The following is a 57,536-nucleotide window of genomic DNA, read 5'->3' as shown; positions in this document are numbered from 1 at the left end:
CGGTCTCGGCCACAGGAACATCCCACCACGCCTGTGCGGGGGGCGGGCCCGACACAGTGTCGGGCGTTCGGGTCCGTGTGTAGACACATGTGGGCCGGTCGGCGGCGCGCGCCTCGGCGAGGGCTTCCCGCAGGTCACGGACGGTGCGGGCACGGATCACGGCCATGCCGAGGGAGGCCGCGTTGGCCGCGAGGTCCACACCGGGCGTGTGCTCGGGGGCGAACGCGGTGCCGAGGCGCTCGCCGCCCACGGCCTCGGAGAGGCCGCCGATGGAGGCATACCCCCGATTGTCCAGGATCACCAGTTTGAGCGGTACGCCCTCCTGCACGGCGGTGACCAGCTCGGTCGGGTTCATCAGGTACGTGCCGTCGCCGACCAGCGCCCACACCGGCCGGCCGGGCTCGGCGAGGCCGATGCCGATGGCGGCCGGGATCTCGTATCCCATGCACGAGTACCCGTACTCCACGTGGTACTGCAGCGGTGACCGGGTCCGCCACAGTTTGTGCAGGTCACCGGGGAGCGAGCCGGCCGCGTTGACCAGGACGTCCTCGCCGGTGACCACGGCGTCGAGGGCGCCGAGCACCTGCGCCTGGGTGGGGGCGCGGTCCAGGTCCGGGCCCTCGGCCCGGAAGGCCAGGTCCACGCGGCGCTCCCAGTCCTCCCTGGCGCTGCCGTACGCCGCCGCGTACACGGGGTCGACCCGGTGGCCGGCCAGCAGGGCGCCCAGCTCGCGGAGGGTCTCCCGGGCATCGCCGACGAGCGGCCGGGCGGCGGCAGGCTTGTGCGCGTCGTGGGGATCGAGGTTGATCCCAAGGAACCGGACGTCAGGATTCCGGAAAAGCGTGGAGGACGCCGTGGTGAAGTCGCTGAGCCGGGTCCCGGCGGCGATCACCAGGTCGGCCCCGCGGGCCAGGTCGTCCGCGGTGGCGGTGCCGGTGTGGCCGACCCCGCCGACGTCGGCCGGGTGGTCGTGGCGCAGGGAGCCCTTGCCGGCCTGGGTGGAGGCCACCGGAATGCCGGTGGCCCCGGCGAATTCCGCCAGCTCGGCCTGGGCCCCGCTGTACCGGATCCCGCCGCCCGCGATGATCAGCGGCCGGGCCGCCGCCCGGACGGCCTCGGCCGCGGCCGCCAGCTCGTCCCGGTCGGGCCGGGGCCGGCGCACGGTCCACACCCGCTCCGCGAAGAACTCCTCCGGCCAGTCGTACGCCTCGGCCTGCACGTCCTGGGGCAGCGCCAGGGTGACGGCCCCGGTGGCCACCGGATCGGTGAGCACGCGCATGGCCTGCAGGGCGGCCGGGATCAGCGCCTCGGGGCGGGCGATCCGGTCGTAGTACCGGCTCACCGGCCGCAGCGCGTCGTTGACGGACACGTCACCGGCGTACGGCACCTCCAGCTGCTGGAGCACCGGGTCGGCGGGCCGGGTCGCGAACACGTCGCCGGGCAGCAGCAGGACCGGGATCCGGTTGATCGTCGCCCCGGCGGCGCCGGTGACCAGATTGGTGGCGCCGGGCCCGATGGAGGTGGTGACGGCGTGGGCGGACAGCCGCCCGCTGTGCCGGGCGTACCCGACGGCGGCGTGCACCATGGCCTGCTCGTTGCGCCCCTGCAGGAAGGGCATGTCCTTGCCGCCGGTCTCCAGCAGGGCCTGCCCGATCCCGGCCACGTTGCCGTGCCCGAAGATCCCCCAGGTCGCGGCGATCAGCCGCTGCCGGCGCCCGTCGCGCTCGGTGAACTGCCGGCTCAGAAAGGCGACCAGCGCCTGCGCGGTGGTGAGCCTCCGCGTCCGTGTGCTCGTGCTGCTCGTGCTGCTCGTGCTCATCGGCGGGCCTCCTCCGCCCGGTGGAAGGGCAGCCGGGGATCGACCGGCTGCCCTTCCCAGCTCTCGCGGATCCAGGCGTGCTCGGGATGGTCCCGGATCAGCCACTCCCGGACCGCTCCCGGCCCGGCCATCACGTTCAGGTAGTACATGTCGTGCCCGGGGGCGGCGATGGACGGCCCGTGCCAGCCGTCGGGAATGAGCACGGCGTCCCCGCTCCTCACCTCGGCGAGCACGTCGGTCTTCCCGGCGGGCGAGGGCGTCACCCGCTGGTACCCCACGCCGGGGGTGGCGCCGTGCGGAGCGATCTCGAACCAGTAGATCTCCTCGAGCTCGGACTCCTCCCCGGGACACTGCTCGTCGTGCTTGTGCGGCGGATACGAGGACCAGTTCCCGCCGGGGGTGAGCACCTCGACGGCGATCAGCCGGTCGCAGGCGAAGGCGTCCGCGGCGGCGAAGTTGTTGACCTGCCGCGAGCAGGCCCCGCGCCCCCGCAGCTCGACGGCCACGTCCCGCCCGGCCCCGTACCGCGCCGGCAGCCGCCGCTCACACCGCGCCCCGGCCAGCGCGAACCTCCCGCCCTCCGCGGACCACACCTCGACCTCCGCGTCCCGCGGCACATAAGCGAAGTCGGTGGTCGCCTCGAACACACTCCCCCGCCCCGCCAACTCGAACACGACGGACCCGCCCCCCGCCCCGGAGCCCGGCGAAATGCCCAGGGCGGAGCCCCGAGCGGGGTGCGGGGCAGAGCCCGCGGTGGGGTCCGGGGCACAGCCCCGAGCGGGGTCCGGGGGCGCAGCCCCTGCGGCGGGGTCCGGGGCGGAGCCCCGGTTTCGGGATGGGGGTCCCCCCGGCGGAGCGAGGGGGAGGGCGGGGTGGGGCATCGGCTCCGTGCAGCGGACCGTGCAGCCGCCGGACAGCGGCAGGACGATCCACTCCGCGTCCCCGCACTCGAACGCGTACGTCTCGCCCGGGCCGAGGTCCAGGATCCGCAGCAGGCTCAGCGCAAGCGAATGCTCCGAGGTCACCGGCACGTCGCCAGCACCTCCTCCACCTCGGCCGCGTACGGCATCGCCGAGGAGCACGCCAGCCGCCCGGCCACGATCGCCCCCGCCGCGTTCCCGTACCGCACCGTCCGTTCCAGCCCCCACCCCGCCAGCAGCCCGTGGCACAGCGCACCCCCGAACGCGTCCCCCGCCCCGAGCCCGTTGACCACCTCCACCTTCACCGGCGGGACCTCCACCACCGTGCCGTCCCGGTGTACTGCCAGCACCCCGTCCGGGCCGCGTTTCACCACCGCCAGCTCCACCCCCGCCGCCAGCAGCGCCCGCGCCGCCGCGTACGGCTCGTCCTCGCCCGTGGCGATCCCGCACTCCTCCACGTTCCCGACGGCCACCGTCGCCGAGGCCAGGGCCCTCGCGTACCAGCGCCCCGGGTCCGAGGACCACAGCACCGGCCGCCAGTCCAGGTCGAACACCGTGGTCCCGGACTTCGCCCGCGCCTCCAGCGCGGCCAGCGTGGCCGTCCGGCTGGGTTCCTCGCTCAGCCCGGTACCGGTCATCCAGAACACCCGTGCGGAGCGCACCGCGTCCAGGTCCAGTTCCTCCGCACGGATCTCCAGGTCCGGAGCCTTCGGCTCGCGCCGGAAGTGGATCGGGAAGTGGTCCGGCGGGAAGACCTCACAGAAGGTCAGCGGTGTGGGATAGGCCGCCACTTCCCCCACCCACCGGCCATCCACACCAAAGCCCCGCAGCTCGGCCCGCAGATACGCGCCGAAGGGGTCGGCCCCGGTCCGGGAGATCAGCGCGCACCGCCGCCCGAGCCGGGCCGCGGCGACCGCGACATTGGCCGGCGAGCCGCCCAGGAACTTCCCGAAGGTGTCCGCCTCGGCGAGTGGCACCCCGCTGCGGAGCGGGTAGAGATCCACGCCGATGCGGCCCATCGCAATCAGATCGAACGGGTCGGTACGCACAGTCAAGTCCTCCCAGTTTCCCCACAATGCAGCCTAAGGTGGCCGTTATGACGTCCTCCCCGCCCGCGTTGACCCGTATCCGTGTCGGTTCGGCTCCGGACTCCTGGGGAGTGTGGTTTCCGGACGATCCGCAGCAGACCGGCTGGGCCCGTTTCCTCGACGAGGTGGCCGACGCCGGCTACGAGTGGATCGAGCTCGGCCCGTACGGATACCTCCCCACCGATCCGGACCGGCTGGCCGAGGAGACCGCGAAGCGCGGGCTGCGGGTCTCTGCCGGGACGGTCTTCACCGGACTCCATCACGGGCCGGCGGTCTGGGACCGGACCTGGGAGCACGTGTCGCGGGTGGCGGAACTCACCCGCGCGATGGGCGCGGAGCACCTGGTGGTGATCCCCTCCTTCTGGCGGGACGACAAGACCGGCGAGGTGCTGGAGGACCGGACACTGACCGCCGGACAGTGGCGTGACCTGGCCCGGCAGACCGAACGCCTGGGCCGGGAGGTACGGGAACGCCACGGGCTGCGGATCGTGGTGCACCCGCACGCCGACACGCACATCGACACCCCCGAGAACGTGACCCGGTTCCTGGACGCGACCGACGCCGGCCTGGTCTCGCTGTGCCTGGACACCGGCCACTACGCCTACTGCGGCGGGGACAGCGTGGAGCTGATCGAGACCTACGGGGAGCGCATCGGCTATCTGCACCTCAAGCAGGTGGACCCGCGGATCCTCGCCGAAGTCCGCACGGAGCAGGTGCCGTTCGGTCCGGCGGTGGCGCGCGGGGTGATGTGCGAGCCGCCGTCCGGGGTGCCCGCCCTGGAGCCGGTGCTGGCCGCGGCACAGCGGCTCGGCACCGACCTGTTCGCCATCGTCGAGCAGGACATGTATCCCTGCGAGCCCGAACGGCCGCTGCCCATCGCCCGGCGCACCCGCGCCTATCTGCGCTCCTGCGGCGCCCGTTGAGAGGTCCACGCACATGACCAGCACGCTCGGCATCGCGGTGATCGGCACCGGGAAGATGGGGGCCGACCACGTCCGCCGGTTCGGGCGCTCGGTGGGCGGCGCCCGGGTGGTGGCGGTGGCCGACCCGGACGGCGACCGGGTCAAGGAGGCCGTGGCGGGCCTGGAGGGCGTCTCCGCGCACACCGACGCGGAGGCGGCGATGTCCGCGCCCGGCGTCGGGGCGGTGCTGATCGCCTCCCCGGGGCCGGCGCACGAGGAGGCCCTGCTGGCGGCTCTGGCGCGGGAGCTGCCGGTGCTGTGCGAGAAGCCGCTGACCCCGGACCCGGCCGGTGCCCTGCGCGTCCTGGAGGCGGAGCTGCGGCTGGGGCGGCGGCTCGTCCAGGTGGGCTTCATGCGCCGGTTCGACGCCGAATACGAGCGGCTGAAGGAGCTGCTGGACGCCGGCGGGATCGGTCGGCCGATGTTCCTGCACTGCCGTCACCGGAACGCCGCGTCGCCCTCCTTCTTCACCAGCGGGATGCTCATCAGCGACTCGGTGGTGCACGAGGTCGACGCGGCCCGCTGGCTGCTCGGCCAGGAGGTCGCCGCGGTGACCGTGCTCTCCCCGGCCGCCTCCTCCGCGGCCCCCGAGGGACTGCGCGATCCGCAACTGGTGCTGCTGGAGACCTCGGGCGGCGCGATCGTGGACGTGGAGATCTTCGTCAACTGCGGTTTCGGCTACCAGGTGCAGGTCGAGGCGGTGGGCGAGGCGGGCAGCGCCCGCATCGGGGACGCGGGGGCGATGGTCGTGCAGACGGCGGGCCGCCGGTACGACGAGATCCCGCAGGACTTCACCGTGCGGTTCGCGGACGCCTACGACCGTCAGCTCCGGCGGTGGGTGTCCGCGGCCGCCCGCGGCGGGGTGGACGGCCCGGACGTCTGGGACGGCTACGCGGCCGCCGCCGTGTCGGAGGCCGGGCTCACGGCCCTGCGGATCGGCACCCGCACCGCGGTGGAGCTGGTGGAACGGCCCCTGCTCTACCGCTGAGACCCCTTCCACCACGGCCGGTTCCTGTGTCACTGCTGTCACAGGAATCGGCCGCGGGTCACGCTTGTCCGCGTTACGCGGGTCTTCCGTCACAGACATGCGACAGCCCCTCCCCCGCCCTCACACCACTTCGTTCTCCGGGCACAACTCGAGTCGAGTGATCGTCAGCGTCCACGCCCCGGCTCCCCCCGACGGCCTCCCGGCCGACCCCGGAACGTGGACAAGGAGGTGTGCCATGACCGACCGGAAGCTGTGGTCGTACAAGGAGATCGCCGCCCACATCCGGGTCCAGCCCGACACCGTGCGCTCGTACCGCAAGCACGGGCTGCTTCCCCCGCCCGACCACGTGGAGGGCGGCAAGCCCTACTGGTACGCCGACACGGTCCGCGCCTGGGTGGCCCAGCGCCCCGGCAACCGCGGCGGCCGCTAGGCCGCCGCGGCGCCGCCGCACCTACCTGCCCGCCCCCGCCCCGGCCAGGACCTTCTCCGGCTCCTCGACGGGTGCGGGAGCCTCGGCCGGCTCTCCCTCGCTGAGTCCGAACCGGTCGTGCAGCCGGCGCAGCGGACCCGGCGCCCACCAGGTGGCCCTGCCGGTCAGCTTCATCACGGCCGGCACGAGCAGGCTGCGCACCACCATCGCGTCCATCAGCACGGCCAGCGCGATGCCCAGCCCCAGCATCTTGGTGTTGGTGACCCGAGAGGTGCCGATGGCCACCATGACCACCGCGAGGATCACGGCGGCCGCGGTGATCAGTCCGCCCGTCCTGGCGAGCCCGGTGCGGACCGCTCCCTCGTGGTCACCGGTCCGGTCGTACTCCTCCTTGATCCGGGAGATGAGGAACACGCCGTAGTCCATGGAGAGTCCGAAGGCGATGCAGAACATCAGCACCGGCAGGGTGGTCTCGATGTCCCCGGTCGCGGTGAAGGAGAGCAGTCCGGAGAGGTGGCCCTCCTGGAACACCCACACCACCGCGCCGAACATCGCCGTCAGGCTGAGCGCGTTCAGCAGCACCGCCTGGAGCGGGATCAGCACACTGCCGGTGAGCAGGAAGACCAGCAGCAGGGTGGCCACGGCGATCAGCGCGAGCGCCCACGGCAGCTCCTCCGCGATGGCGTCCTGGGCGTCGACCAGGACGGCCGCCTGCCCCGTCACCGCGGTGTCGAACGGAGCGTCCACTCCCCGCACCTCGCCCACCAGGTCCTGGGTCCGCCCGCCGACGGCCTCGCCCTCGCCGACGACCGTGAAGTACGCGGAGGATCCCGAGGATCCCGAGGTGACCGGCCCTTCGACCCGGAGCGTCCCGGGCAGGGCGTCCAGCCGCGCCCGGTAGTCCTGGTACTGCGCGGCGCTCGCCGTGCCCTCGGCGAAGACGACCAGGCCGTCGCCGGGGCTGCCCGGGAAGCCGTCCCGGATCTGCTGCTGGACGAGGTGCGAGGCGGCGGTGTCCGGCAGCTGCCGGTCGTCGACCGTACCGAACTTCACCCCGAGGAAGGGCAGTCCGAGGAGCAGCAGCCCCGCCGTGGTGGCCACCGCGAACAGCGGGGCCCGGCGCATCACCAGCGCGGCCGACCGGGACCAGCCCCGGCCCTCGGCGGCGTCACCCGTGGCCGCGCCGCGCCGCCGCCACAGGCGCCGGAGGTCCAGCGAGTTGACCCGGTCCCCCAGCAGCACCAGCGCGGCCGGGAGCAGGGTCAGTGCCGCCGCGGCGGCGATCAGCACGACCGCGATCCCCGCGTAGGCGAAGGAGCGGAGGAAGTACATCGGGAAGAGCAGCATGGCCGAGAGGGCGACGGCGACCGTCAGCGCGGAGAACAGGACCGTCCGCCCGGCCGTCCGGAGCGTGGCACCGACCGCCGCGACCGGCTCCCGGCCGGCCGCCAGCTCCTCCCGGTACCGCCGCACGATGAACAGGGCGTAGTCGATGGCCAGTCCGAGGCCGAGGGCCGTGGTCAGGTTCAGCGCGAAGACCGACACCTCGGTGAACTCGGTGAGCCCTCGGAGCACCGCGTTGGTCCCGAGGATGGCGACGATGCCGACGCCCAGCGGCAGCAGGGCGGCGATCGCACTGCCGAAGACCAGGACCAGCAGCACCAGGGTGACCGGCAGGGCGATCAGTTCGGCGCGGAGCAGGTCCTCCTGGATGGTGGTGGTGATCTCGCGCTGGACGGCGGCCGGCCCGCCGAGCGACACGCTCACCGGTCCGTGGTTGCCGCGGTACTCCGGCTCGATCCGGTCGAGCACCTTGATGGCGGTCTTGTCGTCGCCCTGGATCCGGGCGGCGATCAGCGCCTGCCTGCCGTCCTTCGACTTGAGGGTGGGCAGTCCCGTCCGCCAGTACGAACCGACACCGGTGACGCCCGGTTCGGCGGCGAGGCGGGCGGTGAGCCGGTCCGCCTCGGCCGCCACGGCCGGGTCGTCGACCCCGGCCGGGCCGACGGCCGGCCCGGCGTCGACCAGGAGCAGCAGATTCGGCTGCGAGGCGGGGAACTCGCGTTCCAGAGCCTGGGTGGCGTAGGTGGACTGCGCCCCCGGGTCCTCCCAGCCGCCGCTCGCCAGCCGGTCGGCCACCCCGCTGCCCGCGAACACGGCCAGCGCGGTCAGGACCAGCGCGATCAGCAGCGAGAGCCTCGGCCTGGCGGTGACCACGCGGGTCCAGCCGCCCTGCCGCCGCCCGGCACCGGCACCGGCACGCTCCCCACGGCCTTCTCCCCCTCGCTCCCCCTGGTCCGCCCCCGGGTCCGTCCCCCGGCCCGTCCCCCGGTCCTGCCGATGATCTGCCTGTTTGACTTCGGGCATGGCTCGGTGTCCCCTTCACCGTGATTGCCAGCCTGAATACACTGGCAAACACGAGCAGTCGCTCGCGTTTTTCAAGAATGCGAGCGAGCGCTCGCGTTTGTCAATCACCCTGGGGAAGGAAGGGATCGCCGTGCCCGAGGAGAAGCGGGCGAGACCGGCCGAAAAGGTCGCAGCCCCGCGCCGTCAGGCCCGCGGGGAGCGCCGTATCGCCCAGCTCCTGGAGGCCGCCGCCGGCGTGTTCTGCAGGTCGGGATACGCGGCCGCGAGCACCAACTCGATCGCCCGCGAGGCGGGCGTCTCGCCCGGCACGCTCTACCAGTTCTTCCCGAACAAGGAGGCCATCGCCGTCGAGCTGGGCGGCCGGCTGCTGGAGCAGGCCAACGAGATGCACGGCCAGGTCTTCCTGCCGGAGAACCTCGCCAAGCCCCTGCCCGAGCTGCTCGACGCCGTCCTCGACCCGCTCATCGAGTTCCAGTGCGAGAACCCGGCCTTCTGGGCCCTGATGCACGGCTCCGGAGTGCCCGGCATCACCCAGGAGCACGACGCCCTGCACGCCGGCATGCTGACCCGCGTCGAGAGCGTGCTGCGCAGCTTCTGCCCGGACGACGCGCCCGACGGGCTCCACCTCAAGGCCAACGTGATCCTGGGCATCTTCAAGTCCTCGATGGACCTGATCCTGGCCAGCGAGGGCGAGGAGCGCGCCGCGTACGCGACCGAGCTGAAGACGGTTCTGCTGCGCTATCTGGAGCCGATGGAGGTCACCAGGTCTCCGAGCGCTCACTGACCCGGACGACCGGCCCGGCCCCGCGGGGCCGGGCCCGCATCCGCACGCGCAGCCCGGCCATCGGGAACACCAGCACGGAGAGCATCCCCGCCCCGACCAGCGCCGCCGCCTCACCGGATCCCAGCACCCCGTCCTCGACGCCCAGCGTGGTGATGGCCACCACCAGGGGCAGCGCCGTCGCGGAGTACAGCGCCAGCGCGCCGCGCTCCGCCCGCACCAGGTCCCGAGGCGCCAGCAGCAGCACGGGCAGCCCCCGCACCACCAGGAACAGCAACAGGAAGACCGGCAGCAACAGCAGCGGCCGCCCGCCCGCGAGCAGCGCCGCGAGGTCGAACTCGATGCCGGTGACCACGAAGAACAGCGGCACCAGGAAGCCAAAGCCGATCGCCTCGACCTTCGACAGCACCGCACCGCTGCTCTCGGGCGCGGCCCCGTGCAGCACCAGCCTGGTGATCAGCCCGGCCGCGAAGGCGCCCAGCAGCACGTCCAGCCCCAGCAGCCGGGCCAGCCCGAGCATCGCCACCAGCAGCAGCGCCACCAGCCGCACCGCGAACTGCCCGCTGCTGTCCATCGTCTTCGCGATGACCCGGGAGAACCACGGCGGCTTGGGCCGCAGCGCCCAGAACACGGCCGCGGCCGTGAGCACGCCGAACACGGCCAGCAGAGCGGCCGACCGGGCCGGCGCGCGCCCGCTGAGCAGCAGCGCCATGGCGATGACGGGCCCGAATTCACCGACCGACCCGAACGCCATCACCACCGTGCCGAAGCGGCCCCGCAGGTCCCCGGCGTCCCGCAGCACCGGCAGGATCGTGCCGAGCGCCGTACTGGTCAGCGCGGTGCCGACGTAGAGGGCCCGGTCGAGACCGCCGCCGCGCGCGAGCAGCATCCCGGCGGCCAGCCCGAGCCCCAGGGCCGCCAGCCAGGCCCACAGTCCGCGGGTGAGCGTGTCGCCCCTGACCCGGTCGATCCGGATCTCGTACCCGGCCAGGAAGATGAGCATCGCCAGTCCCAGCTGCGACAGCACGTCGATCACCTGATCGGTGCTCGCCCAGCCGAGGACGTCGGGACCGACGAGCACGCCGAGCAGAATCTCGAAGATCACCAGGGGGACCGTCACCCAGCGGGCGAGCCCGTAGGCGAGCAGCGGCGCGAGCACCGCGATGGACATGATCAGAATCAAGGTGCCCATATGCGCCATGAGCGCCATTTACTTACGGTTTTGATCGATTGTCCATCGGCTGCCCGTACGGCAGACCCAAGTGGCCCGAAGCGGGCCCCGGCAAACACCCGACAGCGCCCGACGTCACTCGATTAATACCCCCTAGGGGTATAGTCTGGAGGTGACGGGAGGACCGTGGAACCACACGGGCCCTCACCCGCACCATCGGCCACCCCCGAAGAGGAGAACGACATGACCGCCGAGACGGACACCCGGACCACCACCGTCTACCGCGTGACCGGCATGACCTGCGGCCACTGCGAGGGTGCGGTGACCACCGAGCTCTCCGCCCTCCCCGGGGTCACCTCGGTCAAGGCCGTGGCCGCCACCGGCGAGGTCACCGTGGTCTCCGAGGCGCCCCTCGCCCTGGACGACGTACGCGCCGCGGTCGACGAGGCCGGCTACGAGCTCGCCGAATAGGCGGCAGGACACCGGGGCCCCTCCCGGGCCCCGGCTCCCCACCCGCAGCACCCCGCCGGGCCGTACCTCGCCGGACGACACCGGCCCCTGCGGCCCGGCCTTCCCCTGGAGCCGGACATGAGCAGCACCCTTGAGGTGGAGCTGACCATCGGCGGGATGACCTGCGCCTCCTGCGCGGCCCGCATCGAGAAGAAGCTCAACCGGATGGAAGGCGTCACCGCCTCGGTGAACTACGCCACCGAGAAGGCGAAGGTCACCTACGACCCCGAGGTGCGGGTCGCCGACCTGATCGCCACGGTGGTGAAGACCGGCTACACGGCCGAGGAACCCCCGCCCCCGCCGGCCCCCGAGCCCGCCGCGCCCACCGCCGCCGTCCCGGCCGCCGCCACCCCGGAGACCGACCCCGAGCTCGCCTCCCTGCGGCAGCGGCTGCAGGTCTCCGCCGTGCTCGCGGCGCCCGTGGTCCTGCTCTCGATGGTCCCGGCCCTGCAGTTCGACAACTGGCAGTGGCTCTGCCTCACCCTGGCCGCCCCCGTGGTCGTCTGGGGCGGCCTGCCCTTCCACCGGGCCGCCTGGAGCAACGCCCGGCACGGCGCCGCCACCATGGACACCCTGGTCTCCATCGGCACCCTCGCCGCCTTCGGCTGGTCCCTGTGGGCGCTGTTCTTCGGCCATGCCGGGATGACGGGCATGCGGCACGGCTTCGACCTCACCGCCGGGCGCTCCGACGCCTCCTCCTCCCTCTACCTGGAGGTAGCGGCCGGCGTCATCGCCTTCATCCTGCTCGGCCGCTACCTGGAGGCCCGGGCCAAGCGGAAGGCCGGCGCCGCCCTGCACGCCCTGCTGGAACTGGGCGCCAAGGACGTCTCCGTGCTGCGCGACGGGCGCGAGGTGCGGATACCCGTGACCGCACTCGCCGTCGGCGACCGCTTCGCGGTCCGCCCCGGCGAGAAGATCGCCACCGACGGCACCGTGCTCGAAGGCGCCTCCGCCGTCGACACCTCGATGCTCACCGGCGAGTCCGTCCCGGTGGAGGTGTCGGCCGGCGACACGGTCACCGGCGCCACGGTCAACACCTCCGGCCGGCTGGTCGTCGAGGCCACCCGTGTCGGATCCGACACCCAGCTGGCCCGGATGGCGAAGCTGGTCGAGGAGGCGCAGAGCGGCAAGGCCCGGGTGCAGCGGCTCGCCGACCGGATCTCGGCCGTGTTCGTCCCCGTGGTGCTGCTGATCGCGCTCGGCACCTGGATCGGCTGGCTGCTGGCCACCGACGACACCGCCGCCGCCTTCACGGCCGCCGTGGCCGTGCTGATCATCGCCTGCCCCTGCGCCCTCGGGCTGGCCACCCCGACCGCCCTGATGGTCGGCACCGGCCGCGGCGCCCAGCTCGGCATCCTCATCAAGGGCCCCGAAGTCCTCGAATCCACCCGCACCGTCGACACGGTCGTGCTGGACAAGACCGGCACCGTGACGACCGGCCGGATGACCCTCCTCGCCGTCCACACCGCCGACGGCACGGACGAGCGTGAACTCCTGCGGCTCGCCGGAGCCCTGGAACACGCCTCCGAACACCCCATCGCCCAGGCCATCGCCGCCGGCGCCGCCATGGGGGCACCCCCGGACGAAGTCTGGGGGAGGGTCGGCACGCTCCCCGTCCCCGAGGCGTTCACGGGCCTGCCGGGCCTCGGCGTCCGGGGCACCGTCGACGGACAGGACGTCCTGGTCGGCCGTCAGAAGCTGCTGGCCGGACAGGGGCTGACGGTCCCGCCGGAGCTGGCCACCGCCGCCGCGGAAGCCGAACGGACCGGCCGCACAGCGGTCATGGCGGGCTGGGACGGCGCCGTACGCGGGGTCCTGACGGTCGCCGACGCGGTCAAGCCCACCAGCGCCGAGGCGGTCTCCCTGCTGCGCGGCCTGGGCCTCACCCCGGTGCTGCTCACCGGCGACAACCAGGCTGTCGCCGACGCGGTCGCCGCCGAGGTCGGGATCACCGAGGTCATTGCCGAGGTCCTCCCCCAGGACAAGGCGGACGTGGTCGGCCGCCTCCAGGCCGAGGGCCGTACGGTCGCCATGGTCGGCGACGGCGTCAACGACGCGGCCGCGCTGGCCCGGGCCGACCTGGGCCTGGCCATGGGTACCGGAACCGACGCCGCGATCGAGGCCGCCGACCTCACCCTGGTCCGCGGCGACCTGCGGGTGGCCGCGGACGCCATCCGGCTGTCCCGCAGGACGCTGGGCACCATCAAGGGCAACCTCTTCTGGGCCTTCGGGTACAACGTGGCCGCGCTTCCACTGGCCGCCGCCGGACTGCTCAACCCCATGATCGCGGGGGCCGCCATGGCCTTTTCCTCGGTCTTCGTGGTCACCAACAGCCTGCGGCTGCGCTCGTTCCGCTGAGCGCGCCTCCCCCGCTCACACACACTTCCTTCACGGGAGACGCAGATCACAGTGATGGCAACGTAACCATTCGGGGTGGTCATGGGTCTAATGGGGCGATGCCAAGAACATCTTGGGGGATGTTCGCGGAGGTCTTGGGGGACTTCTGTGGCATCGGCCAGGCCGGGACACGTGCCCTCGGGGAGCTTTGAGCGGCCCTCCCGACCCCGTGCGGGTCCCGGCAGACACCAAAACGCCCCGGTTCGGGTCCCGTGGGGGGAATCCGACCGGGGAACGGAAAGCGCCCCGACCGTCGACCCGTGGGGGGATCGACGGCGGGGCGCTTTTCTCTTGCCTGCGGATCAGGCGGAGGTTCAGCGGGCCTCGACCGGGACGAAGTCGCGCAGGACCTCGCCGGTGTAGATCTGGCGCGGGCGGCCGATGCGGGAACCCGGCTCCTTGATCATCTCGTGCCACTGGGCGATCCAGCCGGGAAGGCGGCCGAGCGCGAACAGCACGGTGAACATCTCGGTCGGGAAGCCCATGGCCCGGTAGATCAGACCGGTGTAGAAGTCCACGTTCGGGTAGAGGTTGCGCTCGACGAAGTACTCGTCGGCGAGCGCGTGCTCCTCCAGCTTGAGCGCGATGTCCAGCAGCTCGTCGCTCTTGCCGAGGGCGGAGAGCACGTCGTGGGCGGCCGCCTTGATGATCTTCGCCCGGGGGTCGAAGCTCTTGTAGACGCGGTGGCCGAAGCCCATCAGACGGACGCCGTCCTCCTTGTTCTTCACCTTGCGGATGAAGGAGTCGACGTCGCCGCCGGAGGCCTGGATGCCCTGGAGCATCTCCAGCACCGACTGGTTGGCGCCACCGTGCAGCGGGCCCCACAGGGCGCTGATGCCGGCGGAGATGGAGGCGAACATGTTCGCCTGCGAGGAGCCGACCAGGCGGACGGTGGAGGTCGAGCAGTTCTGCTCGTGGTCCGCGTGCAGGATGAGGAGCTTGTCGAGCGCGGAGACCACGACCGGGTCGAGCTCGTACTCCTGGGCCGGCACGGAGAAGGTCATGCGCAGGAAGTTCTCGACGTAGCCGAGGTCGTTGCGCGGGTAGACCACCGGGTGGCCGACCGACTTCTTGTACGCGTACGCGGCGATCGTCGGGAGCTTGGCCAGCAGGCGGATCGTCGAGAGGTGGCGCTGCGTCTCGTCGAACGGGTTGTGGCTGTCCTGGTAGAACGTGGACAGCGCACTGACCACGGAGGACAGCATCGCCATCGGGTGGGCGTCGCGCGGGAAGCCGTCGTAGAAGCGCTTGACGTCCTCGTGCAGCAGCGTGTGCTGGGTGATCTCGTTGCGGAACGTCGCGAGCTGGTCGACGGTCGGCAGCTCGCCGTTGATCAGCAGGTAGGCGACCTCGATGAAGGTCGAGCGCTCCGCCAGCTGCTCGATCGGGTAGCCGCGGTACCGCAGGATGCCCTGCTCGCCGTCGAGGTAGGTAATCGCGGATTTATAGGCGGCGGTGTTTCCGTAGCCGCTGTCCAGGGTGACCAGCCCGGTCTGGGCCCGGAGCTTCGCAATGTCGAAGCCCTTGTCACCGACGGTGCTCTCGACCACCGGGTAGGTGTATTCACCGTCCGCGTACCGCAGTACTACAGAGTTGTCGCTCACGTCATCCCTCACCGACGTAGTGCCTCTTCTTCGAGGTGCCCTGACTGCCTCTACCTTCCCCCATTTGGCGCAGGAGAGTGCACTCGGGGTCGGCCTTTGGTGTTTTTGACGGCACTGAGTGCCGCCAGCCCGCCTATCCTGCCCCCTCCGCGCCGGTGCCGGAACCCCAAATGATCGATCATTTAGGTGATGTTTCCCACCGGTATGCGGCCGGACAGTCTCGACGCGACCGCCGTGTACCTCCTGCCTGCGGAAACGGTACGCACCGCCTGGCCCAGAGCCTTGCGTGAGCCGACCAGCACGACCAGTTTCTTCGCCCTGGTCACCGCCGTGTAGAGCAAGTTCCGCTGGAGCATCATCCAAGCCCCGGTGGTGACCGGGATCACCACCGCGGGATATTCACTCCCCTGGGAACGGTGGATGGTGACGGCGTAGGCGTGGGCCAGCTCGTCGAGCTCCGTGAAGTCGTACTCCACCTCCTCGTCCTCCTCCGTACGGACCGTCAGGGTCTGGCCCTCCGGGTCGAGACCCGTGACCACGCCCACGGTGCCGTTGAAGACGCCGTTGGCCCCCTTCTCATAGTTGTTCCTGATCTGGGTGACTTTGTCACCCACACGGAAGACCCGGCCGCCGAACCTCTTCTCCGGCAGCCCCGGCCGGGCCGGGGTGACCGCCTGCTGGAGCAGCCCGTTGAGGGTGCCCGCGCCGGCCGGACCCCGGTGCATCGGCGCGAGGACCTGGACGTCCCGCCGCGGATCCAGGCCGAAGCGGGCCGGGATCCGCCGGGCGGCCACGTCGACCGTCAGCCGGCCGGCCTCCTCGGTGTCCTCCTCCGCGAACAGGAAGAAGTCCGGCAGGCCCTCGGTCAGCGGCGGGAGCCCGGTGTTGATCCGGTGCGCGTTGGTCACCACACCGGACTGCTGGGCCTGCCGGAAGATCCGGGTCAGCCGCACCGCGGGCACCGGCCCGCCCTCGGCCAGCAGGTCCCGGAGCACCTCTCCGGCGCCCACCGACGGCAGCTGGTCCACGTCCCCGACGAGCAGCAGGTGGGCGCCCGGCGCCACCGCCTTGACCAGCTTGTTGGCCAGCAGCAGATCCAGCATGGACGCCTCGTCGACGACGACCAGGTCCGCGTCGAGCGGCCGGTCCCGGTCGTACGCCGCGTCCCCGCCCGGCTTGAGCTCCAGCAGCCGGTGCACCGTCGAGGCCTCGGCCCCGGTGAGCTCCGACAGCCGCTTGGCGGCCCTGCCGGTCGGGGCCGCCAGCACCACCTTGGCCTTCTTGGCCCGGGCGAGCTCCACGATGGAGCGCACGGTGAAGGACTTGCCGCAGCCCGGCCCGCCGGTGAGCACGGCCACCCGGCGGGTCAGCGCCAGCTTCACCGCCTCCCGCTGCTCCGGCGCGAGCTCGGCACCGGTCCGCCCGGCGAGCCAGCCCAGCGCCTTCTCCCAGTCCACGTCCCGGAAGGCCGGCATCCGGTCCTCCTCGGTCTGCAGCAGCCGGCGCAGCTGCCCGGTCAGCGAGAGCTCGGCGCGGTGGAAGGGCACCAGGTACACCGCGGTGATCGGCGGGCCCCCCTCCGGGTCCGGCACCGGCTCCCGTACGACCCCTTCGGGATCCCCGGCGAGCTCGGCCAGGCACTCGATCACCAGCCCCGTGTCCACCTGCAGCAGCTTGACCCCGTCCGCGATCAGCCGCTCCTCGGGCAGGAAGCAGTGCCCCTGGTCGGTGGACTGGGACAGCGCGTACTGCAGCCCGGCCTTGACCCGTTCGGGGCTGTCGTGCGGGATGCCGACCGCCTGCGCGATCTTGTCGGCGGTGAGGAAGCCGATGCCCCAGACGTCGGCGGCCAGCCGGTACGGCTGGTTCTTCACCACCGAGATCGAGGCGTCCCCGTACTTCTTGTAGATGCGCACGGCGATGGAGGTGGAGACGCCGACGCCCTGGAGGAAGACCATGACCTCCTTGATGGCCTTCTGCTCCTCCCAGGCGGCCCCGATCATCCCGGTCCGTTTGGAGCCGAGGCCGGGCACCTCGATCAGCCGCTTCGGCTCGGACTCGATGACCTCCAGGGTGTCCGTACCGAAGTGTTCGACGATGCGGTCGGCGATCCTCGGGCCGATGCCCTTGATCAGGCCCGAGCCGAGGTACCGGCGTATCCCCTGGATGGTCGCGGGCAGCACCGTGCGGTAGTTCTCCACGGTGAACTGCCGGCCGTACTGCGGGTGGGAGCCCCAGCGCCCCTCCATCCGCAGCGACTCGCCGGGCTGCGCGCCGAGCAGCGCTCCGACCACCGTGAGGAGATCCCCGCCGCCGCGTCCCGTGTCCACGCGGGCGACCGTGTAGCCGCTCTCCTCGTTGGCGTACGTGATCCGCTCGAGTACCCCTTCGACCACCGCCATGTTCGACATGGCACGAAGCTACCCCCACCCGCGGACATCGCGCCGGGCCTGTGGACGACAGTCCAGCCGTGGACGACCCGGCTGCGGACAACACCAAGGGGGCCCGGCCTCGCGGCCGGACCCCCTCACGGTTACCCCTCCCTTGCAGGACTTCCCGATCCCCCCGGATCCCTCCCCGGAAGTCCTGACGTCATACGAGACCCGCGGGCCGCCCGGACGGTTGCACACGGATGCACAGCTTTATCCTTCCGTTACTCAAGGCGCCGCCAAATCGCCGCAGACATGGCGTTTCCGCCATGGGCGGGCCGGCGGTGTTCGCCAAGCGGGCCTCCGGCCAGAAGTGACCCCGCTCCCCCGTCCGGTACCCCATAGAGTGGTCCCATGGCTGAGAGGGTGCGGCTCCGGGAGCCCGAACCGGGCGACCTGGGCTGGATCGTGCAGCGCCACGGCGCGCTGTACGCCGCCGAGTACGGCTGGAACACGGAGTTCGAGGGGCTGGTCGCGCGGATCGTCGCCGACTTCGCCGAGGACCACGACCCCCATCTGGAGCGGGTGTGGATCGCCGAGCTCGACGGCCGTCCGGTCGGCTCGGTGATGTGCGTACGGGAGGACGGCTCGCCCGGCACCGCCCGGCTGCGGCTGCTGCTCGTGGACCCGGAGGGCCGGGGCCACGGCATCGGTGCCAGGCTGGTGGACGCGGTGGTGTCCTTCGCCCGTTCGGTCGGCTACCGCGAACTGGTGCTGTGGACCAACGACGTGCTCACCGACGCCCGTTCCCTCTACCAGCGGGCCGGGTTCACGCTCGTCGCGGAGAAGCCGCACCGCTCGTACGGAGTGGACCTGACGGGTCAGGACTGGCGCCTGCCGCTGCAGCAGGACTCCCGGAGCTGACCCCCTCCGCCGCGGCTCCGGCCCCGCCGCCGGCCACCTGCTCGGCCGGCACCGTGCCGCCCGTCCGCCGGACCGGCGCCAGCGAGGTCAGCGCCACCCCGCCCACCAGCAGCACGGCCGCGACCCAGCGCAGCCCGGACACCCCCTCCCCCAGCACCAGCGCCGCCGAGGACATCCCGAACACCGGCACCAGCAGCGAGAACGGCGCCACCGACGAAGCCGGGTAACGGCGCAGCAGGTACGACCAGGCGCCGAATCCGAACACGGTCGAGATCCAGGCCACGTACGCGATGACGCCCACTCCCGACCAGTCCAGGGCGCGCAGCGCGGCCAGGTCCCGCTCGGGCCCCTCCAGCAGCAGCGAGAGCGCCAGCAGCGGCAGCACCGGCACGGTGCACACCCAGATCATGAAGTTCATCGCGTCGGGCGGGGCCGCCTTGCGGGTCAGCACGTTGGACACGCCCCAGCAGACGGCCGCCGCGACGACCAGCACGAAGCCCAGGACCGGCCCGGAGGCGCCCTCGTCCACCCCCGCCACGGCGATCCCGGCCAGGGCCACGGCCATCCCCAGCAGCCTGACCCGGCCGGGCCGTTCGCCCAGCGCGACCGCCGCGAACAGCGCCGTGAACACGGCCTGGACCTGCAGCACCAGGGAGGACAGCCCGGCCGGCATCCCGGCGTCCATGCCGGTGAAGAGCAGCCCGAACTTGGCCACGCCCAGGGCCAGCCCCACCCCGAGCACCCACTTCCAGGCGACCTTGGGAGCCCCCACGAAGAACACCGCGGGCAGCGCGGCGACCAGGAAGCGGAGCGCGGACAGCAGCAGCGGCGGGAAGTGGTCGAGGCCTATCTCGATGACGACGAAGTTGAATCCCCAGACGGCGGCGACGAGTACGGCGAGTGCGGTGTGTACGGGACGCATGCTTCGAGCATCGGACCGGCAACCATGTAGCACCAGCGCGGATCTCTTCCGGGTCGGATGTAGGAACGCTTACGAATGGGTGCCTGCGGACCTACGATGGGCACATGCTGGATCTGGCCCGCCTGCGCGCGCTGCACGCCGTCTCCGTCCACGGATCGGTCGCGGCCGCCGCGGCCGCCCTCGGCTACACCCCCTCCGCCGTCTCCCAGCAGATCGCCAAGCTGGAACGGGAGACCCGCACCACCCTGCTGGAGCGGCGCGGCCGGGGTGTGGCGCTCACCGAGGAGGCCCGCCATCTGGCCGCGACGGCACAGGAGTTGCTGGCCATCGTGGAGCGGGCCGAGACCACGCTGGAGGAGCGCCGCGGACTGCCGGGCGGACTGCTGACGGTGGCCGCGTTCGCCTCCGCCGCCCGCGGGCTGCTGCCGGGGGTGCTCGCCGAGCTGGCGCTCCGTCACCCCGCGCTGGACGTCCGGCTGACCGAGGTGGACCCGCACCTGTCGGTGGACCTGGTGGCCCGGGGCGTCACCGACCTGGCGGTGGCGCACGACTGGGACATCGCCCCGCTGCCCGCGCCCGAGGGGGTGGACCAGGCCCGCATCGGCGAGGAGCGGTGCGATCTGGTCGTGCCCGCCGGACATCCGTTCGCCCGGCGCCCGGTGGTGCGCCGGGAGGACCTCGGCGGCCAGCGGTGGGTCTGCCAGCCGCCCGGCATGGTCTGCCACGACTGGCTCGTACGGACCCTGCGCGACGCCGGCTGCGAACCGGAGGTCGTGCACGTCGCGGAGGAGAACCACACCCTGGTCGCCCTGGTCGCGGCCGGGCTCGGGGTGGCCGTGATCCCCCGGCTCGGCACCGGCCCGCTGCCGCCGGGCGCGGTGGCCGTCCCCCTGGAACCGGCGCCCGTACGGCGGCTGTACGCGCTCTGGCGGACGGGGGCGGCCCGCCGCCCCGCGATCACCGAGACGGTCCGCACCCTGCGGGCCCACTGGCCCCCGCCCGGGGTGGGCGAGGCCACGGCTCTCCTCCGGCCCTGATCCTGCCCGATCCGACCTGATGCGGCCTGATCCTGAAGACACCCGCCCCGAGGGTGGGCGAGGCCGGTCGGTGCATGACAGCAGCATCGGTCGGGAGTGGTGTGCCGTCCACCGGGCGTCGGCCGTGCGGCGGCGCGCCCCGCATCGGCTCCCGTTGCGGAGGGGCCGGGGTCAGGTCTGGGGTGCGGTCCAGTAGGCCCGGCCGGGCTCGGGCCGGGTCGCTGTGAAGAGCTGGGAGACGGTCACCGGGGTGAGGCCGCGTCGGCGCAGCCCGTCGATGATGGCCGGCACGGCGGGGACGGTTCCCGGGTAGACGTCGTGGAGGAGGATGATCCCGTTGCGCCGGGCGCCTTGGAGGACCCGGCTCGTGATGACCTCGGGGTCGTGGTCACGGTAGTCCTTCGCCGTCACGGACCACAGGATCTGCGCGAGTCCGAGGGAGCGGCAGACCTCGGCGACCCTCGCGTCGGTCAGTCCCTGAGGGGGGCGCATCAGGGTCGGGGCGCGGCCGGTGAGCTCCTTCACCTGTTCCTGGAGGGTGACGAGCTCCCGGCGGATCTCGGCTTCCGATGCGAGGGTCAGACGTCTGTGCGTCCACGTGTGGTTGGCAAGTTCATGGCCCTCGAACGCCTCCCTGCGTACGAGTTCGGGGCGGACGCGGGTGTTCTTGCCGAGGAGGAAGAACGTCACGCTGACGCGCTTCGCCTTGAGGACGTCCAGCAGGTGCGATGTATCGGGGCCCGGTCCTGCGTCGAAGGTCAGTGCGACGCATTGGGCCCTGCGGCAGTCGACGGGCACCGGGCGCGCGGCGACCGGGGACGGCGTCGCGCTCCGGCCCCCACTCGCGATGCCGGAGGAGGCGGGTACGGGCTCGGTACCGGGAACCGCAGTCGGCTCAGCCGAGCCGCAGCCACCGATGACGAGGGCTGCGGCAAGACCGGTCAACGACCGCACGAGCCTGTGGAGGGAGGGCACCTGCCACCCTTACCAAATCCCAGGCACCCATGGGATCCGACACGTCAGGCCTGGACGCGGACGGGTGCGGTCCGGGCGCGGGGCACAGCGCCTCTGATGAGCTACTGCCCCGCCGGGACCGCACTGGATACCGGAGACTGCCCTCCACCGCCCCCGCAAACGCCGTTGCAGTACCAGCGGGTGTCTTGTCGATCATGTGACGAGCCGGATGCGGGTGCTCGCGATGGTGATCGCTGCCTGTTAGCGGGCGGGGTGCTTGTCGTAGCGGGTGACGATGGTCGACGCGCTCGGGAACCGTGGCTTTGATGCCGCGCCGGCGGAGGCAGGCGCGGAAGCTAGCGCTTCCGGGGGACCCGCGGGTGTGGGGCCGGGGCGGGGCGGGCCGGGCGCAGTAGCGTGCCCGGGTGCCGTCCAACGTGCCGTACAGCGACCCGCCCGACATCCCGCCCGACGCGCCGTACAGCGCCCCGCCCAACGTGCCGTCCAGCGCGCCGTCCAGCGCGTCCCGCCGGCGTCTGCTGACCGCTGTGGCCGCCGTGGCCGCCGGTGCCGCGGCCGGCGCCTGCGCCGCCCGGACCGGCGCCGCCTCCCCGGTGCCCTACGCGCACGCCGGCCACCACTCCGACGCCCGGAACCCCGGCGGCACTCCGCCCGCGGCAGCCGGCCGGCGCCCGGACGGCGCCGCCCTGCGGCAGCTCCTGGACGGGATGTCCCTGGCCGAGAAGGTGGGCCAGCTGTTCGTCAGCCGCGCCTACGGGCACTCCGCGACCGACCCGGATCCCGCCGACGCCGAGGCCAATCTGGCGCAGTTCGGGGTGCGTACCGCGGCCGAGCTGGTCTCCCGGTACCACCTCGGCGGGATCATCTACTTCGCCTGGGCGCACAACACCCGGGCCCCGCTGCAGATCGCCGGGCTGTCCAACGGCCTGCAGCGTGCCGCGCTGGCGGCCCCCGCCCGGATCCCGCTCCTGATCTCCACCGACCAGGAGCACGGGATCATCGCCCGGATCGGCCGCCCGGCCACCCTGCTGCCCGGCGCGATGGCGCTCGGGGCGGCCGGTTCCGTCTCCGCGGCCCGCCGGGCCGCGCGGATCGCCGGCACCGAACTGGCCGCGCTCGGCATCCGCCAGGACTACGCCCCGGTGGCCGACGTCAACACCGACCCGGCCAACCCGGTCATCGGCGTGCGGTCCTTCGGCTCGGACCCGCGGGCGGTGGCCGGGCTGGTCGCCGCGCAGGTGCGCGGCTACCAGGGGGCCGGGATCGCGGCGACCGCGAAGCACTTCCCCGGCCACGGCGACACCGCCACCGACAGCCACGTGGGCCTGCCGGTGATGGACCACACCCGGGCGGAGTGGGAGCGGCTGGACGAGCCGCCGTTCCGGTCGGCCGTGGAGGCCGGGGTCGACATGATCATGACCGCGCACATCGTGGTGCCCTCGCTGGACCCGTCCGGGGACCCGGCCACCCTCTCCCGCCCGGTCATCACCGGCGTGCTGCGCGAACGCCTCGGCTTCCGCGGGGTGGTGGTCACCGACGCCCTCGACATGGCCGGCGTACGGCAGAAGTACGGAGACGACCGGGTGCCGGTGCTCGCCCTGAAGGCGGGCTGCGACCAGTTGCTGAACGCGCCGGACCTGGCGCTGGCGCAGCGCGGCGTGCTGGCGGCGGTGCGGAGCGGGGAGCTGACCGAGGAGCGGATCGGGGAGTCGGTGCTGCGGATCCTGGAACTCAAGGCCCGCCGCGGCCTGTTCGGGGATCCGTACACCTCGCCGGAGCGAGTCGCGGCCGCCGTCGGCACACCGGCGCACCTGACCGCCGCCGACTCGATCGCCGCCGGTACGACCACCCTGCTGGCCAATGCCCGGGGCCTGCTCCCGCTGGACCCGGAGAAACGCCCCCGGCTGCTGGTCACCGGCACCGACCCGGCCTCGCCGAGCGGCACCACGGGCCCGCCGACGGCCGTCCTGGCCCGCGAGCTGACCGCTCTGGGGTTCACCGCCACGGCCGTCCCCGCGGACCGGGCGCGCGCCGCCGCCCCCGGCCACGACGCGCTCCTGGTGTGCACGTACAACGTGCCGGAGGGCGACAGTCCGCAGCGGACCCTGGTGACGGAGCTGATCTCCACCGGTGTCCCGGTGGTGGCGCTGGCGGTCCGCAACCCGTACGACGCCGCGCGGCTGCCCGAGTGCGCGGCGAGCCTGGCGACGTACTCCTGGACCGATGTGGAACTGCGCGCGGCCGCCCGGGTGCTGGCCGGCCGGGTCCGCCCGGCCGGGCGGCTCCCGGTGCCGGTGCCGGGCCGGTACCCGCTGGGCCACGGCCTCACGTACTGAGACCGTGGCCCGGGGGGATTACGGGCGGAGCTGCGGCTCGCGCTCCGGGTCCCGCTGGTCGAGCTTCATGTCGGCCTTGGCCAGCGGCTTCGCCTTGGCCGGGTCCGCCTGGACGGCGGCCGGCGCGACCCCGGCCCACTCCAGGATCCGTGCGGTGGCCAGCGCCTTCTCGCCCTCCTGCAGCTTGGCGACGTTGGCACCGTGGTTGGCGCCCGGCGCGGTCATCACGTACGAGTCCCGCACCCCGTAGCCCAGGCGGAACGGTTCAGCACCCCACGGGTCGTTCTGCCCGTAGACGAAGAGCATCCGCTCGGCGTTGTTCCGGACCCAGGTGTCCACGTCCCGCATCGCGTTCGACTGGAAGGTCATGGGGATGTCACGGGGCACGAAGTTGCGCGGCGGCTGGTAGCCGTAGCGGGTCAGGCCCTTCAGGTGGGGCTGCTTGATGTCGGGCGAGCCGAGCTGGGTACCGGCCTGGTAGTAGTACGGCGTGTACGTCTCCAGGCCCTGGTCGGTGTAGGCCGAGAAGCCGGAGATGGCGTCGACGGTGTCCCAGATCTCCTGGTCGGAGGCGGTGGCCGCGACCGGGATGCCCGCGCAGTCGGAGAGCAGGCTGTACTGCCAGAACGCCCACGTGTAGTCGAGGACCACGGCCTCGAAGGCCTTGTCGAGGTCGCCGACGGTGTTGAAGGTCCAGCCGTTCTCGGCGGCGGCCGCGGCGTACTTGGCCTCCAGCGGCCCGCGGCGCAGCAGCGCCTCGCGCTGGACGTTGTTCAGCTTGTCGCGGCACTCCTTGGTGCCGACCTTGGCGAAGAACCGGTCGTAGGCCGAGTCCTCGTTGTTCACCACGTCGTTGGGCGCGACGTAGGCGACGACGCCGTCCATGTCCTTCGGGTGGAAGCGCTCGTAGTAGGTGGCGGTCATTCCGCCCTTGCTGCCGCCGGTGGCGATCCACTTCTTGCTGTAGATCTTCTTCAGCGCCTGGTGGATCCGGTGCTGGTCGTCGGCCGCCTGCTTGATGTTCAGGTTCGACCAGTTGGCCGGGTCGGCGGGCCGGGACGGCGTGAAGAACCGGTACTCCATCGACACCTGGTTGCCGTCGATGATGGTCGTCGGCTCACTGCGGCGCGGGTTGGTGTTCACGTTGTAGCCCGAGGTGAAGAAGACCGTCGGGCGGTCGGTGTCCTTGTGCAGCAGCGTGATCCGCTGCTTGAAGGTGCCCTGCCACGGCTTCCGGTGGTCCACCGGCTGCTCGTAGTTGAGGACGAAGAAGCGGTAACCCGTGTACGGCTTCTCCTCTATGAGGGACATCCCCGGTATGGCGAGGATCCTGTCCTTGATGTCCGGGCCGGCGGCGGGTCCGGCGGCGGTGGCCGCCTGGGCCGTGACTCCGGCCGCGCCCAGGGTGCCGGTCAGCACCGTGAGCGACAGCAGGCATCGGAGCGCCTTGCGCATGCATCCTCCCCTTGGTTCACTGCGGTCGCCGTGAACCTAGCGGGATCAACACGCCCGTGAACAGACCTGGTTGGGACGCCTTTCAGCAGAGGATCCAGCCCGAGGAGACCGAACCGGCGCCGACTTCCCCCCGGACGAACACGCAGCGGCTCACCGCGTAGACGGTCACCGGTCCGGCGAAGCGGGTGAAGCGGCCCCGGTCCACGACCGGCACCCCGCCGCGCGGCTGGACGCTGACGGACATGTGCTGACGTACTCCCGGGCTGTAGGGCAGGGTCACGGCGCAGACCCGGGTGCGCGACTTGAACACGCGGACCTGACCGGTCGAGAACGGCAGCGTCCGCACCAGCCGGCCGCCACAGCCGCCGGCCGCGGCCTCCGGTGCCTGCGCCGCCTGCGCGGGCGGCGCGGTGAGCAACCCGCCGACGGCCAGGCCCAGCCCGGCCGCGGACACGCCCAGGGCCTTGGTCAGTCGCCCTGTCCTGCCCCACGCATGGAACACACTTCCCCCACTCGGTCGTACGTATGACGCACGCACGTACGACGCACGGCCGACGGGGTTGGTTCCAGCGGGTTCCGGTTCCGGCGGTTCCGGGCGTCGGGCGCGTCCGGGCTCAGGCAGGTACGGGGCTCAGCCAGGTACGGGGCAGGACGGGGCTCAGGCGGCGGCCGTCCGCTCGTCCTCGCCGATGAAGGTGCGCCAGAGGTCGGCGTACCGGCCACCGCGGGCGAGGAGTTCGGCGTGCGTGCCGACCTCGGCGATCCGGCCGCGGTCCATGACCACGACCCGGTCCGCGCGGGCCGCGGTGGTGAGGCGGTGCGCCACCACCAGGGTGGTACGGCGGCCCGCCAGGCGGTCGGTGGCCTGGTTGACCAGCGCCTCGCTGGCGAGGTCCAGGGCGGCGGTGGCCTCGTCGAGCAGCAGCACGTCCGGGTCGACGAGTTCGGCCCGGGCCAGGGCGATCAGCTGGCGCTGGCCGGCCGACAGGTTGCGGCCGCGCTCCGCCACCGGGTGCAGGTAGCCGCCGTCGAGGGTCGCGATCATGCCGTGCGCGCCGACGGCGCGGGCCGCGGCCTCCACTTCGGCGTCGGTCGCGTCCGGCAGGCCGTAGGCGATGGCGTCGCGGACGGTCCCCGGGAAGAGGTACGACTCCTGGGGGACCACACCCAGCCGGTGGCGGTAGCCGGTGAGGTCGAGCTCGCGCAGGTCGGTGCCGTCGGCGGTGACCCGGCCGGCGGTGGGGTCGTAGAACCGGGCCACCAGCTTGACCAGGGTGGACTTCCCGGCTCCGGTCTCCCCGACGAAGGCGACGGTCTGCCCCGCGGGTATCCGCAGGTCTATCCCGGCCAGCGCCTCGCCCTTCTCGCCCCGCTCCTCGGCCGTGCCGTACTGGAAGCGGACGCCCTCGAAGGCGATGTCCCCGCGGAGCCCCTTCACCTCGCGCGGGGCCGCCGCGCGCGGGGTGGTGGTGGGCTCGCGCAGCAGGTCCTGGATCCGGCCCAGCGACACGCTGGCCTGCTGGTACCCGTCGAAGACCTGGGAGAGCTGCTGGACCGGGGCGAAGAACAGGTCGATGTAGAGCAGGTAGGCGACCAGCGCGCCGGTGGTCAGGGTGCCCGCCTCGACCCGGCCGGCGCCGACGATCAGCACGGCGGCCGCGGCGACCGAGGACAGCAGCTGGACGAACGGGAAGTAGACGGAGATCAGCCACTGCCCGCGGACCCGGGCCTCGCGGTAGGAGTCGCTGCGCTCGGCGAACCGGGCGGCCCCGGAGCGCTCGCGGCGGAACGCCTGGACGATCCGCAGCCCGGCGACGGACTCCTGGAGGTCGGCGTTGACCACGCTGACCCGGTCGCGGGCCAGCTCGTACGCCGTGACCGACTTCCGGCGGAACACGATGGTGCCGACGACCAGCAGGGGCAGGGTGGCGAAGACGATCAGGGCCATCTCGACGTCCAGCACCAGCAGGGCGACGAGGATCCCGAAGAAGGTGAAGACCGAGACCACGGCGGTGACCAGCCCGGTCTGCAGGAAGGTGGACAGGGCGTCCACGTCCGTGGTCATCCGGGTCATGATCCGGCCGGTGAGCTCGCGCTCGTAGTAGTCCAGGCCGAGTCGCTGCAGCTGCGCGAAGATCTTGATGCGGAGCGAGTAGAGCACGCGTTCGCCGGTGCGGCCGGTCATCCGGGTCTCGGCGACCTGCGCGGCCCACTGGCCGAGGACGACGAGCAGGGCGATGGCGGAGGCCGCCCAGACCGCGCCGAGGGCGAGCCGCTCCACTCCGTCGTCGATGCCGTGGCGGATCAGGACCGGCAGCAGCAGGCCGGCGCCCGCGTCGGCGGCGACCAGGCCGAGGCTGACGGCGAGCGGGGCCCAGAAGCCGTGGAGCAGCCGGCGCAGGCCGTAGCTCTCCTCGGGTGCGGCCGCGCGGTCCTCGTCGACGTCGGGGGTGTCGTCGGCGGGCGGCAGCGCGGCCACCTGGGCGAGCAGTTCGGGGGTGGACGGCATGCCGGCGACGGCGCCGGCCATGCTGTGCGGGGCGCCGGTGCCGGCGGCGGGCGCGGTCACGGCGTCCCGCCCGGCGTCCTCCTCACCCCGCTTCCACAGCTCGGGGGTGATCCCGTCGGCGACCCGTCGCTTGGCGTTGACCGGCTCGGAGTCGATCTCCGCCTCGATCTCCAGGTCCTCCAGGTCCCGTTCGAAGTCGGCGAGTACAGCGGCCTCGTCGCCGGGGACCCGGGGCGAACCGGCGGCGAGCGCGTCGGGGTCGGTGAGCAGCCGGCGGAACAGCGCGGAGTCCCGCTCCAGCTCCTCGTACGTGCCCAGGGCGGCGAGCCGGCCGTGTTCGAGTACGGCGATCCGGTCGGCGAGGGCCAGGGTGGAGCGGCGGTGCGCGATGAGCAGGGTGGTGCGGCCCGCCATCACCGACCGCAGGGCCTCGTGGATCTCGTGCTCGATGCGGGCGTCGACGGCGGAGGTGGCGTCGTCCAGGAGGAGCAGCCGGGGGTCGGTCAGGATGGCCCGGGCGAGGGCGATGCGCTGCCGCTGGCCGCCCGACAGGGTCAGTCCGTGCTCGCCGACCTTGGTGTCGTAGCCGGCGGGCAGGGCCTCGATGAAGCCTTCGGCCTGGGCGGCGCGGGCGGCGGTCCGGATCTCCTCGTCGGTGGCGTCCGGGTGCCCGTAGGCGATGTTGGCCCGCACCGAGTCGGAGAACAGGAACGAGTCCTCGGGGACCAGTCCGATGGCGGCGCGCAGGGAGTCGAAGGTCAGCTCGCGGACGTCGTGGCCGCCGATCCGGACGGTGCCGCGGCCGGCGTCGTAGAAGCGGGGCAGCAGCAGCGAGAGGGTGGACTTGCCGCTGCCGGAGGCGCCGACGACGGCGAGGGTCTCACCGGGCTCGATGCGCAGGCTGAGGCCGTCCAGGACGGGCCGCTCCGGGTCGTAGCCGAAGGACACGTCCTCGAACTCGACGGTGGCGGGCGCGTCGGCGGGCAGTTCCGTGGCGCCGTCCTCGATCACCGGACGGGTGTCGATGAGTTCGAGCACCCGCTCCACGCCGGCGCGGGCCTGCTGGCCGACGGTGAGCACCATGGCGAGCATGCGGACGGGTCCGACGAGCTGGGCGAGGTAGGTGGAGAAGGCGACGAAGGTGCCCAGCGTGACCCGCCCGTTGGTGGCCATCCATCCTCCCAGGGCCAGCATGGCGACCTGGGCGAGGGCGGGGACGGCCTGCAGGGCGGGGGTGTAGCGGGAGTTCATGCGGATGGTGCGGAGCCGTCCGGCGAACAGCCGGCGTCCGGCCTCGCGCAGCTTGCCGGTCTCCTGCTCCTCCTGGCCGAAGCCCTTGACCACGCGGACGCCGGTCACGGCGCCGTCCACGACGCCGGCGACGGCGGCGGCCTGGCCCTGGGCGTACCAGGTGGCGGGGAACAGCTTCTTCCGGCTGCGCTTGGCGATGAACCAGAGGGCGGGGGCCATGAGCAGGGCGACCAGGGTCAGCAGCGGCGAGAGCCACAGCATGATGGCCAGGGATATGCCGAAGAGCAGGAAGTTGCCGATGGTCATCGGCAGCATGAAGAGCAGGCCCTGGATCAGCTGCAGGTCGCTCGTCGCCCGCCCGACCACCTGCCCGGTGGAGAGCTCGTCCTGCCGGCGCCCGTCGAGCCGGGCGATGGTGTCGTACATCTCGGTGCGCAGGTCGTGCTGCACGTCGAGGGCGAGCCGGCCGCCGTAGTAGCGGCGTATGTACGTCAGCACGTACACGGCTATCGCGGCGCCTATGAGCATGCCCGCCCAGGGGGCCATGGGCTTGCTCCGGTCGCCGATGACATCATCGATGATCACCTTGGTGACCAGCGGCACCAGTGCCATGACGGCCATTCCGGCCAGCGACGACCCGAGGGCGAGCAGGACGTTCGCCTTGTACCGCCAGGTGTACGCGGTGAGCCTCCTGGCCCAGCCCTGCTGTCCCTGCCCCGCCCCGGCTGTGTCTCCCGCCGCCACGTGAAGCCTCCCCGTTCGTCCTGTCCTGCCGGAAGGCACCAACGCGGCGACCGGCGGATTTCATCCCGCTGCAACAATTGAACGGGTGTACGCCGGGCTCGACGAGCCGGACTCGTCCGGCCGTGGCGGCCCGCCTCGACGGCCGGTCGAGGCGGGCTCCGGGGGCGCGGTCCCGCGGACCGCGCTCACCCGGCCAGGACGAGGGCGGCGGCGGCCGGGGCGGCGTAGATCACCGGGAAGACGACGTGCCCGTAGGCCTTCGCCCGCGCCACGGTGATGACGGCACCGGTGAAGTACAGCACCAGCCCGACCCCGGCCAGCACCCCGATCACCGGCACGAACAGCCCGACGAGCAGCCCCGCCGCGCCGGCGGCCTTCGCCGCGCCCAGGTAGTTCCACAGGCCCTGCGGCACGCCGTACTGGGCCAGCGGCTCCACGGTGAACTTCGCCTTGAAGAAGATCGACGCCCCCGAGAACCCCGCCATCACGGCGGCCAGGACGGTGACGACGACGTAGGCAGTGGACATGATGCTCGCTCCTCTGTGGCGGCTGTGGTGGCCGGAGCGCTTCCGCTCCGGCCCGTTCACCGCTCTGTACCGCGAGGAGGCAGGTGTGTGACAGCCCGGCGAAAAAACTTCTGGACGACGTCCTGGGCTGGCTCGGGCCGCGGCTGGTCTAGGGGGTGTCGGGGGTGGTGAGGAATGCGGTCAGGGCCCGGGCTTCCTCGGTGACGGCAGTGTGTTCGGAGGGGGAGAGACGGCGGAGGGGGGTCACCGTCACGGTGTGCGCGGCCGGGGTGGTGGTCCAGGTGGCGGAGACGCGGCCGTCGACCAGGACCAGGCGGGCACCGGTGACCGACAGGCCGCGGTGGGCGTCGTCGATGATCCGGCCGCGGTCCTGGTAGCCGAGGACCGCGTTGTCGAAGGCGGGCAGGAAGCGGACCGGGGCCGGGGTGTCCGGGTCGGGGCGCGGCGCGTCGGGGAGGTCCAGCAGTTCCCGGCCGCGCTCGTCGCGGAAGGCGATCAGTTCCTCGCGTACGGCGGAGACGGCGGCGGGCAGGCCGGCGAGACCGCACCAGGCGCGCAGGTCGGCGGAGGCGGCGGGGCCGAAGGCGGCGAGGTAGCGGCGTACGAGGGCCTGGCCCACGGCGTCGGGGCCGTGGGGGTCGGCCGGGTCGGTGTCGCGCCCCAGCCAGGCCGCGTACGGGAGGTGCCGGACGCCCGCCTTCGTACGCCAGAGCCCGCGGGGCGGCAGCTGTGCCATCGGGACGAGGGCGACCAGCATCTCGCCGAGGGCGCGGGGCCCCGGCGACGGCCACCGGTCGGCGACCGCCCGTGCGATCTCGCCCGTCGAACGGGGCTCGCCGTCGGACATGAGCTCCCGGCCCGCGGCGGCGAGCTCGTCGAGGTCGACCCCGGCGAGCTCCCGGCCGTACACCCCGAGCACCTTCTGGCGCAGCATCGCCTCGTGCCGGCCCCGCCAGGCCAGGGCGTCGTCGGCGGTGACCAGGTGCACGGTGCGCCGCATGAGGTGGGTCCGTACGACGCGCCGGGTGAGGAGCAGGTCCGACAGCGCGTCCGGGTCGAACGCCCGCAGCCGCGACCACAGGCCGGTGAACGGCTCCTGCGGTTCCTGCGCCTGCATCCCGCCGAGGTGCGCGACGGCGTCGAGGGGCGGGATGTCGGAGCGGTCGAGGAGCAGCTGCCGGGCGAGAGTGGCCCGGTTCAGCGCGCGGGTGCCGAGGACGACCGCAGCCGTCCGCGCGCGCCGGGGGTGCCGCACGGCCGTGGCGGGGGTACTGATGGACGGGCCGGGCACGGCGGGCATACGGACTCCTGGCTCGGGTGCGCCCCAGCGGCGCCGCTCACGGGAACAGAATTCCAGCGATAGCGGTCAGATCCTGTCCGCTATTCGCCGCCGAGAGCGGGCCGCCCCACCCAGGCGACGGGCTGCCCGGTGACGCGGGCGATCGTCTCGAAATCCTTGTCGTGGTGGAGGAGGGTCAGTCCACAGAGTTCGGCAGTCGCTGCGACCATCAGGTCCACCGGGCCCGCGCTGCGGTGCTCGCCCCGATCGGTGAGCATCCGCTGGACGGTACGAGCGCGCCGGTACGCGCCGTCCGGTGCCGGGACCCAGTTGAAGAGCTCGGCCAGCAGATCCTCCTTCTCCAGGCGGTCCGCCAGGGAACGGGCGGAATAGAGGATCTCCAGTTCGGTCACCTCGCAGATGCCGACCACACCTTCCACGAGGTGACGGCTGAGGGTCCGGCGTACGGCGGGGTCCGTCATGACGCGGGCGACAGCCGATGTGTCGATCAGGTGCGTGACCGGGCTCACCGGCGGTGGTTCTCCTTGTCGAGGAGGACGTCGAAGTCCCCTCGTTCGCCCATCTCGGCGAGACGCTCCAGCGCCCTCAGGCGACGGTGCCGCTTCGCCACTTCGAGCAGCGCGGCGTTGACCGTGTCCTTCTTCGTCTTCGTGCCCAGTATCGAGGCGGCTTCGGCAAGAGCCGCGTCATCGACGTCCACGTACAGGTTCGACATATATGCCTCCTAGGCTGAGCCCATATGAAGCATATTCCTCAGAGGTGGGTCGGGGCGAACATCTTGAGGGTGGCCGGGAGGACGACGACCGAGGGGCCCGGGGTGGCGAGGGACTTGGCGAGGTCCTCGCGGAGGGAGTCGGGGGTGGCGGTGACCGCCGGGACGCCGAAGGAGGCCGCCAGGGCGGCGAAGTCCGGGCGGGTGAGCTCCGTGGCGACGGGGGCGCCGTACGCGTCCGTCATGTACTCGCGCAGGATGCCGTAGCCGCCGTCGTCCACGATCAGCCAGGTGACGTCCAGGTCGTGCTGCTTCGCGGTGGCCAGCTCGGCGATCGAGTACATGGCGCCGCCGTCGCCCGAGACGGCCAGCACCGGGGTGCCGGGTTCCGCGACGCAGGCGCCCAGGGCGGCCGGGAAGGCGTAGCCGAGGCCGCCGGCGCCCTGTGCCGAGTGCATGGTGTTGGGGTGGCGGGCGTCGAAGGCGGACCAGGCCCAGTACGACAGGATCGTCATGTCCCAGAAGGACGGGGAGCGGGGCGGGAGGGCCTTGCGGATCGAGGCCAGGAGCTGCTGCTCCAGGGTGAGGTCCTGGGCGGCGAGGCGGGCCCCGATGTCCGCCAGGACCATCCGGACCCGGTCCGGGGCGGTGGGGTCCTCGCGGGGGTCCACCGTCTCCAGGAGGGCCTGGAGGGCCAGGCGGGCGTCGGCGTGGATGCCGAGCGCCGGGTGGTTGGACTCCAGCTTCCCGAGGTCGGCCTCGATCTGGACGACGCGGCCCGACGGGAAGAAGGTGTGGTAGTTCGAGGAGAGCTCGCCCAGGCCGCTGCCGACGACGAGGAGGACGTCCGCGTCCTCCAGGAAGTCGGTCATGTGCCGGTCCTCCAGCCAGGACTGGAGGGAGAGGGGGTGGGTCCACGGGAACGCGCCCTTGCCGCCGAAGGTGGTGACCACCGGCGCGTTGACGCGCTCCGCGAGCTGCTTCAGCTTGCCGGCCGCGTCGGCCCGGACCACCCCGCCGCCGGCGATGATCACCGGGCGGGAGGCGTTCTGCAGCCAGTGCGCGGCGAGCGCGGTGAGCTCGGGGCGCGGGGCGAGCTCGTGCGGGCTCGCGTCCACGCCCGTGACCTGCGGGATCAGGGTCTCGGCACGGAGGACGTCCTCGGGGATCTCCACCCAGACCGGGCCGTGCGGGGCCGTGAGGGCCGATTCCCAGGCCTCGGCGATCACCGAGGGGATCTGGGACTGCGTACGGGCGGTGTGGACGGACTTGACCACGTCCCGGAAGGACGCGGCCTGGTCGCGCAGCTCGTGCAGGTGGCCGCGCCGGCCGCCGCCCAGGCCCGCGCCCGGGACCTGGGAGCAGATCGCGAGGACGGGCGCCGAGGCGGCCGCCGCCTCCTGCAGGGCGGGCAGGGCGGTCAGCGCGCCCGGCCCGGTGGAGAGCAGCAGCGGGACCGCCTCGCCGGTGAGGCGGCCGTACGCGTCGGCGGCGAAGCCGGCGTTGTTCTCCACCCGGAGGCCGATCAGCCGCAGGTCCGAGCGGCCCACGGCGTCGAAGACCGCCAGGGCGTGCTGGCCCGGGATGCCGAACACGGTGGTGGCACCCAGGCCGCGCAGCGTCTCCACGACCAGGTCCCCGCCCGTACGGCCCGGCGGCGGTGCCAGGGCGGCCGCCGTCTGGGCTTCGGTGGGACGGAGAACCAGGTCGTGGTCGTGCGTCACGTGCGCTTACTCGCCCTTCGGGTTCGCCTTCGCCGCCGCGATCTGGCGGCTCATGATCGTGGTCAGCTCGTACGCGGTGTGCGAGGCCGCGACCGAGGTGATCTCGGCGTGATCGTACGCCGGGGCGACCTCGACGACATCCGCGGAGACCAGGTTGCAGGAGGACAGACCGCGGATGATCTCCAGCAGCTCGCGGGAGGTCATGCCGCCCGCCTCCGGGGTGCCGGTGCCGGGGGCGTGCGCCGGGTCGAGCACGTCGATGTCGATGGAGATGTACAGCGGGCGGTCGCCGATGCGCTGGCGCAGCTGGTCGGCGATCTCGTCGGCGCCGCGGCGGTAGACGTCGGCGGAGGTCACGATGCCGAAGCCCATCTTGGCGTCGTCGTCGAGGTCCTGCTTGCCGTAGAGCGGGCCGCGGGTACCGACGTGGGAGAGCGCCTCGGTGTCGAGGATGCCCTCCTCGACGGCACGGCGGAACGGGGTGCCGTGGGTGTACTCGGCGCCGAAGTACGTGTCCCAGGTGTCCAGGTGGGCGTCGAAGTGGAGCAGGGCGACCGGGCCGTGCTTCTTCGCGACGGAGCGCAGCAGCGGCAGGGCGATGGTGTGGTCGCCGCCGAGGGTCATCAGGCGGGAGCCGGAGGACAGCAGCTCGTCGGCGGCGGCCTCGACGGTCTCGACGGCCTCGTTGATGTTGAAGGGGTTCACCGCGATGTCGCCGGCGTCGGCGACCTGGGCGAGGGCGAACGGGGAGGCGTCCTGGGCCGGGTTGTACGGGCGCAGCAGACGGGAGGCCTCACGGATGGCGTTGCCGCCGAAGCGGGCGCCGGGGCGGTAGGACACGCCGGAGTCGAAGGGGACGCCGACGACGGCCACGTCGGCGGAGCCGACCTCGTCGAGGCGGGGCAGCCGGGCGAAGGTGGCCGGGCCGGCGTACCGCGGGATGCGGGAGGAGTCGACGGGTCCGCGGGGCTGCGTGCTCATGGGGTGCCCTTCTGTGGCTGGCGTGTGTGGTGCGGTGCGGTTCGGTGCGGCGGGCTGCGCCGGGGCGCTGCCGCGTCGCTGCCGCTTTGCTGCTGTGTCGCTGCGGCTCGGCGCTGTGACCGGCGCCGGAGCGGGTGGCGCTGAGCGCCGGTGACCCGGCGCGCGTCGGGAACGCCGGTGCCCCGGCGTCCTGACCGGCGCCGCGCACAGGAGCGTGCCGGGCGCTGCTTCGAGCGTAGGCCGCCGACCGCTCGCCGCGAAGTGTACGTTTTATCCATCGACCCACCCCGAGCTGTACGGAGCATCCATGCCGGCCCTGCCCACCGCCGACCGGAGCCCGGATCCCGGCGGAGCCGCGGGCGGAGCCGGGCGGGCGGCCCCGCGCCCCGGGCCGGAGCCGGCCGGCGCCGCACCGTCGATCACCCTCGGCGCGCTGCTCACCGAGCGGGCCCTCGGCCTGCGCCTGCTGAGCGGCTCGCCGGACACCGAGCTGCTCGGCGTCCACGCGTCCGAGATGGCGGACCCGTCCCCCTACCTGCTGGGCGGCGAGCTGCTGCTGACGGCCGGCGCGGGCCTGGCAGCCGCGGGCCCGGCCGAACCCGGCACCTCGCGCGAGGCATCGTCGCGCGCCTCGGACACGCCCGCCGAGCCGGTTCCGTGGCGCGGGACCGGGTGTCCCGGTGGCACCGACCGCGGCGGCGATGGTGACGACGGCGGTCGCGACGACAACGGCCACGGCAGTGGCGACCTCGACGGCAGCGGCCGCGGCGGTCCCTCCGGGGCCGGCGGGGGTGACGCCGGCCCCGGCGGAAGCGGTCACGCCCCGCGCGGCCACGGCGCCGGTGATGCCGACGCGTACGTCGTACGGCTGGTGCGTGCCGGGGTGGCGGCGCTCGGGTTCGGCGTGGCGCCCGTGCACGCCCGGGTGCCGGAGGAGCTCCTCGCCGCCTGTGCCCGCCACGGCCTGCCCCTGCTGGAGGTACCGCAGCCGACCCCGTTCACCGCGGTGGCCCGCGCGGTCTGGCGGTTGATGGCGGAGGCCCGCACCCGCGAGCTGCGGCGGGTCGCCGAGGCCCAGCAGTCGCTGGCCGCCGCCGCGTCCCGGCCCGACCCGGTCCAGGCGGTGCTGCGCCGCCTCGCCGCAGTCCTGGGCGGCTGGACGGCGGTGCTCGCCCCGGACGGCACGGTGACGGCCGCCGCCGGCCCGACCCCGCCGCAGCACGCGGTGGACGCCCTGGCGGGCCTGGCCCGCCGGGTGGCGTCCGGCGGACCGGCCACGGCGACCGACACCCTGCCACCGGCAGTGCCGCCCGCCGGAGCGACGGCGACCCCGGCGGGGGCGGTGGCGGTGGCAGGCGCGGCCTCGGGCGCCTCCCCCGACGCCGGTACGGGGCCGGGGGAGGCGCCCGACAGGGGGCCGGCCGGGGCAGGTCCGGGCTCGGCCAGGACGGGACCGGCCGGGACGGATCCGGCCCAGGCCGTGCCGCAGCACCTCACGGCGTACGCCCTCGGCCCGCAGGCCGGCAGCACCGGCCTGCGGGCCGTGCTCGCGGTCGCCAGTCCGGTCCGCACCCCCGGCGACCACACCGTCGCGGGCGCCGCCGCCGTCCTGCTCACCCTGCTCACCACGGCCCGCCAGGGCCACGGCTCCGCCGACGCGGGCGCCCGCTCCTCGGCCGCGCTGCTGCGGCTGCTGCTCGGCCGGCCGCCGGCCGAGGCCGTCGCGCTGCTGGGCGCCGGCCCGTGGACGGTGGTCCACGCGCGGGCGCTCCCCGGCACGGACGCGGCGCAGTCTCCGGGAGCCGCCGCCGCTCTGGCGGCCGAGCTCGGCGCGGCCCTGGTGGACGCCGAGGGTCCCGCCGTACGAATGCTCACCGACCGGGAGCCGGAGCCCCGGCCCGGCTGGCGGCTGGGGGCGAGCTCCCCCGCCGGGGCCACGGACCTCACGGCCGCCGACGCCGAGGCGGCCGGCGCCCTGCGCCGCGCCGAGGCCGCCCGCTCCCCGCTGCTGCGGCACACCGCCGACGGCATGGCCGCCCTGGTCCCGGCGGCGCAGGCGGCGGCACACGCGCGGGCACTGCTGGCGCCGCTGGACCCGGTGCTGCGCGGGACCCTGCGGGCCTGGCTCACCCACCACGGCGGCTGGGACCGTGCCGCGGCCGCCCTCGGCGTGCACCGCAACACCGTCCGCCAGCGCATCGCCCGCTGCGCGGACCTCCTCGGGCGGGACCTCGACGACCCCGACGTCCGCATGGAGCTGTGGTTCGCCCTCCGGCACGACAGCCCGTAACCGGACCGGAACGGGCCAGGCCGGACAGGGCCGCACCCGCGTAGGGCCCGGCCGCCCGGCCCTACCCGAGCGCGGCTCCCGGATCCTGCCCGAGCAGCCGCCGGCTCTCCCGCTCCACCGCCACCCGCCCGTACTTGTTCACCAGCGCCAGGTAGAACAGACCCGGCGCGGTCGGGGACCACAGCCCCCTCCGCTCGGGGTCGAAGATGAACCGGATCACCGGCTCGATCTCGAAGTCCACCAGTTCGTGCCGGTCGTGCTCCCACTTGTCGGACACCCCGCGCGAGCGCCGCTCGATGAACTCCCGCGCGGTCACGCGGCGCAGCCGGGCCATGAACAGCGCACCCCACTGATGGGTGCTCTTGTCGATGGTCAGCGCCAGCATGTTCAACCGGTACTCGTCCGCGCTCAGGGCGAGTTCCTCGCTGATCCCGCGGCGGGCCACCCCGAAGATGTTGGGTGCCTGCCGGGCCGCGTTGTCGACCACCCGGGAGAGCGCCTCGTTGGCCGAGGAGTTCCAGGTGCCCGGGTGCGAGCCCACCATCTGGCTGCGCCGCGAGACGATCACCTTCTCGTCCCGCGTGATCACGGCGACGTTCGTGCCGAACGACGAGCTCATGAACGGCTCGATGTCCAGGGGATCGGCATGCGGGTCGATGTACCGGCTCTTGGGAGTGGTGCCGTCCCGGAACTGCCGGTCGAGCTGCTGGGTGGCGAGGAAGGTGTAGTAGTCGGAGTTCTGGAACTGGATGTAGATCTCCGGGGACTCGGTCTCGTCCACCCGGCCGATCGTGATCCGCTCGACGGCGTAGTTGAGTCCGTTCCAGAAGTACGGCTTCCCGGCCGCCTTGAGCCCGTCCTGCTCCGCCGCGATCTCATCCCGCCACTCGGCGAGTTCCCCGGGAAGGTCCACGTCCTCGTCCACGGCCCGCACGTGCAGCGAGCTCTCGGGAATGGCGCTCTCCCCGTCGCCCTCGACGATGACCAGGTCGGTCCGCATGGGCCCCCAGGTGAACGGCTCCCAGGAGGCGCTGGCTCCGGCCCCGGAGGAACCGGCCACGGACGAACCGGCCACGTCGGGCCCGCCGGCGGGAGCACCCCCACCGGCCCCGCTCCCGGGCTGTGTCTCCGGGCCCGGCCGCCCGCCCACCCGGTTGCGTACGAGTGCCACCTGCCCGCCCAGCGCGTGGTTGTGCCGGTCAGGCTGCGGGAAGCCCTTGGCGACCAGGGAACGGCTGACCCGGTGAAAGATCGTGTCCATGTCCAGGACCTCCGCGGCGCCGTCGACCCCCGTGTCCAGGACGCGGACCAGCTCCCCGGTGAACGCGGTGTACTCGGCGTCCACGGGCGCCTTCGCCAGCGGCCGGCTCGGGCTGGTGGCGGCCCAGACGACCGTCCCGTGCACGTCCGTGTTGGCGGACCCCATCACACTGGCCGTGGCCTCGCTGGCGGCCCGTCCGCTGTAGCAGCAGTCCAGGATGATGATCCGCCGGGCGGCCTGCGCCTCGCCCTGCAGCACCGCACGGCGCACCCACTCGTAGTGGACCGCGTGGTAGCGCTGGGATCCCGGCTTGTGCCGGGTCCCGGGCAGGCCGAGGTAGAGCCCGTCCTCGTCCGCGAAGCCGTGCCCCGCGTAATAGAAGATGAGCGTGTCCGTGGCCCGGTCCGCGGCCGCCTCCAGGGCTTCCATCACCTCGTCGGCGCTGCCCGGGTTGCGGAGCACCCGGCAGTGCGCGGCCGGCAGGCCCAGGTGCTCCGGGCTCAGCAGGATCCGTTCCAGTGCCCGGAGATTGGCCTGGACCGACTCCAGGCTCTGGTGGTGCCGGTAGTCGGACACGCCGACGAGCACCGCCTGGGAGTGGGCCAGGTCGGGCAGGCGCGAGCTCATCGGCGCTCCTCCTCGGGGGCGGGCTCCCGGTCCGCCGGTCCGGGCTCCAGCAGGGCGCCGACCCGGTCGGCATCGGCGCGCCCGGGCAGCTCCCGCTCCCGGCCGTCGACACGGACCCGGCGGGACCGTGCTCGGGGACGGCTTCCCAGCCAGGTGGCGAGGGAGACCGCGAAACCGCCGACCGCGGAGCCGTCCGAGATGATCACGTGAACGGCCTCCAGGAGGCCTCCCATGGTCTCCGGTTCCTCCGACTCCACCAGCCGGATGACCGTTCCCCTCAACTGGGGATCCGCGCGCAGCCAGGCACGCAGTGCGCGCAACTCGTCGTCATCGCCCTGCCCGGCACTCAGGATCTCGACTTCCATCCGCACCCCCGTGGTCCACGAGATCGACTCGGCGGTGACAGGATTCAAGCCGACCCCCGTGCGGTCAATGGCATTACGCGCCACACTCCACCGTGTTTCCGGGCCACGCCCGACACGCGGAGCCATGGTTCGCATTTCGACATGAGGGTCGGCAGGGAACGATCAATTCCAGTCCGACACGACCTCAACTCGGCTAAAAACGAAAGCATTTGGCCGCTTCCTTTGGCACAGTGGGCTCAACGGGTACTTCACAACCGCAACCCCAGGGGGAAGCAACCAGTGAACTCCAACACGCGGTTAAAGGCTGCGACCGCGGTCGTGCTGACCGCCGCACTGTCCGCCGTCCTGCTGCCGGCGACCGGGGCCGCCGCGGCCACCGGCGCGGAGGCGGGCCCCGCCGCGAGCGTCGACGCGGCGACCACGAAGAACTTCGCCGCCCTGGCCGACTCCGTCCTCACCAAGCGCACCTCGGCCCTGCTCGACGGGCCCCGGCCGAACGCCTTCGCGGCGACGCCCCCATCGGGCCCCGTCAGTGTCGCGAGCGGCCTGGCCGCCGCCGAGAACGGCGCCGTCACCGGCCTGCTCCAGCGCAAGGCCCGGCTCGCCGAGCTGAAGGAGGCGTACACGGCGGCGAAGGTCGACGTGGACGTCGACAGCGTGAACGTCACCGGCACCCGCGCCAAGGTGCGGGTCACCGAGACCACGGAACTCACCTACAAGAAGATCTACGGCGACGAGCCGCCGAACACCGGCTTCCAGGCGCGGCACGAACTGACCTTCACCACCGGACCGGGCAAGACCTGGCAGCTCACCGGCATCGCCTCGCTCGACCGGGGCGGCCCGGCGGCGATCAACCAGCCGGACTCGACCGTGGTGGAGCCGGCCGGCTCCGTGGCAGACGCGGCCGGTGAGGCCGCGGCCACCTCCGTGCCCGCGCGGCCGGAGGCGAAGATCTCACCCGCGGCCGGGTACAACTACAGCGCGATGGCGAAGTACGCCGAGAAGTACTGGAAGAACTACAACCCGGCGTACCGGAAGTTCAACGACGTCGGCGGTGACTGCACCAACTTCATCAGCCAGTCCCTGCGGGCCGGCGGCTGGAAGAACGACACCGGCTGGTACAAGAGCTACAAGAACTGGTGGTACAACTCCGCCAACCAGACCACGTCCTGGGTGAACGTCAACTACTGGGCATCGTTCGCCCTGTACAGCAAGCGGACGTACAACCTCACCAATGTGTACCACCTGGGAGTCGGGGACATCCTCCAGATGGACTTCAGCGGCAACGGGTCCAAGGATCACTCGATGATCACCACGTACCGCAGCTCGCGTGGTGTCCCGTACCTCACCTACCACTCCAACAACACCTACCGGAAGTCGGTGGCGAGCATTGTGGCGCAGAACCCGCGGGCGAAGTACTACGCCTTCCGTACCTGACCGGGGCCTCCGCCGCCCGCACTCCCGGATCGTGGCCGCGGCCGGCGCCGTACTCTGCGCCGCCCTGGCCACGGCGTGCGGCGGCGGTGACGCCAAGGCGGACCTGGCGGACCAGGACCGGTTCCTCCGCAGCTACGTCTCGCTGCTCAACGCGTCGGACGAGGCCGGCCTGGCCGAGCTCCTCGACGACCACCCGGACGGCAAGGCCGACGCCTCCGCCCGGATCAAGCAGTACGGCGGCCAGGGCTGGGAGGTCGGCTGGACCCGGACGTCGGAGTTCCCCAACGTCTGGCACGTCCGGCTGAGCGGCAAGGCGAAGACCGCGAACCGCCCCGTCGAGGTGAACGAGACCGTCAGCTGGGAGGACGAGCACTGGCTGCTCACCCCCCTGGAAGGCGTGGGCAAGAAACCGCCCAACGCGGCGGACACCACCCCACCGCCGGGCTGACGGACCGGCCCCGCCCGCAGCACGACCAGGCCCGCGTCCCCCACCGGGGGGCGCGGGTCTGTGCATGGGACCCTGCCCGGGCCGAAACCCGCGGCCCGGGGGTGGTCTCCGCCCATGGTCGTCGTTGACCGGTGCCGCCGGCCGGAATCAGGACGACGCACCCCGCCCTCCCCGGCGACTGACCGAGGAGGGCGGGGTCATTGAGGCCGGTCCGGTCTGGAAAATCCGGATCCGGCACACAAAGGAAACAGCCAGGAACTTTTTCACTCAGCCGCTTGCCGGGCTTTTCCGGCGCGCAGAAAATCGACCCTGGTCAAGGCGATTGCGTAAAGGCCCCCGAGCGCGAACGTCGCCAGATATTGCGCCCAGACAACATCATCGAGCGCCTTGTTCGCGGCAATGAGAAGCCCGGCCCAAGCGAGAGTGAAGACGATCCTGGCCATGAATGTTTCCTACTCAGACGAGGGCGGCGAGGCAACCGGTGGCGCCGGCGACGACGGTCTTACTGGCTATGTCCTTGGCGACGTCCTTGCTCACGAAGCGGCCGACGATCAGCGCGCCGGCGCCGCCGATGGCACCCTTGAGCAGGCAGTCCTTCACCATCTTGTTCATCTTGGTGTGGCTCATCAGGTACGCACAGTTGCTCTTGTTCTTGTACATGATGCACATCGAACGAGCTTCTTCGAGCGGGCTCACGGCAGCCCCCGGACGCGGAGCGGAATCGGCCTGCGCGACCCCGGCACCACTGACCAGGATGACACTCCCCAGCATGGCGGTGGTCAGCACGCTCGAAACGATGCTCTTTGCGCTCTTCACTTATTTATCCCCGATTCGATTTTTCGCGCGAGGGCGCCCTGGTCAGGGGCACCCTCCTTGATCAAGAGGGAACCTACCGGCCGGTCATCTCGGCCAGGAACCCTTGTTGAGCAAGTTCTGAGGTTCGAGATTCGGGTTTAGGAATTGTGGAATCGTGAACGAAATTCGGTTCAGATGCCGATCACTCGGTACGCGATCGCGCAGACGCCGCCGGAGCCCTCCAGCGAGCGGTGCCGGACCTCGGCGCCGGCCTCGCTGCCCGTCAGGGCCGGCTCCGTCACCGGCGTGCCCGAGGGGCCGTGACCGGGCGACGGCATCTGGACAGCGGAAGGAACTCGCCGGTAACTTAAATCTGAGCAAGCGCTTAGCCAGTAGGCTGGCCGGGACAGGATCGAGGAGGCGGCTCGTGCGCCGTACGGTATTCAACGAGGACCACGAGGCGTTCCGGGAGACCATCCGGGCCTTCATCGAGGCCGAGGTCGTTCCGGTCTACGACGAGTGGTTCACCGCCGGCCAGGCACCGCGCGACTTCTACTACAAGCTGGGCGAGCTGGGCATCTTTGGCATCAACGTGCCCGAGGAGTTCGGCGGCGCGGGCCTGGACACCCACAAGTTCGAGGCCGTGCTCTACGAGGAGACCGCCCGCGCGGGCGTCAACTTCGGCGGCTCCGGCGTGCACGTGCTGCTCGCCCTCCCGTACATCAAGCTGCTCGCCTCCGACGAGCAGAAGAAGCGTTACCTCCCGAAGTTCGTCTCCGGCGAGGAGATGTGGGCGCTGGCGATGACCGAGCCGGGCACCGGCTCCGACGTCGCGGGCATGAAGACCACCGCCAAGCCCTCCGAGGACGGCACCCACTACGTCCTCAACGGCTCCAAGACCTTCATCACCGGCGGTGTGCACGCCGACCGCGTGATCGTCTGCGCCCGTACCTCCGCCCCGACCGAGCAGGACCGCCGCTTCGGCATCTCGCTCTTCGCCGTGGACACCAAGTCCGAGGGCTACTCGATCGGCCGCAAGCTCGACAAGCTGGGCCTGCGCACCTCCGACACCGCCGAGCTGGCCTTCGTCGACGTCAAGGTCCCGGTCGAGGACCTGCTCGGCGAGGAGAACAAGGGCTTCTACTACCTCGGCCAGAACCTGCCGTCCGAGCGCTGGGGCATCGCCTTCGGCGCCTACGCGCAGGCCCAGGCGGCCGTCCGGTTCGCCCAGCAGTACGTCACGGACCGCACGGTCTTCGGCAAGCCGGTCGCGCACTTCCAGAACACCAAGTTCGAGCTGGCCGCCTGCCAGGCCGAGGTGGACGCCGCCCAGGCCGTCGCCGACCGCGCCCTGGAGGCCCTGGACGCCCACGAGCTGACCCCGGCCGAGGCCGCCTCCGCCAAGCTGTTCTGCACCGAGGTCGCGCACCGCGTCATCGACCGCTGCCTCCAGCTGCACGGCGGCTACGGCTACATGAACGAGTACCCGATCGCCCGCCTCTACGCCGACAACCGGGTGAACCGCATCTACGGCGGCACCAGCGAGGTCATGAAGTCGATCATCGCCAAGTCGATGGGGCTGTAAGTCCCGTTGAGCGAGGCACTGGCCGATCTCCTCGATCTGCTCGACCTGGAGCAGATCGAGGAGAACATCTTCCGCGGCACCAGCAGGACCTCCCTGGTGCCCCGGGTCTTCGGCGGACAGGTCGCGGCCCAGGCCATGGTCGCGGCCGGCCGGACCGTGCCCGCGGACCGTACGCCGCACTCCCTGCACTCGTACTTCCTGCGGGCCGGGGACGCGGGCGCGCCGATCGTGTACTCCGTGGACCGGATCCGCGACGGCCGCTCCTTCACCACCCGGCGGGTCGTCGCCGTCCAGCACGGGCAGCCGATCTTCCACCTCTCCGCGTCGTTCCAGACGTACGAGGAGGGGCTGGACCACCAGACGGAGATGCCGGCCGCCCCGGACCCGGAGACCCTGCCGACCGCGGCGGAGGACCTCCCCCGCTACCGGGAGATCTTCCGGGACGCGGGCACGGTGGAACGGCTGCTGGACTCCCGGGACGCGGTGGACCTGCGGTACGCGACCACCCCGCCCTGGGGCTCGGTCGGCGAACCGCTGGAACCCCGGTCGCAGGTGTGGTTCCGTACGGCCGGCAAGCTCGCCGACGACGACCCGCTGCTGCACGTCTGCCTGGCCACGTACGTCTCCGACATGACGCTGCTGGACTCCGTCCTGCTCGCGCACGGCCGGGGCGGCTGGGCCGTCGGGGACGTGGTGGGCGCGTCGCTGGACCACGCGATGTGGTTCCACCGGCCGTTCCGGGCGGACGAGTGGCTCCTGTACGACCAGGAGTCCCCCACCGCACACGGCGGCCGCGGCCTCGGCCAGGCCCGCATCTGGACCCGCGACGGCAAACTGGCCGTGACGGTCATCCAGGAGGGCGTGGTCCGCGTCCCGCGCTGACCACGCCGCCGCGGCGGGCCGGTCATCCCCCGTGCGTCAGGCCCGCCGCGTTCAGCAGGTACGCCACCATCGGGTCGTAGTGGCGCGGGTCGCGGACGTGGTCGTCCAGCGGGACCGTGACCTGGAGGGTGCCCTCCGACTCGCCCAGGAAGAGCGCGGGGTCGTTGCAGTCCGCGTAGCCGACGGCGTCCACGCCGCGCTGGGCCGCACAGCCCGCCCAGCCGTGGTCGGCGACGACCAGGTCGGGCAGCGGCCGGCCGACGAGGGCGAGGCCGTCGAGGATCGCGTTCATCGGCTCCGGCGAATGGGTGTGCCACAGGGTCGCGCCGCGCTCCAGCACGGCCACGTCCGCGACCTGCCAGACCATGCCCTCGTCCGCGGTGAGCCCGGACGGGATCACCACGATCTCGCAGCCGGCCGCGCGCAGGGCCGCGGCGGTGGCCCGGTGGACGTCCAGCAGGCCGCCCGGGTGGCCGGTGGCCAGCAGGACGCTCTGCCGGTCCAGCGCCGCCTTGCGCAGGCGGGCCGCCATCCGGTCCAGTCCGGCCACCGTCAGCTCGGGGTCGATGGTGTCCTGGCCGTACCGGTGCTCGGGGTCGTCGACCACGCCGCAGCGCTCCGCCATGACGGCCAGCACGTCCTGCTCGTCGGTCCAGCGGTCGCCCAGCTCAAGGCCCAGCCAGTAGTGGCGGTCGCCGTTGGCGAGCTTGCGGTAGTGGGAGAGGTTGTTCTCGCGCGGGGTGGCCACCTGGCCTGCGATCCGGGTGCGGACGAGGTGGTCGACGAGTTCGGCGCGGCTGGGTATCGGGGTCGGCATGCCGCCATTCTGCCGCCGCGCGGCCGGAGGCGCCGGTTCCATTCCGCAACCCGGGACACCCGCGCTCCGGGCCCGCCTTCCGGCCCGGAGCGGGCACCCGCTTCCCGCGGTCGCGGCCTAGCGGTCCGAGAGCGCCGCGAACGCCCCGTGCGCGAGCCGCCGGAGCAGCGACTCCATGGCATCGCGGCCGAGCGCGCCCAGGTGCGGGGTGGAGTTCAGCAGGCCGAAGACCGCGTGCACGGCGACCCGCGCCTCGGCCTCGGGCGCCGTCGGGTGCAGCTCCCGTACGACCTCCACCCACAGCTCGACGTACTGCCGCTGCAGCTGGCGGACCAGCTTGCGGTCCTCCTCGCGCAGCCGGTCCAGCTCCCGGTCGTGGAGGGTGATCAGCGCCCGGTCGTCGAGCGCGAAGTCGATGTGGCCGTCGACGATCGAGGCGAGCACCGCCGCGGGATCCCCCGCCGCCTCGGCGACCCGGTGCCGGCCGCCGGTCAGCAGCCGCTCGCTGATGCCCACCAGCAGCTCCGCCAGCATGGCGTCCTTGCCGGCGAAGTGCCGGTACAGGCCGGGGCCGCTGATGCCCACGGCCGCACCTATCTCGTCCACGCCCACGCCGTGGAATCCGCGTGCGGCGAAGAGGCGAGCGGCCTCACTGAGGATCTGCTCGCGACGGGTGGGGGCGGCCGCTGATGTGGTCATGGGAATCCATTCTAGACAGGGCCGTTAGCGGTCGTTAACCTGGGCGCGACAAGTGTTAACGCTCATTAACCGAGGGCAAGGGGGCTCACGGGATGCAGCAGGCACCAGTGCTGACGAGCGCCGCGGATCCGGCGTCGGACGCCTGGCGGACCAACGAGGCCGCCCACCGCGAGCTGGCCGAGGGTCTGCGGACCCGGCTGGAGGCCGCCCGCCTCGGCGGCGGCGAGAAGGCCCGCGCCCGGCACACCGCGCGCGGCAAACTACTGCCGCGGGACCGGGTGGACACCCTCCTGGACCCGGGTTCCCCGTTCCTGGAGCTGGCCCCGCTGGCCGCCGAGGGGATGTACGGGGGCTCGGCCCCGGCCGCCGGCGTGATCGCCGGCATCGGACGGGTCAGCGGCCGCGAGTGCGTGATCGTCGCGAACGACGCCACCGTCAAGGGCGGCACGTACTACCCGATGACCGTGAAGAAGCACCTCCGGGCCCAGGAGGTGGCACTGGAGAATCGTCTCCCCTGCCTCTACCTGGTCGACTCCGGCGGCGCCTTCCTCCCGATGCAGGACGAGGTCTTCCCCGACCGCGAGCACTTCGGCCGGATCTTCTACAACCAGGCCCGGATGTCCGGCGCCGGCATCCCGCAGATCGCGGCCGTCCTCGGCTCCTGCACGGCCGGCGGCGCGTACGTCCCGGCGATGAGCGACGAGGCGGTCATCGTCCGCAACCAGGGCACGATCTTCCTGGGCGGCCCTCCGCTGGTGAAGGCCGCCACCGGTGAGGTGGTCACGGCCGAGGAGCTCGGCGGCGGCGAGGTCCACTCGCGCACCTCCGGGGTCACCGACCACCTGGCCGAGGACGACGCGCACGCGCTGCGGATCGTCCGGAACATCGTGGCCACACTCCCCGAGCGCGGGGCCCTGCCCTGGGCGGTCGAGGCGCCGGAGGAGCCGAAGGTCGACCCGTACGGGCTGTACGGCGCGGTCCCGGTGGACTCCCGCACCCCCTACGACGCCCGCGAGATCATCGCGCGGATCACGGACGGCTCCCGCTTCCAGGAGTTCAAGGCGGAGTTCGGGCAGACCCTGGTCACCGGCTTCGCCCGGATCCACGGCCACCCGGTCGGCATCGTCGCCAACAACGGCATCCTGTTCGCCGAATCCGCCCAGAAGGGCGCCCACTTCATCGAGCTCTGCGACCAGCGCGGCATCCCGCTGCTGTTCCTGCAGAACATCTCGGGGTTCATGGTGGGCCGCGACTACGAGGCGGGCGGCATCGCCAAGCACGGCGCGAAGATGGTCACCGCCGTGGCCTGCACCCGCGTGCCCAAGCTGACCGTGGTGGTCGGCGGCTCCTACGGCGCCGGCAACTACTCGATGTGCGGCCGGGCGTACTCGCCGCGCTTCATGTGGATGTGGCCCAACGCCAAGATCTCCGTCATGGGCGGCGAACAGGCCGCGTCCGTACTGGCCACCGTCAAGCGGGACCAGATCGAGGGCGCCGGCCAGGAGTGGGCGGCCGACGAGGAGGACGCCTTCAAGGCGCCGATCCGCGCCCAGTACGAGGAACAGGGCAACGCGTACTACGCCACCGCGCGGCTCTGGGACGACGGGGTCATCGACCCGCTGGAGACCCGCCAGGTGCTGGGTCTGGCCCTGACCGCCTGCGCCAACGCCCCGCTGGGTGAGCCCGGCTTCGGCATCTTCCGAATGTGAGGACTTCTTCCATGTTCAGCACGGTCCTTGTGGCGAACCGGGGCGAGATCGCGGTCCGCGTCATCCGCACCCTGCGCGAGCTGGGCGTGCGTTCGGTGGCCGTCTTCAGCGACGCGGACGCCGACGCGCGGCACGTACGGGAGGCCGACACCGCCGTCAGGATCGGCCCGGCGGCGGCCGCGGAGAGCTACCTGTCCGTCCCGAAGCTGATCGACGCGGCCCGGCGCACGGGCGCGCAGGCGGTCCACCCCGGCTACGGCTTCCTCGCGGAGAACGCGGCCTTCGCGGCCGCCTGCGCCGAGGCGGGCCTGACCTTCATCGGTCCGCCCGCGCAGGCGATCTCCCTGATGGGCGACAAGATCCGGGCCAAGGAGACGGTGAAGGCGGCGGGTGTCCCGGTCGTCCCGGGCTCCTCGGGCAGCGGCCTGTCGGACGCCGAACTGACCGACGCGGCGACCGCGATCGGCATGCCGGTGCTGCTGAAGCCCTCGGCGGGCGGTGGCGGCAAGGGCATGCGCCTGGTCCGCGACGAGGCCCTGCTGGCGGAGGAGATCGCGGCGGCCCGCCGCGAGGCGCGGTCCTCCTTCGGCGACGACACCCTGCTCGTGGAGCGGTGGATCGACCGCCCCCGGCACATCGAGATCCAGGTCCTGGCGGACGCCCACGGGAACGTCGTCCACCTCGGCGAGCGCGAGTGCTCGCTGCAGCGGCGCCACCAGAAGGTGGTGGAGGAGGCCCCGTCGGTCCTGCTGACCCCGGAGATCCGGGCGGCGATGGGCGAGGCCGCGGTGAACGCGGCCCGCTCCTGCGGGTACGTCGGCGCGGGCACGGTGGAGTTCATCGTCCCGGGCGGGGACCCGTCCTCGTACTACTTCATGGAGATGAACACCCGCCTCCAGGTCGAGCACCCCGTCACGGAGCGGATCACCGGGCTGGACCTGGTGGAGCAGCAGCTGCTGGTCGCGGCCGGGGAGAAGCTGTCCTTCGGCCAGGAGGACGTCCGGCTCAGCGGCCACTCGGTCGAGGCCCGGATCTGCGCCGAGGACCCGGCCCGGGGCTTCCTGCCGTCCGGCGGCCGCGTCCTGGCCCTGTCCGAGCCGTCCTCGGACCTCGTCCGTACGGACTCGGGGCTGACGGCGGGCGTGGACACCGGCAGCACCTACGACCCGATGCTGTCGAAGGTCATCGCCTGGGGCCCGGACCGTGCGGCTGCCCTGCGGTCGCTGCGGGCGGCGCTGGCGGACACGGTGATCCTGGGCGTCCAGACCAACACCGGCTTCCTGCGCAGGCTGCTGGCGCACCCCCAGGTCGTCTCGGGTGACATGGACACCGGGCTGGTGGAGCGGGACCTCCCGTCCCTGCTCCCCGAGGGCGTCCCGGCGGAGGTGTACGCCACGGCGGCACTGCTGGCCGCCGGACGGCCCGCCGCACGGCCCGGCGGCCCGCCCGGCGGCTGGGTCGACCCCTTCGGGACCGCCGACGGCTGGCGCCTGGGCGGCACCCCCGCCTGGACGGTCCGCCACTTCCGCGTCCCCGGCCAGGACCCGGTCGAAGTGCGCACCCGCACCAGGGGCGCCTCGTACGAACTCCGGCAGGGCGAGGACACCGCCACGGCCAGGCTCGTCGAGGCCGGCCCGGACCGGGTCACCGTCGAGCTGGACGGCGTCACGCACCGGTTCGCCTACGCCGCCTCCCCCGAGGGGGTGTGGATCGGCCGGGACGGCGACACCTGGCACGTCCAGCGCCACGACCCCGTCCAGGCGAGCCTCACCGGCTCCCGCCACGGCGGCGCCGACACCCTCGCCGCCCCCATGCCCGGCACCGTGACCGTCGTGAAGGTGGCCGTCGGCGACAAGGTGGCCGCGGGCCAGAGCCTGCTCGTCGTCGAGGCCATGAAGATGGAGCACGTCATCTCCGCCCCGCACGCCGGCACCGTCGCCGAGCTCGACGTCAGCCCCGGCACCACGGTCGCCATGGACCAGGTCCTGGCCGTGGTCACCCCGGAGGGCGAGGAGGAGTGAGCACCGTGAACGGACTGCCCATGACCGTGCCGGCGCCCGGGCTCCCGGCCCGGGTCAGGATCCACGAGGTCGGTGCCCGGGACGGCCTGCAGAACGAGAAGTCGGCCGTCCCCACCGAGGTGAAGGCGGAGTTCATCCGCCGGCTGGCCGCCGCCGGCCTCACCACCGTCGAGGCCACGAGCTTCGTGCACCCCAAGTGGGTGCCCCAGCTCGCCGACGCCGAGGAGCTGTACCCCCGTCTGGCCGGGCTCGACGGTGTGCACCTGCCCGTGCTCGTGCCCAACGAGCGCGGCCTGGCCCGGGCGCGGGAGCTCGGCGCCGACCGGATCGCCGTGTTCGGCTCGGCCACCGAGACCTTCGCCGCCCGCAACCTCAACCGCACCGTCGACGAGTCGCTCGCCATGTTCGAGCCGGTCGTGGCCTCGGCCAAGGCCGACGGCATGCACGTCCGCGGCTACCTCTCCATGTGCTTCGGCGACCCCTGGGAGGGCGCGGTCCCCGTCCACCAGGTGGTCCGCGTCGCCAGGGCACTGCTCGACCTCGGCTGTGACGAGCTCAGCCTGGGCGACACCATCGGTGTCGCCACCCCCGGCCACGTCCAGGCCCTGCTGTCCGCCCTCAACGAGGACGGCGTGGGCACCGACCGCATCGGGGTCCACTTCCACGACACCTACGGCCAGGCCCTGTCCAACACCCTGGCCGCCCTCCAGCACGGCGTCACCACCGTCGACGCGTCGGCCGGCGGCCTCGGCGGCTGCCCGTACGCGAAGAGCGCCACCGGGAACCTCGCGACCGAGGACCTGGTGTGGATGCTCGACGGCCTCGGCATCGAGACCGGTGTCGACCTGGCCGCCCTCACCGCCACGAGCGTGTGGATGGCCGAGCAGCTGGGCCGGCCCAGCCCTTCCCGAACCGTCCGCGCCCTCTCCCACAAGGAGTGACCACAGACATGTCCCTCGACCACCGGCTCACCCCCGAGCACGAGGAACTCCGCCGCACCGTCGAGGAGTTCGCGCACGACGTCGTCGCGCCCAAGATCGGCGACTTCTACGAGCGCCACGAGTTCCCGTACGAGATCGTCCGCGAGATGGGCCGTATGGGCCTGTTCGGCCTGCCCTTCTCCGAGGAGTACGGCGGCATGGGCGGCGACTACCTCGCCCTCGGCATCGCCCTGGAGGAGCTCGCCCGGGTCGACTCCTCCGTCGCCATCACCCTGGAGGCCGGGGTCTCGCTGGGCGCCATGCCGCTCTACCTCTTCGGCACCGAGGAGCAGAAGCGGGAATGGCTGCCCAAGCTGTGCTCGGGCGAGATGCTCGGCGCCTTCGGCCTGACCGAGCCCGGCGCGGGCAGCGACGCCGGCGGCACCCGCACCACCGCGGTCAAGGACGGCGGCGAGTGGGTCATCAACGGCTCGAAGTGCTTCATCACCAACTCGGGAACGGACATCACGGGCCTGGTCACGGTCACCGCGGTGACCGGCCGCAAGGAGGACGGCCGCCCGGAGATCTCCTCCATCATCGTGCCGTCCGGCACCCCCGGGTTCACGGTGGCGGCCCCCTACTCCAAGGTCGGCTGGAACGCCTCGGACACCCGTGAGCTGTCCTTCGACGACGTCCGGGTGCCGCTGGCCAACCTGGTGGGCGAGGAGGGCCGCGGGTACGCGCAGTTCCTGCGCATCCTCGACGAGGGGCGGATCGCGATCGCGGCGCTGGCCACCGGTCTGGCGCAGGGCTGCGTGGACGAATCGGTCAAGTACGCGAAGGAACGACACGCCTTCGGCCGGGCGATCGGCGACAACCAGGCCATCCAGTTCAAGCTGGCCGACATGGAGATGCGCGCGCACATGGCCCGCCTCGGCTGGCGGGACGCCGCCTCCCGGCTGGTGGCCGGGGAGCCGTTCAAGAAGGAGGCGGCCATCGCGAAGCTGTACTCCTCCACGGTCGCCGTGGACAACGCCCGCGAGGCCACCCAGATCCACGGCGGGTACGGGTTCATGAACGAGTACCCGGTGGCCCGGATGTGGCGCGACTCCAAGATCCTGGAGATCGGCGAGGGCACGAGCGAGGTGCAGCGCATGCTGATCGCCCGTGAGCTGGGCTTCGCCGGCTGAGGTCTGACAGCGTCTCGGGCCGGGCACCTGCCCGGACCCTACGGGCGGCCCGCGTTCCGGCGCGGGCCGCTCGTGCGTTTCCGGGGCGACGGGGAGGCGGGACCGGACCGAGACCGAAGTGAGATCCAAATTACTTAGGACTGCCTTACCAATTTCGGCCAAGGTTAGGCTAACCTTCCCAGCGAACGGCCCGCTCCAAGGCCGCCCCGGCCAGCACGAAAGCAGACACAGCCATGCCCAAGCCCAGAGCGTCCCTCCTCACCCGTCGCGGCCTGATCGCCGCCGGCGGTGCCCTCAGCCTCGTCGCGACCCTCGCCGCGTGCGGCGGCAACGACGCGGCCAAGGACAAGGCGGACGCCAAGGACAAGGGCGCCGCGGCATCCGGCCCGTGGAGCTTCAAGGACGACCTCGGCAAGACGGTCGAGGCCAAGAGCACGCCGAAGAACATCGTCGCCTTCACCGGCACGGCCGCCGCGCTGTACGACTACGGCGTCCAGGTCAAGGGCGTCTTCGGCCCGACCAAGACCGCCGACGGCAAGCCCGACGTGCAGGCCGGCTCGATGGACATCTCCAAGGTCGAGATCCTCGGCAACGTCTACGACGAGTTCAACGTCGAGAAGTACGCGGCCCTCAAGCCCGAGCTGCTCGTCACCAACACCTGGGACGGCACCTACTGGTACGTGCCGGCGGCCTCCCAGGACAAGATCCTGAAGCTGGCCCCGGCCGCCGCCGTGGGCGCGGGCGGCGCCTACCCGGACAAGACCCCGGTCACCATGGACAAGGCCCTGCAGCGCAACGCCGAGCTGGCCAAGTCCCTGGGCGCCGACCTGGCCGCCAAGAAGAACGCCGACGCCAAGGCCCGCTTCGAGGCCGCCGCCGGCAAGGTGCGCGAGGCCGTCAAGGCCAACCCGGGCATCAAGGTGCTGGTCGGCTCCGGCTCCCCCGAGCTGTTCTACGTCTCCACCCCGGAGACCTCGGCCGACCTGAAGTACTTCCAGGACCTCGGCGTCGAGTTCGTCGTCCCGGAGAAGGACAAGCTGGACCAGGGCGGCTTCTACGAGAGCCTGAGCTGGGAGAACGCCAGCAAGTACAAGGCCGACCTCATCCTGCTCGACAACCGCAGCGCCACCCTCCAGCCCGAGGCCCTGCTGAAGGACAAGCCCACCTGGGCCGGTCTCCCCGCGGTCAAGGCCGGTCAGGTCGCGCCGCGCACCACCGAGCCGATCTACTCGTACGAGAAGTGCGCGCAGATCCTCGAGGACCTCGCCAAGGCCATCCAGAACGCCAAGAAGGTCGGCTGACACCCGGCCGACCCGACAGCCGGGCCCCGACCGGGGCCCGGCTCCCGGCCGTTCACCGGCCGCAGTGCCCGCGGGGCACACCCGCGCCCGCACGCATCCCAGGGGGGAACACCCGCATGACCGACGACACCACCGTCCCCCACTTCAGGTTCTTCGAGCTCGAAGTGGTCCGCACCGAGCGCATCGGGCACTCCTTCCTGCGCGTCACCTTCGGCGGCGAGTCCCTCGCGGGGTTCCGCTCCGGCGGCTTCGACCAGAGCCTGTCCCTGTTCCTCCCGCTCCCCCACCAGGAGCACACGGTCCTGCCGTCCACGGACGAGGACACCTGGTTCGCCGCCTGGCGCGGCGTACCGGACGAGGAGCGCCCGGTGATGCGCTCGTACACGGTGCGCGGGCAGCGCCGGACCGCCGAAGGGGCGGAGGCCGACGAGCTCGACATCGACTTCGTGCTGCACGGGACCGCGAGCCCCGCGTCGAACTGGGCCGGCCGGGCCGTGTCCGGCAGTCGCATCATGGCCATCGGACCGGCCGTGGCCGAGAACAAGTCGGTCCGCTTCCAGCCGCCGGCCGGCACCGGCGCATGGCTGATGTACGCGGACGAGACCGCGCTGCCGGCCGCCGCCGCGATCCTGGACCGGCTGCCGGAGGGCACGCCCGTCCGGGCCGTGTTCGAGGTCCCCCACGAGGACGACCGGTTCCTGTCCGTACCCGGCGGGGACGGCAAGGAGATCCACTGGGTCGTACGCGATCCCGCCACCCCCGGCCCGGCGCGGGCCGAACGGGCGCTGGAGGCGTTCCGCGGCCTGGAACTGCCCGGCACCCCGGCCCCGTACGCCTGGATCGCGGGCGAGGCCGGCACCGTACGGGCGGTGCGCCGCCATCTGGTGCAGGAGCGGTCCGTCGACCGGCGCGCGGTGCGCTTCACCGGCTACTGGCGGCTCGGCGCCAGCGAGGAGCAGCTGCTCGCCGAGGCGTACGCGGGCCAGGCGCCCAGCGAGGACCCTGACTCCGCTCTCTAGTACGGGATTTCACATCCCGTCACCCGTATCCCATGAGGGCCCCGGCGATTTTCGGCCGGGGCCCTTCTCCATTTGGCCAATAATTAAGGTTAGGCTAACCTAAACATCGCACGGCGCACTCTGCCTGCCGCCCCCACCCCCCATTCGCTCTTCCCTCTTCTCCCCTGCCCGGAGGACCTGTTGATGCGCTCGCACCTGCTCAACGAGACGACCGCCGACCGCTACCGGCGGACCGTGACCGCGGGCGTCGAACGCGTGGCCGCGAAACTCGCCTCCACGGACCGCCCCCACACCGGGATCGCCGTCGACGAACTCGCCCCGGTCATCGCGGGGATCGACCTGGACCGGCCGCTGGAGGACCCGGCCGCCGTCCTGGACGAGCTGGAGGACGTGTACCTGCGGGACGCGGTCTACTTCCACCACCCGCGCTACCTGGGCCACCTCAACTGCCCGGTGGTCATCCCGGCCGTGCTCGGCGAGGCGATCCTCTCCGCGGTCAACTCCTCGCTGGACACCTGGGACCAGTCCATCGGCGGCACCCTCATCGAGCGCCGCCTGATCGACTGGACCGCCGAGCGGATCGGCCTCGGGATGGGCGCGGACGGCGTGTTCACCTCCGGCGGCAGCCAGTCCAACTTCCACGCGCTGCTGCTGGCCCGCGACGAGGCCTGCCGCACCGTCATGAAGCAGGGCCTGAACGAGGGCCGGGAGCTCGCCAAGTCCGAGATCCTGCCCAGGCTCCGCATCCTCACCTCCGAGTGCAGCCACTTCAGCGTGCAGAAGTCCGCGGCGATGCTGGGCCTCGGCTACGAGGCGGTCATCTCCATACCCGCCGACCGCGACCGCCGCATGGACACCGCCGCGCTCGCCCTGGAACTGGAGAACTGCGCCCGCGAGGGCCTCTTCCCGATGGCGGTCGTCGCGACCGCCGGCACCACCGACTTCGGCTCCATCGACCCGCTCCCGGAGATCGCCGCGCTCGCCGCCGAGCACTCCGCCTGGATGCACGTGGACGCCGCCTACGGCTGCGGACTGCTGGTCTCACCCACCCGACGGCACCTGCTCCACGGCATCGAGCTCGCCGACTCGGTCACGGTGGACTACCACAAGTCCTTCTTCCAGCCGGTCTCCTCCAGCGCCGTGCTGGTCCGCGACCGCGACACCCTCAAGCACGCCACCTACCACGCGGACTACCTCAACCCGCGCCGGATGGCCGAGGAGCGGATCCCCAACCAGGTCGACAAGTCCATCCAGACCACCCGCCGCTTCGACGCCCTCAAGCTCTGGGTGACCCTGCGCACCATGGGCGCCGACGGCATCGGCGGGCTCTTCGACGAGGTCGTCGACCTGGCCGCGGCCGGCTACGAGGTCATCGCCACCGACCCGCGCTTCGAGGTGGTCGTCCGGCCCCAGATCTCCACCCTGGTCTTCCGCTACCTCCCCACCGCGGACAGCACCCACGCGGCCGCCCGCCCCGAGCTGGTCGACGAGGCCAACCTGCACGCCCGCAAGGCGCTGTTCGCCTCGGGTGAGGCCGTGGTGGCCGGCACCAAGGTGGACGGCCGCCAGTACCTGAAGTTCACCCTCCTCAACCCGCAGACCACGACGGCCGACATCGCCGCCGTCCTCGACCTTCTCGCCGCGCACGCCGAGCAGTACCTGGGAGAGTCCCTTGTCCACGCCTGAGACCACCGCGTCGCACCCGACGTACGACTTCATCGCCATCGGCCTCGGCCCCTTCAACCTGGGGCTCGCCTGCCTGACCGCGCCGATCGACGGGCTGGACGGCCTGTTCATCGAGTCGAAGCCGCACTTCGAGTGGCACGCCGGGATGTTCCTGGACGGCGCGCACCTGCAGACCCCCTTCATGTCGGACCTGGTCACCCTCGCCGACCCGACCTCGCCCTTCTCCTTCCTGAACTACCTGAAGGACAAGGACCGGCTGTACTCCTTCTACATCCGCGAGAACTTCTACCCGCTGCGGACCGAGTACAACGACTACTGCCGCTGGGCCGCCGACCGGCTCGACAACGTCCTGTGGTCCACCTCCGTCACCTCCGTCACCCACGACGAGGAGAGCGGACTGTACGAGGTCCACACCGACGGCGGCGCCACCCACCGCGCCCGCCGCCTGGTGCTCGGCACCGGCACCCCGCCGCACGTCCCCGCGGCCTGCGAGGACCTCGGCGGCGACTTCTTCCACAACTCCGCGTACGTCCAGAACAAGACGGAGCTGCAGAAGAAGAAGTCGATCACGATCGTGGGCTCCGGCCAGAGCGCGGCGGAGATCTACTACGACCTGCTGACCGAGATCGACGTCCACGGGTACAAGCTCAACTGGGTGACGCGTTCCCCGCGGTTCTTCCCGCTGGAGTACACCAAGCTGACCCTGGAGATGACCTCCCCGGAGTACGTGGACTACTTCCACGCCCTCCCCGAGGACACCCGGTACCGCCTGGAGGGGCAGCAGAAGAACCTGTTCAAGGGCATCGACGGCGACCTCATCAACGCGATCTTCGACCTGCTGTACCAGAAGAAGGTCACCATGCCGGTCGACGTCCCGACCACACTGCTGACCAACACCTCGCTGGACTCCGCCGCGTACGACGCGACCACCGGCACGTACACCCTGGGGCTGCGCCAGGAGGAGCAGGAGCGGGACTTCTCCCTCGCCACCGAGGGCCTGGTCCTGGCAACCGGCTACCGGTATTCCTTCCCGAAGTTCCTGGAGCCGATCCGCCACCGCCTGAACTTCGACGGGCGCGGCCGCGTCGACGCGGCCCGCAACTACAGCGTGGACGTCACCGGACGCGGGATCTACCTGCAGAACGGCACCACGCACAACCACTCCCTCACCTCGCCCGACCTGGGCATGGCGGCGTACCGCAACGCGTACATCGTCGGCGAACTGCTCGGCCACGCCTACTACAAGGTCGAGAAGTCCATCGCGTTCCAGCAGTTCAACGCCCCGGAAGGCGCCCTCGCATGAGCACCACCCCCACGGCCACCCTCTTCAGCCGCACGGACGACGCCCTCGGCACGTTCTCGGTGCGCCCGCTGGACCCGTTCTCCGACGCGGAGCTGCTGCACCGCTGGGTCACCGACCCGAAGGCGTCGTTCTGGATGATGCAGGACGCCTCCCTCACGGACGTCGAACGCGAGTACATGCGGATCACCGCGCACGAGCACCACGACGCCTTCATCGGCCTGCACAACGGCGAGCCCGCCTTCCTGATGGAGTCCTACGACCCGCGCGAGCTGGAGCTGGTCGGCCTGTACGACCCGCAGCCCGGCGACGTCGGCATGCACTTCCTGGTCGCGCCGACCGACGCCCCGCTCTCCGGGTTCACCCGCGCCGTGATCACCA

At 72.3% G+C, this 57,536-nt stretch carries 47 protein-coding genes and 1 pseudogene (2 of these 48 only partly in view); 23 read left to right on the top strand and 25 right to left on the bottom strand.

Translation table 11 applies throughout. The features are described 5' to 3' along the window. The 3 genes in view from iolD to iolC are tightly spaced (each overlapping or abutting the next) and all read right to left on the bottom strand, a layout consistent with a single transcriptional unit that may run on beyond the window. A protein-coding gene (iolD, locus tag ACGFQ9_RS19400; protein ID WP_393575084.1) for a 3D-(3,5/4)-trihydroxycyclohexane-1,2-dione acylhydrolase (decyclizing) crosses the window boundary here: on the bottom strand, window positions 1-1,819 show its 5' portion. The gene continues 74 nt to the left of window position 1, outside the view; only the first 1,819 of its 1,893 coding nucleotides appear in the window; the start codon lies at window positions 1,817-1,819; its stop codon lies off the left edge, out of view. Beyond that, window positions 1,816-2,850, bottom strand: a complete 1,035-nt coding sequence (gene iolB / locus ACGFQ9_RS19395; protein ID WP_393575082.1) for a 5-deoxy-glucuronate isomerase — start codon at window positions 2,848-2,850, stop codon at window positions 1,816-1,818. The genes iolD and iolB overlap by 4 nt, the downstream gene beginning before the upstream one ends. Further along, window positions 2,841-3,758 (bottom strand): 5-dehydro-2-deoxygluconokinase, encoded by a 918-nt coding sequence (gene iolC, locus ACGFQ9_RS19390; RefSeq protein WP_393575378.1) that lies wholly within the window; start codon window positions 3,756-3,758, stop codon window positions 2,841-2,843. The genes iolB and iolC overlap by 10 nt, the downstream gene beginning before the upstream one ends. A 77-nt stretch (window positions 3,759-3,835) precedes the next feature. On the opposite strand from iolC, the gene ACGFQ9_RS19385 reads away from it, so the two are divergent. The 3 genes from ACGFQ9_RS19385 (at window position 3,836) to ACGFQ9_RS19375 (ending at window position 6,207) form a co-directional block, all read left to right on the top strand. Beyond that, a complete protein-coding gene (locus ACGFQ9_RS19385) occupies window positions 3,836-4,750 on the top strand; it encodes a sugar phosphate isomerase/epimerase family protein (protein ID WP_393575081.1) in 915 nt (304 codons plus the stop codon). Between the two features lie 13 nt (window positions 4,751-4,763). Further along, complete coding sequence (locus ACGFQ9_RS19380) at window positions 4,764-5,777, top strand: Gfo/Idh/MocA family protein (RefSeq protein WP_393575079.1); 1,014 nt, start codon at window positions 4,764-4,766, stop codon at window positions 5,775-5,777. Window positions 5,778-6,012: 235 nt separating this feature from the next. After that, complete coding sequence (locus tag ACGFQ9_RS19375; protein ID WP_393575078.1) at window positions 6,013-6,207, top strand: helix-turn-helix transcriptional regulator; 195 nt, start codon at window positions 6,013-6,015, stop codon at window positions 6,205-6,207. A gap of 21 nt (window positions 6,208-6,228) precedes the next feature. On the opposite strand, the gene ACGFQ9_RS19370 is transcribed toward ACGFQ9_RS19375, so the two are convergent. Continuing rightward, window positions 6,229-8,424 (bottom strand): MMPL family transporter, encoded by a 2,196-nt coding sequence (locus ACGFQ9_RS19370; protein WP_393575077.1) that lies wholly within the window; start codon window positions 8,422-8,424, stop codon window positions 6,229-6,231. 274 nt (window positions 8,425-8,698) lie between these two features. Between ACGFQ9_RS19370 and ACGFQ9_RS19365 the strand changes: the two genes are divergently transcribed. Beyond that, window positions 8,699-9,358 carry a TetR/AcrR family transcriptional regulator gene (locus ACGFQ9_RS19365; RefSeq protein ID WP_393575377.1) on the top strand — a complete coding sequence of 220 codons (660 nt, stop codon included), beginning with the start codon at window positions 8,699-8,701 and terminating at the stop codon, window positions 9,356-9,358. On the opposite strand, the gene ACGFQ9_RS19360 is transcribed toward ACGFQ9_RS19365, so the two are convergent. After that, window positions 9,333-10,556, bottom strand: a complete 1,224-nt coding sequence (locus tag ACGFQ9_RS19360) for a cation:proton antiporter (RefSeq protein WP_393575376.1) — start codon at window positions 10,554-10,556, stop codon at window positions 9,333-9,335. The two genes, ACGFQ9_RS19365 and ACGFQ9_RS19360, sit on opposite strands and share 26 nt — an antisense overlap. A gap of 213 nt (window positions 10,557-10,769) precedes the next feature. Here ACGFQ9_RS19360 and ACGFQ9_RS19355 point away from each other — a divergent pair, with 213 nt between their 5' ends. Further along, on the top strand, window positions 10,770-10,997 hold the full coding sequence (locus ACGFQ9_RS19355) for a heavy-metal-associated domain-containing protein (protein WP_393575076.1): 228 nt from the start codon (window positions 10,770-10,772) through the stop codon (window positions 10,995-10,997). Between the two features lie 117 nt (window positions 10,998-11,114). Further along, complete coding sequence (locus ACGFQ9_RS19350; RefSeq protein ID WP_393575074.1) at window positions 11,115-13,394, top strand: heavy metal translocating P-type ATPase; 2,280 nt, start codon at window positions 11,115-11,117, stop codon at window positions 13,392-13,394. Window positions 13,395-13,747: 353 nt separating this feature from the next. On the opposite strand, the gene ACGFQ9_RS19345 is transcribed toward ACGFQ9_RS19350, so the two are convergent. Both ACGFQ9_RS19345 and ACGFQ9_RS19340 read right to left on the bottom strand, forming a co-directional pair. Next, entirely contained in the window at window positions 13,748-15,037 is a 1,290-nt protein-coding gene (locus tag ACGFQ9_RS19345; protein ID WP_393575072.1) for a citrate synthase, read from the bottom strand. A 182-nt stretch (window positions 15,038-15,219) separates the two neighbouring features. Next, entirely contained in the window at window positions 15,220-17,448 is a 2,229-nt protein-coding gene (locus ACGFQ9_RS19340) for an ATP-dependent RecD-like DNA helicase (protein WP_393575070.1), read from the bottom strand. A 369-nt stretch (window positions 17,449-17,817) separates the two neighbouring features. Here ACGFQ9_RS19340 and ACGFQ9_RS19335 point away from each other — a divergent pair. After that, window positions 17,818-18,330, top strand: a pseudogene (locus ACGFQ9_RS19335) (GNAT family N-acetyltransferase); the annotation flags it as partial. Here the strand turns inward: ACGFQ9_RS19335 and ACGFQ9_RS19330 are convergent. After that, complete coding sequence (locus tag ACGFQ9_RS19330; protein WP_393575069.1) at window positions 18,236-19,252, bottom strand: EamA family transporter; 1,017 nt, start codon at window positions 19,250-19,252, stop codon at window positions 18,236-18,238. The pseudogene ACGFQ9_RS19335 and the gene ACGFQ9_RS19330 overlap by 95 nt on opposite strands. Before the next feature lie 104 nt (window positions 19,253-19,356). Here ACGFQ9_RS19330 and ACGFQ9_RS19325 point away from each other — a divergent pair, with 104 nt between their 5' ends. After that, the gene (locus tag ACGFQ9_RS19325) at window positions 19,357-20,289 is read left to right on the top strand and encodes a LysR substrate-binding domain-containing protein (protein WP_393575068.1); all 933 of its coding nucleotides are present in this window, start codon (window positions 19,357-19,359) and stop codon (window positions 20,287-20,289) included. A gap of 171 nt (window positions 20,290-20,460) precedes the next feature. On the opposite strand, the gene ACGFQ9_RS19320 is transcribed toward ACGFQ9_RS19325, so the two are convergent. Then, the gene (locus ACGFQ9_RS19320) at window positions 20,461-21,243 is read right to left on the bottom strand and encodes a polysaccharide deacetylase family protein (protein ID WP_393575374.1); all 783 of its coding nucleotides are present in this window, start codon (window positions 21,241-21,243) and stop codon (window positions 20,461-20,463) included. Between the two features lie 497 nt (window positions 21,244-21,740). On the opposite strand from ACGFQ9_RS19320, the gene ACGFQ9_RS19315 reads away from it, so the two are divergent. Next, on the top strand, window positions 21,741-23,600 hold the full coding sequence (locus ACGFQ9_RS19315) for a glycoside hydrolase family 3 protein (protein WP_393575372.1): 1,860 nt from the start codon (window positions 21,741-21,743) through the stop codon (window positions 23,598-23,600). Window positions 23,601-23,618: 18 nt separating this feature from the next. On the opposite strand, the gene ACGFQ9_RS19310 is transcribed toward ACGFQ9_RS19315, so the two are convergent. The 9 genes from ACGFQ9_RS19310 to speB all read right to left on the bottom strand — a co-directional run bounded on the left by ACGFQ9_RS19310 (window position 23,619) and on the right by speB (window position 34,803). Further along, window positions 23,619-25,055, bottom strand: coding sequence for a S28 family serine protease (locus ACGFQ9_RS19310; RefSeq protein WP_393575067.1), 1,437 nt, complete (start codon window positions 25,053-25,055; stop codon window positions 23,619-23,621). A gap of 82 nt (window positions 25,056-25,137) precedes the next feature. Next, window positions 25,138-25,509 carry a hypothetical protein gene (locus ACGFQ9_RS19305; RefSeq protein ID WP_393575065.1) on the bottom strand — a complete coding sequence of 124 codons (372 nt, stop codon included), beginning with the start codon at window positions 25,507-25,509 and terminating at the stop codon, window positions 25,138-25,140. A 204-nt stretch (window positions 25,510-25,713) separates the two neighbouring features. Then, window positions 25,714-29,559 (bottom strand): ABC transporter ATP-binding protein, encoded by a 3,846-nt coding sequence (locus tag ACGFQ9_RS19300; RefSeq protein WP_393575064.1) that lies wholly within the window; start codon window positions 29,557-29,559, stop codon window positions 25,714-25,716. Window positions 29,560-29,744: 185 nt separating this feature from the next. Next, on the bottom strand, window positions 29,745-30,086 hold the full coding sequence (locus tag ACGFQ9_RS19295) for a DoxX family protein (protein ID WP_393575062.1): 342 nt from the start codon (window positions 30,084-30,086) through the stop codon (window positions 29,745-29,747). Window positions 30,087-30,234: 148 nt separating this feature from the next. Beyond that, complete coding sequence (locus tag ACGFQ9_RS19290; protein ID WP_393575061.1) at window positions 30,235-31,386, bottom strand: winged helix DNA-binding domain-containing protein; 1,152 nt, start codon at window positions 31,384-31,386, stop codon at window positions 30,235-30,237. Window positions 31,387-31,466: 80 nt separating this feature from the next. Then, the gene (locus tag ACGFQ9_RS19285) at window positions 31,467-31,895 is read right to left on the bottom strand and encodes a PIN domain nuclease (protein WP_393575060.1); all 429 of its coding nucleotides are present in this window, start codon (window positions 31,893-31,895) and stop codon (window positions 31,467-31,469) included. Further along, window positions 31,892-32,101 (bottom strand): type II toxin-antitoxin system VapB family antitoxin, encoded by a 210-nt coding sequence (locus ACGFQ9_RS19280; RefSeq protein ID WP_393575059.1) that lies wholly within the window; start codon window positions 32,099-32,101, stop codon window positions 31,892-31,894. The genes ACGFQ9_RS19285 and ACGFQ9_RS19280 overlap by 4 nt, the downstream gene beginning before the upstream one ends. Before the next feature lie 38 nt (window positions 32,102-32,139). Then, window positions 32,140-33,822, bottom strand: coding sequence for a thiamine pyrophosphate-binding protein (locus ACGFQ9_RS19275; RefSeq protein WP_393575057.1), 1,683 nt, complete (start codon window positions 33,820-33,822; stop codon window positions 32,140-32,142). A 6-nt stretch (window positions 33,823-33,828) separates the two neighbouring features. Then, on the bottom strand, window positions 33,829-34,803 hold the full coding sequence (speB, locus tag ACGFQ9_RS19270) for an agmatinase (RefSeq protein WP_393575056.1): 975 nt from the start codon (window positions 34,801-34,803) through the stop codon (window positions 33,829-33,831). 307 nt (window positions 34,804-35,110) lie between these two features. On the opposite strand from speB, the gene ACGFQ9_RS19265 reads away from it, so the two are divergent. Continuing rightward, window positions 35,111-37,093: a helix-turn-helix domain-containing protein gene (locus ACGFQ9_RS19265; RefSeq protein ID WP_393575054.1), complete on the top strand. Its 1,983-nt coding sequence runs from the start codon at window positions 35,111-35,113 to the stop codon at window positions 37,091-37,093. A gap of 61 nt (window positions 37,094-37,154) precedes the next feature. On the opposite strand, the gene ACGFQ9_RS19260 is transcribed toward ACGFQ9_RS19265, so the two are convergent. Both ACGFQ9_RS19260 and ACGFQ9_RS19255 read right to left on the bottom strand, forming a co-directional pair. Further along, the gene (locus tag ACGFQ9_RS19260) at window positions 37,155-38,981 is read right to left on the bottom strand and encodes a caspase domain-containing protein (protein ID WP_393575053.1); all 1,827 of its coding nucleotides are present in this window, start codon (window positions 38,979-38,981) and stop codon (window positions 37,155-37,157) included. Further along, a complete protein-coding gene (locus ACGFQ9_RS19255) occupies window positions 38,978-39,394 on the bottom strand; it encodes a hypothetical protein (protein ID WP_393575052.1) in 417 nt (138 codons plus the stop codon). The genes ACGFQ9_RS19260 and ACGFQ9_RS19255 overlap by 4 nt, the downstream gene beginning before the upstream one ends. A gap of 231 nt (window positions 39,395-39,625) precedes the next feature. Here ACGFQ9_RS19255 and ACGFQ9_RS19250 point away from each other — a divergent pair, with 231 nt between their 5' ends. Together ACGFQ9_RS19250 and ACGFQ9_RS19245 are read left to right on the top strand one after the other, a co-directional pair. After that, complete coding sequence (locus tag ACGFQ9_RS19250; protein ID WP_393575051.1) at window positions 39,626-40,783, top strand: amidase domain-containing protein; 1,158 nt, start codon at window positions 39,626-39,628, stop codon at window positions 40,781-40,783. A 31-nt stretch (window positions 40,784-40,814) separates the two neighbouring features. After that, the gene (locus tag ACGFQ9_RS19245; RefSeq protein ID WP_393575049.1) at window positions 40,815-41,231 is read left to right on the top strand and encodes a hypothetical protein; all 417 of its coding nucleotides are present in this window, start codon (window positions 40,815-40,817) and stop codon (window positions 41,229-41,231) included. 263 nt (window positions 41,232-41,494) lie between these two features. Here ACGFQ9_RS19245 and ACGFQ9_RS19240 read toward each other — a convergent pair whose 3' ends face one another. The 3 genes from ACGFQ9_RS19240 to ACGFQ9_RS19230 all read right to left on the bottom strand — a co-directional run bounded on the left by ACGFQ9_RS19240 (window position 41,495) and on the right by ACGFQ9_RS19230 (window position 42,364). Then, window positions 41,495-41,674: a hypothetical protein gene (locus ACGFQ9_RS19240; protein WP_393575047.1), complete on the bottom strand. Its 180-nt coding sequence runs from the start codon at window positions 41,672-41,674 to the stop codon at window positions 41,495-41,497. A gap of 13 nt (window positions 41,675-41,687) precedes the next feature. Next, the gene (locus ACGFQ9_RS19235) at window positions 41,688-42,047 is read right to left on the bottom strand and encodes a hypothetical protein (RefSeq protein ID WP_393575045.1); all 360 of its coding nucleotides are present in this window, start codon (window positions 42,045-42,047) and stop codon (window positions 41,688-41,690) included. Window positions 42,048-42,217: 170 nt separating this feature from the next. After that, window positions 42,218-42,364 carry a hypothetical protein gene (locus ACGFQ9_RS19230; RefSeq protein ID WP_393575043.1) on the bottom strand — a complete coding sequence of 49 codons (147 nt, stop codon included), beginning with the start codon at window positions 42,362-42,364 and terminating at the stop codon, window positions 42,218-42,220. A gap of 89 nt (window positions 42,365-42,453) precedes the next feature. On the opposite strand from ACGFQ9_RS19230, the gene ACGFQ9_RS19225 reads away from it, so the two are divergent. Together ACGFQ9_RS19225 and tesB are read left to right on the top strand one after the other, a co-directional pair. Beyond that, entirely contained in the window at window positions 42,454-43,611 is a 1,158-nt protein-coding gene (locus tag ACGFQ9_RS19225; protein WP_393575042.1) for an acyl-CoA dehydrogenase family protein, read from the top strand. 6 nt (window positions 43,612-43,617) lie between these two features. Continuing rightward, a complete protein-coding gene (gene tesB / locus ACGFQ9_RS19220; protein ID WP_393575040.1) occupies window positions 43,618-44,493 on the top strand; it encodes an acyl-CoA thioesterase II in 876 nt (291 codons plus the stop codon). A gap of 22 nt (window positions 44,494-44,515) precedes the next feature. Here tesB and ACGFQ9_RS19215 read toward each other — a convergent pair whose 3' ends face one another. Together ACGFQ9_RS19215 and ACGFQ9_RS19210 are read right to left on the bottom strand one after the other, a co-directional pair. Continuing rightward, complete coding sequence (locus tag ACGFQ9_RS19215) at window positions 44,516-45,310, bottom strand: phosphatase (RefSeq protein WP_393575039.1); 795 nt, start codon at window positions 45,308-45,310, stop codon at window positions 44,516-44,518. A gap of 117 nt (window positions 45,311-45,427) precedes the next feature. Next, window positions 45,428-46,009, bottom strand: coding sequence for a TetR/AcrR family transcriptional regulator (locus ACGFQ9_RS19210; protein WP_393575037.1), 582 nt, complete (start codon window positions 46,007-46,009; stop codon window positions 45,428-45,430). 92 nt (window positions 46,010-46,101) lie between these two features. Here ACGFQ9_RS19210 and ACGFQ9_RS19205 point away from each other — a divergent pair, with 92 nt between their 5' ends. The 9 genes from ACGFQ9_RS19205 to ACGFQ9_RS19165 form a co-directional block, all read left to right on the top strand. After that, entirely contained in the window at window positions 46,102-47,718 is a 1,617-nt protein-coding gene (locus ACGFQ9_RS19205) for a carboxyl transferase domain-containing protein (RefSeq protein ID WP_393575036.1), read from the top strand. An 11-nt stretch (window positions 47,719-47,729) separates the two neighbouring features. Continuing rightward, entirely contained in the window at window positions 47,730-49,739 is a 2,010-nt protein-coding gene (locus ACGFQ9_RS19200) for a biotin carboxylase N-terminal domain-containing protein (protein ID WP_393575034.1), read from the top strand. Between the two features lie 20 nt (window positions 49,740-49,759). Beyond that, a complete protein-coding gene (locus ACGFQ9_RS19195) occupies window positions 49,760-50,680 on the top strand; it encodes a hydroxymethylglutaryl-CoA lyase (protein WP_393575370.1) in 921 nt (306 codons plus the stop codon). An 8-nt stretch (window positions 50,681-50,688) separates the two neighbouring features. Next, a complete protein-coding gene (locus ACGFQ9_RS19190; RefSeq protein ID WP_393575032.1) occupies window positions 50,689-51,849 on the top strand; it encodes an acyl-CoA dehydrogenase family protein in 1,161 nt (386 codons plus the stop codon). A gap of 233 nt (window positions 51,850-52,082) precedes the next feature. Continuing rightward, window positions 52,083-53,150, top strand: coding sequence for an ABC transporter substrate-binding protein (locus ACGFQ9_RS19185; protein ID WP_393575030.1), 1,068 nt, complete (start codon window positions 52,083-52,085; stop codon window positions 53,148-53,150). A gap of 116 nt (window positions 53,151-53,266) precedes the next feature. Next, window positions 53,267-54,169, top strand: coding sequence for a siderophore-interacting protein (locus ACGFQ9_RS19180; RefSeq protein WP_393575028.1), 903 nt, complete (start codon window positions 53,267-53,269; stop codon window positions 54,167-54,169). 183 nt (window positions 54,170-54,352) lie between these two features. After that, window positions 54,353-55,855: a pyridoxal phosphate-dependent decarboxylase family protein gene (locus ACGFQ9_RS19175; protein WP_393575027.1), complete on the top strand. Its 1,503-nt coding sequence runs from the start codon at window positions 54,353-54,355 to the stop codon at window positions 55,853-55,855. Beyond that, the gene (locus ACGFQ9_RS19170) at window positions 55,842-57,158 is read left to right on the top strand and encodes a lysine N(6)-hydroxylase/L-ornithine N(5)-oxygenase family protein (RefSeq protein ID WP_393575025.1); all 1,317 of its coding nucleotides are present in this window, start codon (window positions 55,842-55,844) and stop codon (window positions 57,156-57,158) included. The genes ACGFQ9_RS19175 and ACGFQ9_RS19170 overlap by 14 nt, the downstream gene beginning before the upstream one ends. After that, window positions 57,155-57,536, top strand: the 5' portion of a protein-coding gene (locus tag ACGFQ9_RS19165; RefSeq protein ID WP_393575024.1) for a GNAT family N-acetyltransferase. The gene runs 221 nt beyond the window's last position; the window shows 382 of its 603 coding nt (coding positions 1-382); its start codon is at window positions 57,155-57,157; the stop codon falls past the right edge of the window. Before ACGFQ9_RS19170 ends, ACGFQ9_RS19165 begins: the two co-directional genes overlap by 4 nt.

The organism is Streptomyces sp. NPDC048603 (genome assembly GCF_043199475.1).
GTDB lineage: Bacteria > Actinomycetota > Actinomycetes > Streptomycetales > Streptomycetaceae > Streptomyces.
This window is presented reverse-complemented; position numbering and strand designations above follow the sequence as displayed.

Bases quoted from the DNA above. Each gene is read 5' to 3' on its own strand.
- ACGFQ9_RS19310 (WP_393575067.1), bottom strand. From the start codon at position 25,055: ATGCGCAAGGCGCTCCGATGCCTGCTGTCGCTCACGGTGCTGACCGGC.
- ACGFQ9_RS19215 (WP_393575039.1), bottom strand. From the start codon at position 45,310: ATGCCGACCCCGATACCCAGCCGCGCCGAACTCGTCGACCACCTCGTC.
- ACGFQ9_RS19330 (WP_393575069.1), bottom strand. From the start codon at position 19,252: ATGCGTCCCGTACACACCGCACTCGCCGTACTCGTCGCCGCCGTCTGG.
- ACGFQ9_RS19325 (WP_393575068.1), top strand. From the start codon at position 19,357: ATGCTGGATCTGGCCCGCCTGCGCGCGCTGCACGCCGTCTCCGTCCAC.
- ACGFQ9_RS19350 (WP_393575074.1), top strand. From the start codon at position 11,115: ATGAGCAGCACCCTTGAGGTGGAGCTGACCATCGGCGGGATGACCTGC.
- ACGFQ9_RS19185 (WP_393575030.1), top strand. From the start codon at position 52,083: ATGCCCAAGCCCAGAGCGTCCCTCCTCACCCGTCGCGGCCTGATCGCC.
- ACGFQ9_RS19355 (WP_393575076.1), top strand. From the start codon at position 10,770: ATGACCGCCGAGACGGACACCCGGACCACCACCGTCTACCGCGTGACC.
- ACGFQ9_RS19180 (WP_393575028.1), top strand. From the start codon at position 53,267: ATGACCGACGACACCACCGTCCCCCACTTCAGGTTCTTCGAGCTCGAA.
- ACGFQ9_RS19200 (WP_393575034.1), top strand. From the start codon at position 47,730: ATGTTCAGCACGGTCCTTGTGGCGAACCGGGGCGAGATCGCGGTCCGC.
- ACGFQ9_RS19210 (WP_393575037.1), bottom strand. From the start codon at position 46,009: ATGACCACATCAGCGGCCGCCCCCACCCGTCGCGAGCAGATCCTCAGT.
- ACGFQ9_RS19260 (WP_393575053.1), bottom strand. From the start codon at position 38,981: ATGAGCTCGCGCCTGCCCGACCTGGCCCACTCCCAGGCGGTGCTCGTC.
- ACGFQ9_RS19195 (WP_393575370.1), top strand. From the start codon at position 49,760: ATGACCGTGCCGGCGCCCGGGCTCCCGGCCCGGGTCAGGATCCACGAG.
- ACGFQ9_RS19295 (WP_393575062.1), bottom strand. From the start codon at position 30,086: ATGTCCACTGCCTACGTCGTCGTCACCGTCCTGGCCGCCGTGATGGCG.
- iolC (WP_393575378.1), bottom strand. From the start codon at position 3,758: ATGGGCCGCATCGGCGTGGATCTCTACCCGCTCCGCAGCGGGGTGCCA.
- ACGFQ9_RS19290 (WP_393575061.1), bottom strand. From the start codon at position 31,386: ATGCCCGCCGTGCCCGGCCCGTCCATCAGTACCCCCGCCACGGCCGTG.
- speB (WP_393575056.1), bottom strand. From the start codon at position 34,803: ATGAGCACGCAGCCCCGCGGACCCGTCGACTCCTCCCGCATCCCGCGG.
- ACGFQ9_RS19360 (WP_393575376.1), bottom strand. From the start codon at position 10,556: ATGGCGCATATGGGCACCTTGATTCTGATCATGTCCATCGCGGTGCTC.
- ACGFQ9_RS19205 (WP_393575036.1), top strand. From the start codon at position 46,102: ATGCAGCAGGCACCAGTGCTGACGAGCGCCGCGGATCCGGCGTCGGAC.
- ACGFQ9_RS19230 (WP_393575043.1), bottom strand. From the start codon at position 42,364: ATGCCGTCGCCCGGTCACGGCCCCTCGGGCACGCCGGTGACGGAGCCG.
- ACGFQ9_RS19340 (WP_393575070.1), bottom strand. From the start codon at position 17,448: ATGTCGAACATGGCGGTGGTCGAAGGGGTACTCGAGCGGATCACGTAC.
- ACGFQ9_RS19190 (WP_393575032.1), top strand. From the start codon at position 50,689: ATGTCCCTCGACCACCGGCTCACCCCCGAGCACGAGGAACTCCGCCGC.
- ACGFQ9_RS19175 (WP_393575027.1), top strand. From the start codon at position 54,353: ATGCGCTCGCACCTGCTCAACGAGACGACCGCCGACCGCTACCGGCGG.
- ACGFQ9_RS19385 (WP_393575081.1), top strand. From the start codon at position 3,836: ATGACGTCCTCCCCGCCCGCGTTGACCCGTATCCGTGTCGGTTCGGCT.
- ACGFQ9_RS19240 (WP_393575047.1), bottom strand. From the start codon at position 41,674: ATGGCCAGGATCGTCTTCACTCTCGCTTGGGCCGGGCTTCTCATTGCC.
- ACGFQ9_RS19265 (WP_393575054.1), top strand. From the start codon at position 35,111: ATGCCGGCCCTGCCCACCGCCGACCGGAGCCCGGATCCCGGCGGAGCC.
- ACGFQ9_RS19280 (WP_393575059.1), bottom strand. From the start codon at position 32,101: ATGTCGAACCTGTACGTGGACGTCGATGACGCGGCTCTTGCCGAAGCC.
- ACGFQ9_RS19375 (WP_393575078.1), top strand. From the start codon at position 6,013: ATGACCGACCGGAAGCTGTGGTCGTACAAGGAGATCGCCGCCCACATC.
- ACGFQ9_RS19380 (WP_393575079.1), top strand. From the start codon at position 4,764: ATGACCAGCACGCTCGGCATCGCGGTGATCGGCACCGGGAAGATGGGG.